The organism is Paraburkholderia haematera (assembly GCF_905220975.1).
GTDB classification, from domain to species: Bacteria; Pseudomonadota; Gammaproteobacteria; order Burkholderiales; family Burkholderiaceae; genus Paraburkholderia; species Paraburkholderia haematera.
This window is the reverse complement of sequence record NZ_CAJNBK010000005.1, coordinates 57,672-114,833: the sequence shown is the minus strand read 5'-3', so window position 1 is coordinate 114,833 and position 57,162 is coordinate 57,672. Positions and strand designations below refer to the sequence as shown.

The window sequence follows — 57,162 nt, the reverse complement described above, 5'->3', positions numbered from 1 at the left end:
CTGAACCACGTCGCCTTGCGCGACGACGCACCTGCCCTCGCGCTGCGAGGCATCGCGATGGCGCAGCTCGGCGATCTCGTTCGAGCGAAAGCGCTGGTGCGAAGTGCGGCGCGCGCTTTCGGCCCTAAACAGCCGGTGGCCCGCGCAAGATGTGTGGTCGCCGAGGCCGAAATCGCGCTCGCCTCCCGCGATCTGGGCTGGCCGGCGAAGGCGCTCGACGCCGCGCGGGCGACCCTCGAAGCGCACGGTGACCGGTTGAATGCCGCGCATGCACGGTATCTCGAAGTGCGGCGCCTGCTCCTGATCGGGCGCCTCGACGAGGCCGAACACCTGCTCGCCAAACTCGATCCCGCACCCTTCCCGCCCGCATCGAGAGCCGCCCACGAGCTGGTCGTCGCGGGGATCGCAATGCGCCGTCTGCAGACGAAAACCGCGCGCGCGGCACTCGCGAGGGCTGAGCGCGCCGCGCGCCATGCAGGTATCCCGTCGCTGACCGCTGAGGTCGAAAGCGCACGCCTTCTGCTGAACACCCCCGCCGCACGGCTGCTTGCGCACGGCGAGGAACGCCCCCTGCTACTCGAAGAGGTCGAGGCGCTACTGGCGTCGAAGGCGCTCATCGTGGACGCGTGCCGTTACGTCGTACGTGAAGCAAACATCGTGGTTCCGCTCGCGCGGCGTCCGGTGTTGTTCGCGCTCGCACGCACACTGGCCGAAGCATGGCCCGAAGACGTACCGAGGGACACCCTCATCGCGCGTGCATTCCGGACGAAGCATGCCGACGAATCGCATCGCGCGCGGCTGCGTGTCGAAGTCGGGCGGCTTCGCGCGTTGCTTGGAACGTTGGCCGGCGTGAGCGCGACGAAGCGGGGCTTTGCGCTGGTGCCGCACGGCGCGCGCGAGGTTGTCGTGCTCGCGCGGCCGGTCGAAGAGCCGCATGCGATGGTGCTCGCCTTCCTCGCCGACGGCGAGTCGTGGTCGAGCTCGGCACTCGCAATAGCGTTGGACGCCAGCCAGCGCACCATGCAGCGGGCACTCGACACGCTGGCCGCTGCCGGCAAGGTGCAGTCGTTCGGCCGAGGGCGGGCGCGACGCTGGATGACGCCACCCATGCCCGGATTCACGACGACTTTGTTACTCCCCGCTCCCCTACCGAGTAATTAGGATCGAATCATGAATAAATCAGCCGCCAAAATCGTCCGTGAATATGGGCCCTTTCCGGGTGTCGACCAAGTTGGGGGCGTGACGTATGACGGTCAGCACGTCTGGATTGCTGCCGGAGACAAACTGAACGCCTTCGATCCGGCGAGCGGAGAAACGCGGCGCTCGATCGATGTTGCCGCGCGGGCAGGAACGGCCTTCGACGGTCAGTACCTGTTTCAGATCGGCGGCGGTCGCATCCAGAAGATCGATCCGAATTCTGGCAGCGTCCTCTCCACAATCCCGGCGCCGGGCGGCGACGACGGTAACTCGGGGCTCGCTTGGGCTGAAGGCTCGCTTTGGGTGGGACGCTATCGCGACCGCAAGATTCTTCAGGTCGATCCCCAAACGGGGGCGATTCTTCGCACCATCGAATCGAACCGTTTCGTCACCGGGGTCACCTGGAATGACGGAGAACTCTGGCACGCCACCTGGGAAGACGACGCGAGCGAGCTGAGGCGAATCGATCCTGATACGGGAGAAGTCCTGGAGAGCCTCGAGATGCCACCTGGCGTATTCGTGTCGGGGCTCGAATCCGATGGCGGCGATCAGTTCTTCTGCGGCGGCGGAGGCAGCGGGAAGGTGCGAGCCGTACGCCGACCCGCGCGAGACGCCGAGCTTCCCGTCGAGTCCGCGAGCGAGTAAGCGAAGCGGGCCGTCCTGACGCAACAGAAATCGAAGATCCCGGGCGATAACCCCGCTGAATCCCGCTCCGCCTACCGCGTGCGTGCCCAGTCGCGCACCGCTTGCGCGAACAATCTCAGTGCGGTCGGCGGATGACGGTTTGCGGGGTAATAGAGGCACAGGCCAGGAAAGGTAGGACTCCATTCCGGCAGTAAATGGACGAGGCGCCCCGACGCCAGATGCTCCGCTACATGATCTTCCGGAACCCACGCAATCCCGATACCGGCCAAGGCGGCCTCGATCATCAGATTGAGATTGCCGAGCGTCATTGGCCCGGCCACATCGAGATGGGTGCTCTTGCCTCGATACTCGAGATCCCACCGGTAAAACGCACCGCTATCGAAGCGGAAGCGCACGCAGCGGTGCTCCATCAGGTCGTGCGGCGCTTTCGGCGGCACATGATCCGCAAGATACGCCGGCGATGCCACTGCGGCGAAACGCATGTCGGCGCCGAACCGGACGGCGATCATATCGCGCGGCACGTCGTCATAGACGCGTATGCCCGCGTCGAAACCATCGGCCACGATATCCACCAGCCGCGTATCCACGACGAACTCGACGTGGATGTCGGGATATGCCGCCAGAAAGTCAGGTAAAACATGGCGGATCAGCGGCCTCACCGACGCCTCCGACGCGCTGATCCGGATCGAGCCCGACGGCCGGTCATGCTCCGACGCAACCTGATTCACCGCCTCTTCCAGGTCCGCGATGGCGGGCCGCACCCGCCGCAGGAGCTGCTCGCCCGCCTCGGTGAGCGCGACGGAGCGCGTTGTGCGATTGAGCAGCCGCACAGCCAGGCGCGCCTCCAGGCCCCGCATCGAGTGACTCAGCGCCGACGGCGAGACCCCCAGCGTACGCGCCGCCGCGCGAAAGCTTCGCTGGTCGGCAATGGCGACGAATGCGGTTAATTCGGACAGTCCAGCACGTGCCATAGATGAATTTTCCTCAATGCCCTGTGCAATTCTAGGCGGATTGTTGAGCCATGCACAACAGCATAAGATCGTCTGGATTCATCGATAACGCACGAAAGGAGCATGAACATGCAACATCGCAAGCTTGGAAACAGTGGTCTCGAGGTATCGGCGATCGGCCTCGGTTGCATGGGATTGAGCTATGGCTACGGCCCCGCCACCGAAAAGTCCGAGGGCATCAAGGTGATCCGGGCCGCTTTCGACCACGGCGTCACGTTCTTCGATAGCGCCGAAGCCTATGGGCCGTTTTTTAACGAGGAACTCGTCGGCGAGGCGCTGGCGCCGTTCCGCGATCAGGTGGTGATCGCCACCAAATTCGGTTTCAAGGAAGGCGACGTGAGCCAGGGCCTGGACAGCCGGCCCGAGCGCATCCGCGCCGTCGTCGAGGCTTCGCTTAAGCGCCTGAACACCGATCGCATCGATCTGTTCTACCAGCATCGCGTCGACCCGAACGTGCCGATCGAAGACGTCGCCGGCGCCGTCAAGGACCTGATCCAGCAGGGCAAGGTCAAGCACTTCGGGCTCTCCGAAGCGGGCGAAAAGTCGATTCGCCGTGCCCACGCTGTGCAGCCCGTGGCGGCCCTGCAAAGCGAGTATTCGATGTGGTGGCGTGAGCCGGAAGAAACGGTGCTCCCGACTCTCGAGGAACTGGGCATCGGCTTCGTGCCGTTCAGCCCGCTCGGCAAGGGTTTCCTCACCGGCGCCATCGACGCGAACACCACCTTCGACAAAACCGATTTCCGCAATATCGTGCCGCGCTTCTCGGAAGAAAATCGTCAGGCCAATGCGGGCCTCGTCGACGTGCTGGGCCGGATCGCAGACAGCAAAAGCGCGACCCGCGCACAGATCGCCCTTGCCTGGTTGCTGGCGCAGAAGCCGTGGATCGTGCCGATTCCGGGCACCACCAAGCTGCATCGGCTGACGGAAAACGTCGGCGCGGCCGCCGTCGAACTGTCGGCTGACGATCTGTCCGCCATCGAAGCCGCCCTGCGAGCGATCAAGGTGGTCGGCGACCGCTACCCGGCCCATTTGCAGCAGCGCGTGGATCGCTAATGCGACAGAAGCACCTGGACCGCCTGGAGCGCCTGCACGCCGCCTGACAGCGGATCTGGCGCAACGCCTGGATCGACACAATGAACAACGAACAACGAACAACAAACGTTGTCGATCCAGGGTTTCCATCAACAGAAATAGCTGTTGCCAAACTTTTTGTTGTCGTAGTATCCGCCTTGACAACACATGTTGCCATATAGGCGGGTTGTGCATCGCATGTTGCGACGCCGCCCGGTGTCAGTCAGCCGTCCCTTGACGCTGTCAGGGGTATTGCCCACCACCGCGGAGAAATTATGGGACGTCGATCCTTCCTCATGTCTATGGTTGCTGTCGCCATGCTCGGCACAACCCTCGCCCACGCTGACGACAAAGAGCTCATCGTCGGCACCGATACCTCGTTCATGCCGTTCGAATTCAAGCAGGGCGACAAGTACGTCGGCTTCGATCTCGACCTGTGGGCGGAAATCGCAAAAGATCAGGGCTGGAAATACAAAATTCAGCCGATGGACTTCAGCGGCCTGATTCCGGCCCTGCAAACGCAGAACATCGACGTCGCGCTCTCGGGCATGACCATCAAGGAAGAACGCAAGAAGGCGATCGATTTCTCCGACCCGTACTACGACAGCGGGCTCGCCGCCATGGTGCAGACCGGGAACACCAGCATCAAATCCATCGACGACCTGAACGGCAAGGTCATCGCGGCCAAAACCGGCACGGCCACCATCGACTGGATCAAGGCGCACCTGAAGCCCAAGGAAATCCGCCAGTTCCCGAACATCGACCAGGCCTATCTCGCGCTGGAAGCAGGCCGGGTCGACGCCGCCATGCACGACACGCCGAATGTGCTCTATTTCGTCAGCACCGCCGGCAAAGACAAGGTGAAGGTTGCCGGCACACCGGTCAGCGGCGACAAATACGGCATCGGCTTTCCGAAGGGCAGTCCGCTCGTTACCAAGGTCAACCAGGAGTTGATCAAGATGAAAGCCGACGGCCGCTACGCGACGCTGTACAAGAAGTGGTTCGGCTCGGAGCCGCCCAAGTCGTAATCGTCGCAAGCAGGACGCGCAGCGACGTTCGCTGCGCGAAAGACGACTCAACCAGGAGCGGTGTGTGGAATTCGATTGGTCAGTTATCTGGACTGCACTTCCAGACTTGATGGCCGGCGTGAAACTGACGGTGTTCATCGCGTTCGTGGGACTGGTGGGCGGGTTCGTTGTCGGTGTCATCGCCGGCATGTTCCGCGCGTACGGCCCCCTCGCGTTGAACGTCATTGCGCAGGTCTACATTGAACTCATTCGCGGCACGCCGATTGTGGTTCAGGTGATGTTCCTTTACTTCGCGCTGCCGCTGCTTGCGCATATCAGGATCGATGGGCTCACTGCCGCCATTATCGCGATCACCGTGAACTCGGGCGCCTACCTTGCCGAGGTCGTGCGCGGGGCCTTGCTGTCGATTCCCAAGGGCTTGATGGAAGCCGGCCTCGCCATGGGATTGTCGATGCCGCGTGTGCTGCTGAAGATCGTCGGGCCGCTGGCGTTCCGACGGTTGATTCCGCCATTGGGCAACCAGTGCATTGTGAGTCTGAAGGATACGTCGCTGTTCATCGTTATCGGCGTAGGCGAACTGACGCGTCAGGGCCAGGAAGCCATCGCCGGGAATTTTCGGGCGGTTGAAATCTGGTCTGCCGTCGCCGTGATTTATCTGGTCCTCACGGGTGTGATGACGCTGTCGTTGCGTCTCGTTGAAAGAAGGATGCGCATACTATGAGCATGGTCGAATTCCAGAGCGTCTCGAAGAGCTTCGGCCACGTGCCCGTGCTCAAGGACGTCGATCTTCGTATCGAAAACGGCGAGGTCGTGGTGATTGTCGGGCCATCGGGCTCGGGCAAATCGACCCTGCTTCGTTGCATCAATGCACTTGAAAAAATCAGCGGCGGCGAACTGCTCGTCGACGGATTGAGTGTCAAAGGCAATACCGCCGACATCCGCAGCATTCGCCTCGAAGCCGGCATGGTGTTCCAACAGTTCAACCTGTTTCCCCAGATGACCGCGCTCGAGAACGTGATGTTCGGGCCGATTCAGGTACGCGGCGCAACGCGCGCCGAAGCGCGCGACCAGGCCATGGCGCTACTCGACAAAGTCGGCCTCGAATCGCGGGCCAATCACTTTCCGTCAGAGTTGTCCGGCGGACAACAGCAGCGTGTTGCGATCGCGCGAGCGCTCGCGATCAAGCCGAAGCTGATGCTCTTCGACGAGCCGACGTCCGCGCTCGATCCCGAGCTACGTCACGAAGTTCTCAAGGTCATGCAGGACCTCGCGACGGAAGGCATGACGATGATCGTGGTCACGCATGAGATCGGTTTCGCGAAACGGGTGGGAACGCGCCTGCTGTTCATGGACAATGGGGGAATTGCGGAAGACGGCGAACCGGCAATGCTGATCGACAACCCGCCTACGCAGCGCCTGAGGGACTTTTTGAAGCACGTGGCATAGCTGGGCGCGTGCTCTGGGTGCTGCCGTTAGCTTGCGAACCCGTCGTCGTTGCGTGACAATTGTCGCGCAGTAACGGCACTCGCGGCATAACCCGCCGGTGAGCGGCAACTAAGCGGCAGCAACTGAGTTCATGACCACAATAAAATTTGATGCCGTCGTGCTCGGCGCGGGCATAGTCGGCGTGTGCGTTGCCGTGCATCTTCAGAAACGTGGCCGCCGGGTCGCACTGATCGACCGCAAGCAGCCCGGCAACGAAACATCGTTCGGTAACGCCGGGCTGATCCAGCGCGAAGGCGTGTATCCCTATGCGTTTCCACGCGACCTCGGCACCTTGCTTCGGTACGCGCGCAACCAGTCGCCGGACGTTCGCTACCATGCCGATGCCATCCTCAAGACGGCCCCCTTCCTGTGGCAATACTGGCGCAATTCTCATCCAGCCAGGCACGCCGCTATCGCCAGGTCGTACTCGACGCTAATCGAACATTGCGTGGACGAGCACCGCGCGCTCGCCGCTGACGCCGGCGCAAGCGCGTTATTGCGCCCCACCGGCTGGATCAAGGTGTTTCGCAGCAAACAGGTACAGGACGCGGAAATCCAGCACGCCGAACAGTGGCATCGGGAATATGGTGTCGAGTTCGAATCGCTGGATGCGGGCCGCCTGCAACAGAAGGAGCCCGATCTGGACACGGCCTTGTTAGGCGGCTTGCGCTATACGGCGTCCGATTCCGTGAGCGATCCCAACGCGCTCGTCACCGCCTACGCGAAGTATTTCGAAGCGCTGGGTGGACGGTTCTTCATCGGCGATGCGGACTCGTTTCGTGAGGGTTGGACGGTCGACACACAGGACGGAACGATCACCGCTTCTTCGGCGGTAGTCGCATTGGGGCCGTGGTCGGATCGGGTCAGTACGCGGCTTGGCTACCGGTTACCGCTTGCCGTCAAACGCGGGTACCACATGCACTATGCGCCGCAGGCAGCGGCCCGTCTGAATCACCCGGTTCTGGATGTCGAGAACGGCTACCTGCTGGCGCCCATGGCAAAGGGTATCCGCTTGACCACGGGGGCGGAAATCGCGCACTGCGATGCGCCTAAAACGCCCACGCAACTTGCCGCGGTCGAGCCGATTGCGCGCACGCTGTTTCCATTGGGCGGGCGTCTGGACAACGAAGCCTGGATGGGACGGCGCCCCTGCACACCCGACATGATGCCGATCATCGGGCCGGCGAGAAATCATCAAGACTTGTGGTTCGCGTTCGGCCACGCACACCACGGGCTCACGTTAGGCCCTGTGACGGGCCGGTTGATCGCCGAGATGATGACCGGCGAGGAAACGCTTGTGGACACGCGCCCGTTCAGGGTGGAGCGGTTTTAGCGCCGGGCGCCGGCTGGCGGACGACGAGGATGGGGATCTGACTGTGCGTCAGAACCTTTTGGGTCTCGCTACCGAGTAAAAACGCGCGCATGCCGCTTCGACCGTGGGACGCCATCACAATGAGATCGCAGTGCTGTTCTGTGGCAACGCTGATAATCGCCTCATAGGGATGGGCGCGACTCACAGCAACCGTATTGCACTCGACACCGGCTTGCGCAGCAGCTTTCTTGATCACCTCGAGGTAGTCATCCGCACGTTGTCGCGCGGTCTGAATGATTCGCTCCTCGTTGTCCGCGATCATCTCCGTGCCATAGGCGAGCATATGAAACTCCGGGATGACATGAAGCCCTGTGACTTTGCCTCCATTCTCCACGGCGAGCGCTACCGTCATCTGAATGGCGGCAACAGAAAGCGCCGAGCCGTCGGTCGGCACCAGCAGATGCTTGAACATACATTTCTCCCCCGCGACTCGACCGGTTCGCGTTGAAATCCTGCCCGGCGCCTCTATCACCGGAGCCCGGTGAACCTGAATCTGAAGCGGCCTCTTTGAGTATAGTCACCCTGACGCCGTGCCGGGAACCGCATCGCGGATGACCCGTAGAGTGGGCGTTCGCAAACCGGATCGACGCGCTGTCGAAGCCGGTTCCGGCGCCTGATCCTCGGGTCAAACAGAGCGCGGATGACCTTCAGGAAGTGTGATCAAGACGTGCTGCCGGGGGCCGAAGCTCATTCGAAGGGCGCTTTTTCCGGCTCAGCGGCATACTTGTCCCGGATCGCGTTCACGCAGTGGGTGAACCGCGTACGGAAAGCGACGGGATCGGTGCTCGGCGGCGTGAGTCCGTCCGACGTAACCTTCAATCCGTCTGACGTACGGTTGACATCGAGATCGAAGGAGGTGCCTCGCTCGTCCTCGAGAATCACCGTCACGCGCTCATCGCGGCCCCCGGCGCGGATGATCGCCTGGCATCCCTGGCGCAACCCGCCCGTGACATGAGCGTTGCCGCTGCCCGGGGCGACGTTATCCGGGGCGGCGCCGTACATCCGTAGCGCTTCGAATTGCGCCGGCGTGCCGGCGGTAACGAATGCGATTTCGGCGTCCGACATGCCATGGCTACAGCCGGCTACCAGGCCGGAGATCGCAGCCAGCATGATGCCGGCAAGCGTGCGTCGGAGACTCGATATGTCGTGGCGTAGCATGGTTGGTCCGGGAACTCGCGATAGGTGGTGGTAAGCCCCCTGTCAGGTGCCGCCCCTACACGTTGGCCTATCAATTGTCAGCCGAAGTCAAAACCCGGTCACCTGGAGGCGGATCGCCGCGATTGTCCGTGTGGATTGACTCGCTGTGCTTTTTATTGGCGCGGTGCAGAGGCCGGAATCCTCGAACGGCATCGATGAGGGCATCCCGGCTCCACACCTTCCATTGCGGGAGTAAGGATATCCGATCGCGATGTCAACGAGATAGCTTACCGACGCAGTCAGGCCGTCAGCTCAATAGACTGGCTGTGGCGCCAGAATAAAAAATCGACATTCGGCGACGGATTCCCGCAGGCCGCTCCGTTAAAGGAGCTGGAGCACAACGTTCGCGGGCCACCAGCAGCCTGACGGCACTGAAAGCCGGCGCGGCAAGAACGGTAACCGTGACGTGGCTGCCGACGTTATTGCAACCCGGTCTCCCGGCCTATGCGTTCGATTTCCCAACCATGACAACTCAAATACTGGTCGTTGACGACGACGTTGAACTCCTTGGGTCACTGGCCGACTTTCTCGGACGGGAGGGCATGGCCGTCTCCGTTCTGCACGAGGTGAAGTCGCTCGGGGAGCAAATCGAACGGAACCCACCCGATCTGATTGTCCTCGACCAGATCATGCAAGGCGTGAACGGCCTGGCAGCGCTGAGCACACTGCGCGCCGCGGGCAACACCGTTCCTGTGATTCTGGCCTCGGGGCCCGACGACATGGACCGGATCGTGGGGCTCGAAATGGGCGCGGACGACTGCATCGGCAAACCGTTCAATCCTCGCGAACTCCTTGCACGCATGCGGGCCGTCTTGCGGCGACAAACCCGCTCTGCCCCGGGCGCCACGCGGGAAGCATGCGCAGTCGTCGGATTCGGACCATTCACGCTGGATCTCCGGTTGCGCACGCTCCACACGGGAAGCAGCCAACTCACGCTATCGGCGGGAGAATTCGCGCTGCTTAGGATCTTCGTCACCAACCCCATGCGTACGCTGACCCGGGAGTGTTTGCTCGCGTTACTGCACGGCCCGGAAGACGATCATACCGGCCGGGGGATCGACGTCCAGGTGTGGCGCTTGCGCAGGATCCTCGAAGCGGATCCCTCCGCGCCGAGGTTCATCCAGACCGTCCGCAGTCATGGTTATGTCTTCGTGCCGGATGGCGCGCAACGCTCCTCGACGCATTGATATTTACCCACCGCAACGATCGCAATCTTGAGTGCGGAAGTGGACAAGGCGTTCAAGGCACTGCATTATCCATCCTGGCTGTCAGGCACCACCAGCGGCACGGCAAGGCCACGCTGCACGCGACGAACTTCGCGGCGTCGCCTGCAACGATAGACAACGCTGCCGCCCCGACGCTTTCTCCGCGTCGATTGCGCGCGGCAGAAACCTGGCGAGCAGCGCCGAACGGGAGAGGCGAACAATGCCCAGGCACAACCCAGCGCTTCATCGCAATGAAAAAACCCCTATGACACCGGGTCGCCGGCGGCTTCTCATTGCCGGCGCAATACTGCTGACGGCCGCGCTAGGATGGGGACTCACGGTGATACTCGAGCCGGCCTTCCGCCACACGATCGTCATCACGACCGGAGCGGACAACGGGATCTACCGCGGCTTTGCAGATCGTTATGCGCCCATTCTGAAGCGCGATGGCATTACGCTCGATATCCGCAGTTCGTCGGGTTCGACTGAAAACTATCAGCGGCTGAAGGATCCGGACAGCGAATACGAAGTGGGCTTTATCCAGTCCGGCACCACCAGTCCCAAAGAAACCGATCATCTGCAGACCATCGCCGCCGTCTCCTATGAGCCGATCTGGGTGTTCTACCGCGGCCCGTCCACCATCAACCGGCTGGCACAACTCCGCGGCAAGAAAATTTCAATCGGTGTTTCTGGCAGCGGACTGCTGAACGTCTCCCAGGTATTGCTCGGGTACAGCGGCATCACACGGGACAATACAACGCTGCTCGAAATGGACGCCGCCAAATCCTATCAAGCTCTCGAAAACGGCCAACTGGATGCGGCCTTCTTTATCGGCAGGCCCGATGCCCCCATGCAGACAACACTGCTGAACAGCGATCTCAAGCTGATGAGTTTTGCGCAAGCCGATGCGCTGGTGCAGAAATTCCCGTCGCTCTCGAAAGTTATTTTTCCACGCGCCGCCACCAGCATCGTCAACGATCTGCCGCAATCCGACGTGACGCTGCTCGCCGCCACCGCGTTGCTCGTCTCCAAGGACACGCTGCACCCCGCGCTCGCCTACCTCTTGTTGGACGCCGCCAAAACCGTCCACGGCGGCGAAGATTACTTCACGCCGCTTGGCGTGTTTCCCAATCTGAGAACCGAGGAATTTCCCATTTCCGGAGAAAGCGAGCGGTACTTCAAAACGGGGCGCCCTTTCCTGCAGCGTTATCTGCCATTCTGGCTGGCCAGCTTTATCGAAAGGCGTCTGCTGATTCTGCTGCCCTTCATGGCCTTGCTGCTGGGTCTGCTCCAGGCGTTGCCGCGCATGGCGGAGGCGCGCATCAAGAAACGCCTGATTGTCTGGTATCGCGAGATCAAGGCGCTCGAAGATGAAATATGGAAAAACAGCCATCCAACCCGCGACCAGATTGCGCAATGGCGAGATGAGATCGAGCACATCGATGCGTACGCCAATGAGATCCGCATGCCGCAGCGTTATTTCCAGGACGTTTACGCGCTCAAACAGGCGATTGGCGTAGTCAGGGACCGGATTTCCCGGATAGCGCGGGAGCAATAGCAGCACGGCGCAATCGCCATGCGCCGTGCGTAACTCGAGGTGACATCCATGCTCAGGAATATCTCGCAAGCAAGCTTCACAGCCATTGCCACATCCATGCTGGCCGCATGTGCCATACCGCCCGCCAGTCCCGTAAGTGCATCGATCGACCCACCCCAGGCCGAGCGCGTGATGACACTCGCGGCCTCCGGCGTACAGAACTATTCGTGTGAATTCGACGCGCAGCGTCGTCTGGGATGGGTGTTCAAAAGCCCACAAGCAACGCTCTACGACACGAGCGGCCACGCTGCGGTCCGGCATGGCGCGGGGCCGTCGTGGGAGGCGGAAGATGGCAGCCGGATAGTCGGCCGCGTACTCGCACAGCAACCCAGCGAAACACGGGCGAGCATTCCCCAGCTATTGCTCGAAACGCATAGCACGTCCGGTAGCGGCACACTTTCGGCGGTGAGATATGTGCAGCGCGTGCATACCGTCGGCGGGTTAGCGCCGACGGCTCCGTGCTCAACGGAACATCAACCCGGAAGCTCGCCCTATCTCGCGGACTACGTGTTCTACCGGTAGCCTCCCACGCATCGTGCCCCGCGTTGACTTCATGTCGGACTAGTTCGGCGGCGGCAGCGCCGGATCGAGTTTCGCGGACTCTCGCACCAGTTGATCAGTCATTGCGGCCGCAACCGGATTCGAACCCGCACGATACGGGTCGTTACGGCTGGTTTGTTGGGGCGGCGGCGGTAATGCCGGATCGAGTTTCGCGGACTCTTTGACCAACTCGTCCGTGAATGAAGACGCGACCGGAGTCGAGCCGTGACGATACAGACTGTCACGCCTGCTTTCGGTTCGCGGCACGGGGTCGACCTTCGACTCACCATAACCATGCACGGCCACCGATGCGTGCGTACGCGTGTTCGGTCGCGGCGCTTGCATGGCGGCTGTGGTAGTTGGTGCGCCGGCTGTTGTAGCTGGCACACCGGATTGAGTTGCCACTGTCCCGCTCGTAGACTGCTCAGGTTCAGTCGCTGCGTTGACGGACGGCGCTGCGTTGATGGACGGCGCTGTGTTGACGGACGGCGCTGTGTTGACAGACGCCGCCGTGTTGCCGGAGAGAGATGCCGCGCCGACCACACTTCCCGCCGTCACATGGGTGTCACCCGATTGCGAGGAAGTCGCGGCCAATTCCGCTGGGCTATTTGTCGTGTCGTCGGTGTCGGCCGACGAGTGAGGGCCTCTGTACAACAGTAAAAAAGCGCCGAACACCACCTCGACGATAAGCACTCCGACAATCAATGATGTACGTACTTTCCTCATATTAACCAACGTTTCGTTCAATCGATGCGATTGGATTGATGATGGCCGTCAACTCAACAACCACGTTGAACGGCAGGGTCGCGGCGTAAGCCAACGATGAACTGATGTGGGGATGATCTGCGCGACCCGCACACGTTGATGGTCCAGCGGCAAGGGTCCGATGATTCACTTCACCGGACGGCACGGGACACCCCTCTATGCTAATGCGAAAAAGCAATCTCTGCAGAACCGTTGCGAGGGTCCGATCGAAATAGTCCGGAATGCACGAGCATTTTTCGCGCCCGCGCCCGCGGCCACGGGGCGCTACGGGGCGCTCCTATGGAACATTCGTGGAACATTCAGTTGGCGAGCGAGAACCTTCTCGTCCGGTGCGGTCAGCTTTTTGTCGGCAACGCGCTAGTTTTCTTCGCGATCTAGTGGATGCGATCGGGTCAGTCAATACGACCCTGACACCAGATTGGTCGGCGCACTGTTGACGAAGTTTTCAATGTTGTCCATTAATTGATCGGCAAGACGCTGTTGCGCCTCGTCCGATGCCCATGCCACGTGCGGCGTCAGAATGACGTTCGGGCGGCCGGCCACGCGCATCAGCGGATTGTCGTCACGCGGCGGTTCGCTCGCGGTCACATCAAAACCCGCACCGCTGATCAACCCTTCGTCAAGCGCCTGCACTAATGCGTCCTCGTCGACCAGACCGCCGCGCGCCGTGTTGATGATCAACGGCTTCCTTTTCATTGCGCGGAACTCGGGCATGGCCAGCATGTTCCGCGTGTTCGGTGTCAAAGGACTGTGCACGGTGATGATATCGCTGGTTGCAAGCACCTCGTCCCACGGCGTGTAGAGCGGGCCGAGGCCCTCTCTCCCTTTGTGCGCGGCGAACATCGGCAGCATGCCGAAGGCTTTGCCGATTTCCGCGACGCGTTGCCCCAACACCCCTTCGCCAATGATGCCAAGCCGCGCGCCGGCCAGATCGTGAATCGCATGCGTGAAAAAGCAGAACTGCCCGGACTTCTGCCACTCGCCTGCGAGCACGTCGTCGCGGTACGCGATCAGGTTGCGCCGAAGTGCAAGGATCAGCGCAAAGGTGTGCTCGGGCACAGTGTTGATCGCATAGCCGCGAATATTGCTCACCGCGATACCGAGTCGCCGGCAGGCTGCTTTGTCGACGCAATCGGTGCCCGTGGCGGCGACAGCGACAAGCTTCAGATCGGGCAATTGATCGAGCACCTCTTGCGTCAGGGTCACCTTGTTGGTGATGGCGATCGATACCCCGGCGAGCCGCTCCAACACCTGCTCAGGTGTCGTGTTGTCATACTCGATCAAGTGATGATCGAAGCGCGGTTCGCGCAACACGATTTGCGGGGCGAGCGTGGCGCGGTCGAGAAAGGCGATCTTATGCATGTTCATGTCCTTGTAGATTTACAGATGCCGCTTTGCTTCGGTCACGACATGCTGCGCGGTGATATCGAAGTGCGCGTACAGCGTCTCCGCGGAAGCCGATGCACCGAATCCGGTCATCCCGACAAAACCGCCGCGCTCGCCCAGATAGCGGTCCCAACCGAAACGCAGTGCAGCCTCGATACCGACGCGCACCGTGTTTGAACCTAATACCGCTGCACGATAGTCGGCGTCCTGTGCATCGAAGATTTCCCAACACGGCATCGACACCACGGCGGTCGCAATGCCCTCTTCCTGTAACTGGCGGCGCGCCTGCGACGCCAGCGCGACCTCTGAGCCGGTGGCAAGCAACGTCACGACACGCGCGCCGCCCTCCGCTTCGGCCAGCACATAAGCACCGCGGCGCGACAACGACTCGGTGCTGTGCTCCCGACGCACCAGCGGCAACGCCTGCCTGGCGAAAACCAGCGTACTCGGACCGTGCCGATGCTCAAGAGCGAGCGCCCAGCACTCCGCAGCCTCCACCGCATCCGCGGGACGCAACACGCGCATGTTCGGCATCGCGCGCAACGAGGCGAGAATTTCAACGGGTTGATGCGTCGGCCCGTTCTTGCCGACGCCGATCGAGTCGTGGCTGAACACGAAGTGCACCGGCAAGCCCATCAATGCGGCCATGCGCATCGCCGCACGCTGATAGTCGGAAAATGCGAGGTAGGTGACGCTGGTCGCGACGATACCGCCGTGCGCAGCCATGCCGTTGGCCATCGCGCCCATCAGATGTTCGCGCACGCCGCAATGGACGTACGCACCGCTGCGGTCATCGGCAGTGAAGGCGTGCAACTGGCGCTTGTGGCCCGTGGGCGCTTCGAGATCGGCGCAACCCACCATGCGCTCAGGCAGCAGCGGCGCAAACAGATCGCTGATCTCGCCAGACACGGTAATGCCAGACTGCGGCTCATCGCGGTCCACGGCGCGCTTGCGGTAAGCGTCGAGCACGTCGCGCCAGCCTTCCGGCAAGCCGCCCGCCTGGACCCGCTCGAACTCGGCGCACTGCGCGTCCGGCAACGCGGCGAGGCGCGCGTGCCACGCGTTGTATTCCTCGCTGCTGCGCCGACCTGCTTCGCGCCATGCGTTCAGGACGTCGGCGGGCACGTCGAACGGTGCATGCGGCCAGCCGAGTTGTTCGCGTGCCGCCTCGGCATCCGCCTGAAACAGCTTGCCGCTATGCCCGCCACGCTGCCCTTGCAATCGCGCGATACCGCGGCCGATCACCGTCTTGCACGCGATCATCGATGGCCGCGGGTCCGCGCGCGCAATCGTCAACGCGGCGGAGACTGCCTCGAGATCGTGACCATCGACTTCGATCACCTGCCAACCGCCGACGCGAAAGCGTGCGCAGACGTCCTCGCTGATAGAGAGTGAGGTGCTGCCGTCGTCGGTGATCTGGTTGTCGTCCCAGCAGAGAATCAGTTTGCCCAGCCGCAGATGCCCGGCCAGCGAAATCATCTCCTGACCGATGCCCTCCTGCAGACAACCGTCGCCGACGAACGCATACGTGTAGTGATCGACGAGCTCGCTGCCGAATTTCGCCGCGAGATACGCTTCGGCAATGGCCATGCCGAACGCGTTCGCGATGCCCTGTCCGAGCGGGCCGGTGGTCACTTCGATACCATGCGCCGGTTCGTACTCCGGATGCCCCGCGCAATGCGAGCCGAGTTCGCGGAAGGTCTTCAACTGGTCAAGGCCGATCGCCGCATAACCGGTTAAGTAAAGCAGCGAATACAGCAACAGCGAACCGTGTCCGTTGGACAGCACGAAGCGGTCGCGATCCGGCCAGGTCGGATCGGCGGGATTGAATTTCAGGTGCCGGGTGAAGAGCGCCGTTGCGATTTCAGCCATGCCGAGCGGCACACCTTGGTGGCCTTCGCCGGCTTGCAGGATCGCGTCGATGGAGAGGAAGCGGATCGCGTCGGCGAGCGGCAACGGCGGCGTCTGCACAACAACGGCTCGCGGCAACGGCAAAGTCGAAGCATGCGAAGCATGCGAAGCAATCGGTGCAGCGGACTGCGCTTCAGTGGTGGACATGACAAAAGGCTCCTCTACGTCGGCCTGGCACGCAGGGCGGCGGCAATCAAAGCGGATTGAATCGGATTGAGCGAAAAAACTTCATACGAGGCTGCAAACGCAGCCTCGTACATCAGCGGATCAATGCAGGAAGCCGGTCGAAATCCACGGCACCGCGGCAACGATGATCAGACCGACCATCAACGCGGCGATGTAGCCGAGAATCGGCTTCATTCCTTCGTCCGGATGGATGCGGCTGACCGCACAAGCCGAGTAGTAGCCCACACCAAACGGCGGTGCGAACAGGCCGACGCCCATCGACAGAATCACCACCATGGCGTAGTGCACATCGTGAATGCCCATTTGCCGCGCGATCGGGAACATCAGCGGACCGAACAGCACGATCGCCGGTATGCCCTCCAGCACGCTGCCGAGAATCACGAACACGCAGATGGAAGCGGCCATGAACATCGCCGCGCCGCCAGGCAAACCACCGAGCGTCTGCGCAAGCTGTCCCGAGAAACCCGATTGGGTCAAGGCCCACGCCATGCTCGTCGCCGCGCCGATAATCAGCAGAATCGCTCCAGACAACGTTGCGGTGTCGATAAGCATCGGCTTGAGCCGCTTCCACTCGAAACGGCGATAGATCAGCAGGCCGGCCAGCACCGCATAGGCAATGCCGATCGTCGAGACTTCGGTGGCCGTCGCGATCCCTTCGACCACCGCTGCGCGAATCACGAACGGCAGGGCGATGGCAGGAAACGCGATGACGAACTTGCGCAGGATCTCGACGCCCGTCGCACGTTTGACGCCTGACATGTCTTCGCGCCGATAACGCCACTGCACCACAATGCACAAGGTCATCGCGAGCACGATGCCCGGCAGCATGCCGCCCGTGAAGAGCGCCGAAATCGACACGCCGGTCACCGAGCCGAGCGTGATCAGCACGAGGCTCGGCGGAATTGTCTCGGTCTGCGCGCCGGTCGCGGCGAGCAACGCCACCAGATCGCCCGGCTTCGCACCGCGCGCTTTCATTTCGGGAAACAACACGGGCGCGACCGCCGCCATATCCGCGGCTTTCGAGCCCGAGATGCCCGACACCAGATACATCGCGCCGACCAGCACATACGACAGGCCGCCACGCACGTGCCCCAGCAGGCTCGCGAGGAACGCGATCATCGCCGCGGCCATGCCGGTCATCTCGATCAACTGGCCGAGAAACACGAAGAGCGGTACCGAGAGCAGGATCAGATGCGACATACCCTCATCCATTCGCCCGACCACCACCGGCATCGGCGTATTGGTGGTCAACGCGAGATAGCCGAAGGTGGCGAGTCCGAACGAAAAGGCAATCGGCACTCCGCTCAGCACGCCGAGCGCGACCAGGCCGACAAAGAAAATCAGCAGGTTGATATTGCCGAGATCGCGGAACAGCGGTCCCAGCGCAATGAAGATGCCGACCAGCGCGCCGACCGTCACGATCGCGCCAAGCGTCAGCCGCCAGTTGCCCATGCGCGCGAGCCGTACCACGGCCACCACCAGCATCAGCGCCGAGCCGACCGGCAATGCCGCCGCGCGCCACGAGTTCGACAATTCGAGTGCCGGCGTGGTGATGAACGCCTCGTCCTGCGCGAAGCTGATCGCCGGACCGATCACCATCGCAAGGAACGCGATCGGTGCGGCGATCGCGACCACGTCGAGAAAGGCGCGCACACCCGGCGACGCCATGCCGACCAGCGCCGTCATCCGCATATGCTCGCCGCGCCGCAAGGCGATCACGGCGCCTAGCATGGCGAGCCACAGGAACAGCATGGAAGCGAGTTCATCAGACCAGACGAGCGGCGCGTGCAGCAGATAACGGCTCGTCACACCGGCAAGCAATACGACGATTTCCGCAAGCACCAGCAAGGCGGCGGGAATCTCCACCAGATGGCCGAGGGCGGAGTCGAGCGCACAGGCGAACCGATGCTGGCGCTCGTGCGAATAGGAGATCGAGATCATCGCTTTACCCCAGTTTTCCGACTGACTTCTCCAGCAGCCCCCACGCCTCGTCGCCATACTTGGCTTTCCAGTCGTGATAGAAGCTCGTCTTGGCCAGCGCGCCGCGGAACGCCTCGCGGTCGACATCGATGAAGGTGATGCCCTTCGATTTCAGATCGTCGCGTAGCGACAGGCTGAGCCTCGCGATATCCGCGCGCTGCAGCATCGCGGCTTTTTCGAATTCGCGTGTGACGATCGCGCGGATGTCGGCCGGCAGACGCTCCCATGCGGCGCGGTTGCCGAGAATCCAGTAACCGTCCCACACGTGCGACGTGAGGCTGATGTACTTCTGCACTTCATAGAGTTTGGCCGTGGCGATGATCGGCAGCGGATTTTCCTGGCCTTCCACTACACCGGTTTGCAGCGCCGAATAGAGCTCGTTGAAATTGATCGGCGCCGGTCCCGCATCAAGCGCTTTGAAGAGCGAGGTCAGCATGGGCGCTTGCGGCACGCGAATCTTGAAGCCTTTCAGATCAGCCGGCGTGCGCAACGCCCGGGTCGATGAACTGATCTGCCGGAAGCCGTTGTCCCACACCTTGCTCACCGAGACGAGCCCCGACTTGCCGATTTGCGCGCGGATGTAGTTGCCAAGATCGCCGTCCATTGCCTTCCAGACCGCGTCGTAGTCCTTGAACGCGAAGCCCGTGTTGACGATGCCAGCGACAGGCGTCAGCGTGGCCAGAATCGACGAGGCCTGATTGAAGAATTCGACACCGCCATTACGCACCTGCGAGAGCAGATCCGTATCGGAGCCGAGCTGATTCTGCGGAAAGAGCTTGATATCGAGGCGGCCGTTAGTCGCTTCGCGAATGTGATTGATCGCCTCCTGGGCGCGGACGTTGACGGGATGCGTCGGGTCCTGGCCGGTCGCCAGCTTGTACGAAAACTCGGGGGCCGCCATCGCGCTTCGCGAGATGCTCCATAACGGCGCGGCGGCGGACAGGGCTGCACCCGCCTTCAGAAAGGTGCGGCGGCTGATGCCCTGCGGGGCGTTCGAACGGGTAGTCATGGTGTCTTCCTCCAATCCTGGATCGCGCGTCGTTATGTTTTTCTGGTCTCAACCGCGGCGGCTGCACGTGTTGCTCGCCGCGGTCGTCTGTTCTCTACTGCAGGGGCTCCATCGCCACCGTCGGCCTCCCGCCAGACGGCCCGCCCCCGCCGGAGCTGGACTAGCCGTGAATCAGCATGCCGCCATTCACGTCGATCACCGCGCCGGTAATATACGACGACAGGTTCGACGCGAGGAACAGGAATGCGCCGGCCACATCGTCGGGTACGCCCAGACGATTGAGCGGAATGCCCGCGAGAATTTCGCCGCGCTTGTCGTCGCTGATCTTTCCCGCGTTGATGTCGGTCTGGATCAGACCGGGTGTCACACAGTTCACGCGGATGCCGTCGTTGCCGAGCTCACGCGCCATCGCCTTGGCAAGACCCAGCACGCCCGCCTTCGCCGCCGAGTAATGCGGGCCGCCGAGAATGCCGCCGCCGCGTTGCGCCGAGACTGAGGACATGCAGCCGATCGAGCCGCTCTTCTGCTTCTTCATCTGCGGGACGACCGCTTGCGACAGATACAGCACGCCACGCAGGTTGACGTCGAGGATCCGGTCCCAACCTTCCGGATCGATCTCGAGCAGCTTGGCCGCCTGGGTAATGCCGGCGTTGTTGATCAGAATATCGATCGAACCGAAATCGGCGACGGTGCGTTCGACAGCAGCCTGGCAGGCGCCGCGATCGGTTACGTTGCACGCATAGCCGCGATGCTCGGGCCCGATCGACGCCGCGGCTTCGACTGCGGCGTTTTCGTCGAGATCAAAGATGGCGACGCGTGCGCCGTGCGCAGCGAACATGCGGGCGGTCGCCATTCCGATGCCGCGCGGCGACGCGCCGCCGGAAATGACGGCGACCTTGCCGTCGAGTAGACGTGACTCTGACATGATGCGTATCTCCTGAATATGAAGCTTATGATTTGCTATCCGTGACACCATGAATGTGGCGCTTAGCAACACTTATCGGCGCTGATAAACCTTCACCGCAGCCAGCCTTTGATCGTGTCGCACATCGCCTCGGTGGAAATGCCGTAGCGGTCGTGCAAGGTCGGCAACGCACCCGCATCCAGAAACGCGTCGGGCAGCCCGATCTGACGGAACGGCGGCGTAACGCCGTTGGTCAGCAGCACGGCGGCCACTGCCTCGCCCAATCCGCCGATCACTGTATGGTTCTCCGCCACCACCACGAGACGGCCTGAGCGGCGCGCTTCGCGCAGCAGCGTGAGGGTGTCGAGCGGCTTGATGGTTGGCACGTGCAGCACGCCCACGTCGACGCGATCCGCGGCCAGCGCCTTGGCCGTTTCCAGCGCACGCATCGTCATGATCCCGGACGAGATGATCAGCACCTCGGCGCCGTCGCGCAGCAGCTTCGCCTTGCCAAGCTCGAACCGATAGTCGTATTCGTCGAGCACGACCGGCACGTTGCCGCGCAACAGCCGCGCATACACGGGCCCGCGATGGTCGGCGATCGCCGGCACCATCTGCTCGATTTCGGTGGCGTCGCACGGGTCGATCACCGTGAGGTTCGGCATCGCGCGGAACAGGGCGAGGTCCTCCGCCGCCTGGTGACTCGGGCCGTAACCGGTTGTGAGGCCAGGCAAGGCGCAGACGATCTTGACGTCGAGGTTGTCCTCGGCGATTGCCTGATGGATGAAATCGTAGGCACGGCGCGCGGCGAATACGGCATACGTGGTGACGAACGGCTGTGCGCCTTCGTGCGCCATGCCGGCCGCGGCACCCATCAGCAATTGTTCGGCCATGCCCATCTGGTAGTAGCGCGCCGGGTATTCCTTCGCGAACAGATGCAGGTCGGTGTATTTGCCGAGATCGGCGGTCATGCCGACCACTTCGGGCCGATTGCGTGCCAGTTCGACCAATGCGTGGCCGAACGGCGCGGAGCGCGTGAGCTGCCCTTCTGCGGCGATCGACGCGATCATCGCCGACGTCTTCAAACGTGGTTTCGGTGCGGCGGCGCTCATGCGTTTCTCCCGGCTTCCAGCGCCTGCAGCGCGAGTTGCCACTCGTGCGCATCGACGCGGATAAAGTGGTTTTTCTCACGCGCTTCGAGGAACGGCACGCCACGTCCCATCCGCGTATCGCAGACGATGATCCGCGGTTGCGCTTCAGGATGCGCGAGCGCCGCATCGAACGCGGCGACGACGCCCGCGAGATCGTTGCCGTCCACACGCTGCACAAACCAGCCGAACGCCTCCAGCTTCTCGACCAGCGGCTCGAACGCCATGACGCTCGACGATGGGCCATCGGCCTGCTGATTGTTGACGTCGACCATCGCGATCAGGTTGTCGAGCTTCCAGTGAGCCGCGGACATCAGGCCTTCCCAGATCGCGCCCTCATCGAGTTCGCCATCGGAGAACAGGGTGAAGACGCGGGCATCCGAACCCTTGCGCTTCAGACCCAGACAACGGCCCACCGCAATCGTCAGCCCCTGGCCGAGTGAGCCGCCGGACATCTCCATGCCGGGCGTATAGCTCGCCATGCCGGACATCGGCAGACGGCTGTCGTCGCTGCCGTAGGTTTCCAGTTCCTCGTCGGCGAGGATGCCGGCCTCGATCAGCACGGCATACAGCGCGATGGCGTAGTGGCCGTTCGAGAGCAGAAAGCGGTCGCGGCCTTCCCATTCGGGGTCGTCGGCGCGATAGCGCATGGCCCGGAAGTAGGCGACGGCCAGGACATCGGCAATATCGAGCGCCTGGCCGATATAACCCTGTCCCTGCACTTCGCCCATGCGCAGCGCGTTGCGTCGAATCTGATAGGCGTGCTCCGCGAGCCTGGTGTACGGCGCGGTTTCGCTGGTGGTCACTATGGGTCTCCTCGTCGAACTTTTGCAGGGGCCGCCGTGATGCCGATCCCAGTGACTCAAGCGTAATCTCGCACTCACACGCGCTCAAACGAATTAATATGGGCCAATGGATGAATTCAATTCACCTTGATGCTGCCATGCACAATCGCGTCACCTTCAAGTCGATACAGGCATTCGAGGCCGCCGCGCGGCTCTCGTCGTTCGCGCTCGCAGCAGACGAACTGTTTGTTACGCCCTCGGCCGTCAGTCATCAGATCAAGCTGCTGGAAGAGCAATTGAGCATTCGTCTGTTCCATCGGCTGCACCGCACCGTGATCCTGACGGACTCTGGGCGGCAATACGCTGAGGAAATCACCGCGGCATTCGCGCGGATCGACTCCGCCACTCGCGAGATCGGGCGCGCCGCCAAGAGCGACATCCTCACGATCCATTGCACGCCCAGCTTTGCGACTCAATGGCTGATGCCACGCATCGCGCGTTTCAGCGCGGCGCATCCGGATATCGACGTGCGCTTGAATGCGTCGTCAGAGGCGGCCAATCTGATCTCGGAAGCGGTGGATATCGACATTCGCTACGGGCCGAGAAAGCTGCAACCGGCTGGCACAATGGTGCTCGAGTTGCCGTCCGAGACGATCGTGCCACTGTGCTCGCCCGCGCTGATGACGGGAGAACATCCGCTACGCAGCGTCGCGGATTTACAGCACCATGCGCTGATTCATAGCGAGGGGTGTCTGGTGGGATGGCGAGACTGGATGCGCCTCTATCGCAAGACGCGGCTCGATATCGGACGCGGTCCGCGTTTCGATCGATCGTTCATGGCGATCAGTGCGGCAGTCGACGGCCTGGGTGTCTGCCTCGAAAGCCTGCTTCTGACGCAGCGCGAACTGGACACGGGCCGGCTCGTGGCGCCGTTCGGCTTCGAAGGGCTCCGTGTGCACGGCTATACGCTGAACCTGCTGAAATCTCGCGCCGAATTGCCGAAGCTGCGTAGCTTCCAGGATTGGCTGTTTGCGGAACTTGAGAAGTGATGCGGGTGTTGCTTCGATCCGGTCATGTGCAGACGATCGCCAGGAGATGACGCGATCTCTTCTCACCGGGCGCTCAGACAGCGTCTCCTCCTGTTCCCGCAACAAGACGAGCGGCCAAAAAATCGATCAACGTGCGCACGCGACGCGGAACCGGCCGGCCCGCCATCCACACCAGATGGACGGGAACGGGTTCGGGTTCGAACGAATCCAGCACTGTCACGATCTGCCCTGCGTCGAGCAGCTTCTGCACCTGAAAGATCGGCGCGCGGCCGACACCCGCACCAGCCACGGCCGCCGCGTTGCACGCTAACGCGCTTGTGGAGCGGAACCGCCCCGTGACTTCGACAGCGCCTCCAGCCCGATTGAATGTCCACGCCTCACCCTCAGCGTGCTGGCGCAGGACGCAGTCGTGCGCGGCAAGATCGGAGGGATGGACGGGGTAGCCGCGCGCGGCGAAATAGTCCGGCGCGCCGAACACCACCCGTCGCAAAGTGCCCACCTGCTTCGCGCGCAAGGTCGAATCAGGCAGACGTCCGAGGCGAACTGCGAGATCGATGCCGGCTTTCGCGAGGTCGAGATGCTGCTCGGCAAGCACGAGTTCCGCCCGGACAGACTCGTGAATCGCCAGAAACTTCGCAAGAATCGGCGAGACAAATTCAGCGCCGAATGCCGTCGGTGCGCCGACGCGAATACTGCCGCGCAACTGCGTGACCTGGTCGACGAGTTCGTCGCGCGCTGCGTCGATTTCTCCCAGGGCGGGCCGAATTCGTGCGGCGAATTTCAGGCACGCAGCAGTGGGCTCGACACGGCGCGTCGTTCGGTGGAACAGAGTCGCGTTCAACTCACGCTCGAGCGCGGCAATCGCGCGGCTCACCGATTGCAGCGTTCGATCCAGCGATCGCGCCGCGGCTGTCAGGCTTCCTTCGTCGAGAATAGCCAGCAGCACTTCATATTCGTCTTTGTTCATGCACGCAATTCTCTCGTTTTCTGGAAGAATCTCTGACGGTTCGCGCGGCTATGCGCGAGCTGATCGCCGCCGTACATTCTAGCCATATTGATATCCGACTAGAACCCAGGAGGCGACGAATGAGTCAACGAAACGAGAATGGCATGCCGATGAAATATAGCGACCGGTTCAACCTTGCCGATGCACGCCGGGTTGCGCGCGCAGCCGAAGAGGAAGCGACACGTCACGGCTGGCCGATGGTTATTGCAATTGTGGACAACGGTGGACACCTGGTGCTTCAGCAGCGGCTCGATGATGCGCAACTCGGCAGTATCGAGGTTGCAAGACAGAAGGCTGAAACAGCCGTGCGATTCCGGCGTCCAACGCGCGTTTTCGAAGACGCACTCGCGCAAGGCGGACTCCATCTGCGCCTGCTCGGCATGACTAACCTCGTGCCACTAGATGGGGGAATTCCGCTGATTCGCGACGGCGCCGTGGTCGGCGCGATCGGCGTGTCGGGTATGCGTTCCGACCAGGACGCTCAGGTCGCCCAGGCCGGCGCCAACGCGCTGCCGCTGGCGGAACCGGCGGGCAGCCTTTAAGGTTTCCCTTTGAGGGTGAACGGCGCCAACAGTGACCGTACGTCGACCTGCTGCCCCTGGAGCAGGAGCAGCCTTGCGTGGAGCACCGTGTTCTCGAGCACAAGCTTGGCGGTGCTCAACAGATAAAGCGCGTGGATATCGGAGATCGACATGTTGCCTGCTTCGACCTGGTGATGACGCTCCACGAGTGAACTCATGACGAGCCGCCTGAGTTCCTGCTCTCCAAATGGAAGGTCCGCGTAGTCGATCGGGTCGTCGGCTTCCACTTCCCGCAGCAGTTCCACCAGCGTTTCCGTGCTCACGTCCATGTGCAGGCTCCACGTTGTCGATTAAGACCAGCATAGCCAAACAGAGTCACCAGCACTCATAGCCTACCGCTTCTGAATAAGGGAGTCCAGCCTGCGCCGTGGCGAAGTGGGATGATCGACAGATCGATGTCCTCAAGCTGTGCGCTACGCCACCTATCTATTGCCGATGGAGGCGTCCATCACATCTCCATGGGTGCGTTTGCAACGTTCCAGCGCAAGGGCAGCGGTAGAATGGTCCCGGATACGGAGGGTCACCCTATGGCAAGAATAACGAGTATCGACATTGAACAACTGCGCCCGCTGCAGGCAACGGTGGGCATGCTGGAAGTCGACGCAAAACGAAAACGCCTGCTGGCCATGGATGCAAAGTCTTTGAAAGACTTCCTGAAAAGCGCGCCGATTCCAACCGTCATTGGCAAGCGTGACAGGCACTACGTCATCGACCACCACCACCTCGCGCGTGCGCTGTGGGATGGCGGCATCAAGAAGGCATTCGCACTGGTCGTGGACGACCTATCGCGGCTGCCAGACGCGAAGTTCTGGGACACCGTCATTGAAAAACGCTGGGTGCATCCCGTCGATGAACGCGGCGTCCTGCGAGCCATTTCCGCGATTCCCGATGAGGTCTCCGCACTCACCGACGACCCGTTCCGCAGCCTCGCCGCGTTCGTGCGCGACGCAGGGGGCTATCTAAAGACGCCGGAACCCTTCGCCGAATTTCAGTGGGCGGATTTTTATCGCACACGCATTCCAATGTGGACGAGCGAATCGCAGTTCAAGGCAGCCGTCGAGCAGAGTGTTCACCTTGCGTGGAGCCCCGACGCCCGGACGCTGCCGGGCTTCAAGTCACGACACGTGAAATAGCGTCGAGCTCACCCTCGCCGTTTCTTCTTCAGCTCGATCGTTTCGAACAACTCATAGTTCTGCGTCGGGGTCTGGTCCGCCCCCGGCGCGTGATAGTAGTTCATCGTAATCGTGGTCTCGCCGCCGGGATGTCCCGGATCGTGGTCGAACACCGCGATACCGTAGCCCGTGCCGGTATCGCGTTGCGCCGACCAGACGGCATCTTCAACGGCATCCGCGCCGGTACGCACAAAGGTACCCGGCGTTGTCCCGGCAACCGGACGATTAGGCCGCGTGAAAATGCGCGCCTGCGGCAAGCCGGTACCGATATCCACCCCGTACACATCGAGCGGGGCACTCGTGCCGCCTCCGCCGAGAATCAGGTGAATCGTGCCGTGACTCGTATCGAACGTCGACGCCCCCGACGACACCGCCGACATCACCGGCCGCGGCTGCAACGTATCGACTACGCGCCCTGTGGCGATATCGGTGCCCTTGTTGTGATTACAGCCGCGCACGGGATAGCTGCGCTCGTAATCATGGTCGTGCCCGCACAACACCAGGTCGACGCCGTGGCGGTCGAACAGCGGTAGCCAGGCTTCGCGAATGCCCTTGTCGGAACCATTACCGGTCTTCGAAGAACTCAGCGCGTCCTGATGCATTTGCACGACGATCCAGTCGACTTCGTCATCTTCCGCCGCCCGGCGCAATGTTCTCTCGAGCCAGCGGGTCTGCTCGCCCTCGCTATATCCGCGCACATAGAGCGACGTGCCCGGCTGAATCGGCGGATTGCCGGTGCTCGCCACGGGCACGAGAGGATTCGGGCCGGCCACGAACGCAGCCGCATCCTGATAGACCACGTCATCCGCGTCGAGCGAAATGAAGAGCACCGAGCTCACGCGGAAGCTGTACCAGCGTCCCTGAAAACGCGTGTGATTCTCGGGCAGCGTGTAGCGCGACAGGTACGAAGCGAGGCCTTGTTCGCCGTTGTGGAATTCGAGCTCGTGATTGCCCGGACAGGGCATCCACGGCCGGTTCGACGCCGAGGTCTGGCAGTTGTTGCCGAAATCGCGCCACACGTCCGGCTGGTGCATCGGATTCAGGTTGGCGTAGCAGAGATCGCCGTTGAGCAGGTGGAACAGCGGCTGAAATCTCTCGACGGCCTGAACCGCAAAGCGGCTCTGCGGCGACGACAGCACCCAGCCGGTATTGGGCGTCGCAAGATCGCCGTAGCTCGTCCAGCGAAACGGCGCGCGGCCGCGCGGCGCCGTGCGGAAGCTCGCGGTGAAGGGCTGACCCGCGTTGCTGTCGTTGTCGGCGCTCACTTCGTACTCGTAGCTCGTGTCGGCCTTCAAGCCACGCAGACGCGCGTGATAGGTGAACACAACCTCGCCGTTGATGCCATCGGTATAGGTGCTTTGGACACCGTGCAGCGTGACTCTCGCCTCGCCCGCGCTGCGTAAGCGCACCTGCGGGTTGACCGCCGGCGCCGGCGACGCCCAGGACACGGTCACCTCGCTCGTCGGATCGTTGCCCCACGTGAGGTGGATCTGCTCCGGCGTGCCGTCGGGCGCGCTGTTCTGGGCTCGTGCCGCCGACGCGAGCGTGCCCGCGGCCGTCGCGAAGCTCGATGCACCCGCAAACTTCAGAAACCCACGGCGCGAGACGATGGTCGCGCCCTGATCGGTCGGCACATCCTTGGCGATTTTCTTGTTTGTCATGTCGGGTGTTTTTGTATGGGGGTGGAAGGTCGCTGACGCGGACGGCAGGCGCACGGTGCCACGTGGGCCGCGCGTGCCGTACCGGAACAGGGCGCGACAGAAGTGACAGCGCATCCTAGTCGTGAAGCTATGACAGCCCGATGAAATGGCCAGACATGGAAAATGCCGTCAAGGCTGCCCGCGCGGCGTGGGAAAACCCGGCCTGGCAGCACAATCGGGGCATCGCCAGTACCTTGTCGGGCACGCTGAAATGCCGCGTTCGGCAGCCCCCCTCATTAAGGGGCTGCATCCCTCACCCCTCCGGCGTGTAAACTGCTGACTTTTTTGACTCTGGTGGAATGGTGCAAGTCCCACAGCGCACAGCTTTCAGTGGCCCGGCGCTCATTCGCTTACTTGCTCGCCTGACGGACGTCGACGTTCCCGAATCCAGCCAATCGCTCTCGGACCGGTTAAGCCAATGGCTCGGCTGGACCGACGCGATCGCGTTGTCCTCGGCGCTGAACAACAATCCGCCTGCCGTCGCCGCCGGCGCGCGCGCCTTCAGTGACACTGAAGAGCGCGAGTGCGCCCGCGTGCGCACGTCGTTGGCGAATGCCATCGTGGGCGATAGCGTGTTCGCCGCCGCGAGGCGCAGCGGACCGGCGGCGCAGACGCTCGCTCAAGGCGCCTCCATGGATGCGCCGGTCGATTACGCGGTTTTTCGTCAGCGCTACCTCTCCATGCAGCAGACGATGGAGACGGGCATCGGCAATCTGCGTGGCCGCCTGCGGGCCTTGCTGGCCGCCAGAACGCCCGCCATGGCCCGGCTCGCGGTGGTGGACGCCGTGATGGAGCGGGCGCTCAGCGAGCGCGAGCGGAGTCTGCTGGCCGCCGTGCCCGGCTTGCTCGCGGGGCACTTCGAGCGTTTGCGCCAGGCGGAGCAACGGACGCTGGCCGAAGCCTCGGCGGACGCCATGACCGCCGCTGCGGCCACACCTGCCACGCCCGGCGCCTGGCTGGACCAGTTCCGCAAGGATATGCAGAGCGTATTGCTTGCCGAGCTGGATGTTCGTTTACAACCGGTCGATGGGTTGCTCGCGGCCCTTCGCACCCGCTAACTGGGACACTATGTCCAGATATCTCAATCTCGTTGTTTTTCTGGCCGGTCTGGCCGCAGTGTGCTGGATCGGTGCCGGCTACGTCGGCTCGAACACGCTGGCATTGGCTGTCACGATGTTGATCGGCGTCTGCTACGTGGCAGGCGCGCTCGAATTGCGGCGCTACGGCCAGGCCACTTCCACCCTGGCGCGTGCGGTCGCGGGCCTGTCCGGGCCGCCGCCGAGCCTGGACGCCTGGCTTGACCCGCTGCATCCCAGCCTGCGCAATGCAGTACGCCTGCGCGTCGAGGGTGAGCGTGTGGCCATGCCGGGCCCGGCGCTGACGCCTTATCTGGTCGGCTTGCTCGTGTTGCTGGGCATGCTCGGCACGCTCCTCGGCATGGTGGCGACCCTGCGAGGCACCGGCATGGCGCTGGAAAGCGCCACGGACCTGCAGGCAATCCGTGATTCGCTCGCCGCACCGGTCAAGGGGCTGGGCTTCGCGTTCGGCACCTCGATCGCGGGTGTAGCCACCTCCGCGATGCTGGGCCTGCTTTCAGCGTTGAGCCGGCGCGAGCGGATTCATGCCGCGCAGAGGCTCGACGTGAAGATCGCGACCACCTTGCGCATCTACTCGCAGGCCCATCAGCGAGAGGAAAGTTTCAGGCTCCTGCAGCGGCAGGCTGAGGTGATGCCCACCCTGGTCGATCGCCTGCAGGCGATGATGACGGCCATCGAGCAACAGAGCCTCGCCTCGAACGAGCGGCAGATCGCCAGCCAGGACGCCTTCCACGGCAAAGCCGAGGCCTCCTACACGCGCCTTGCCGCCTCCGTGGAGCAGTCGTTGAAGGAGAGCGTCGCCGAAAGCACCCGCGCCGCCAGCGCGGCGCTGCAGCCGGTCATGGAAGCCACGATGGCGGGTCTCGCGCGCGAGACGGCCTCGCTGCACGACACCGTCACGCACGCCGTGCAGCGGCAACTGGACGGGCTCACAAGCGGATTCGAGGCAACGACCACCACCGTCGCGAACATCTGGAGCAAGGCACTTGAGGGGCACCAGCGATCGAGCGAAGCGCTCACCCAGCATCTGGGCACGTCGCTGGATCGATTCACCGAGACCTTCGAGCAACGCTCGGCCGGTCTGCTGGACGGCGTCTCCGCGCGCATGGAAAACACGGCCGGCAACGTGTCGGCAGCATGGAACGAGGCGTTGTTACGGCAAGAACACGTCAGCGAGACGCTGGCCGGCCACAATCAGCAAGCCTTGGCGGCGGCAGCCGCGACCTTCGAACAGCACTCGGCGTCGCTGTTACGCACGGTGGGACAGTCGCATACGGACTTGCAGGCGGAATTGGCCTCGCGAGACGAGCAACGGCTCGCGACCTGGACCGAGACGCTCGGTTCGATGGCCGCAACGTTGAGCAAGGAGTGGGAGCAGGCGGGTACGCGCACCGCGAGCCGGCAACAGGAGATCTGCGACGTGCTGGAACAAACCGCACGTGACATCTCGGCTCAGACGCAGGCACACGCGAGCAGCACGGTCGCCGAGATCGACCGGCTTGTCCAGGCGGCTGCGGAAGCGCCCAAGGCCGCGGCAAACCTGCAGGCGGAACTGGCCGAGCGCGACCAGCAGCGGCTGGCGGCCTGGACCGAGACACTCGGCACCATGGCCACGACGTTGAGCAAGGAGTGGGAGCAAGCAGGTACGCGCACCGCGAGCCGGCAACAGGAGATCTGCGACGTGCTGGCGCAAACCGCGCGCGACATCTCGGCTCAGACACAGGCGCACGCAAGCAGCACAATCGCCGAGATCGCCCAACTCGTGCAAGCCGCGTCGGAAGCCCCTAAGGCCGCGGCGGAAGTCGTCGCCGAACTGCGTCAGAAGCTCTCGGACAGCATGGTCCGCGATACCGCGATGCTGGAGGAGCGCAGCCGCCTGCTGGCAACGCTGGAAACGCTGCTCGATGCCGTGAATCACGCCTCCACCGAGCAGCGCTCGGCCGTCGACACGCTGGTCGCCACGTCAGCGGACCTGCTGGACCGTGTCGGCACGCGTTTCACCGATAAGGTCGAACTCGAAACCGGGAAGCTGGGCGCGGTGGCCGCGCAGGTCACCGGCAGCGCCGTCGAAGTGGCGAGCCTGGGCGAAGCATTCGGCGCGGCCGTGCAGTTGTTCGGCGAGTCGAACAGCTCGCTGGTCACGCACCTGCAGCGAATCGAAGCCGCGCTCGACAAGTCCCTCGCGCGCAGCGACGAACAACTAGCGTATTACGTGGCCCAGGCGCGAGAAGTCATCGACCTGAGCATGATGTCGCAGAAGCAGATCGTCGAAGACCTGCAGCACATCGCGGGCAAGCGGGCGTCCGTCGGAGCTGAAGCGGCATGAGCGAGGAAATCGACGGCGGCGTGGAGACGGCGGCGCCTATCTGGCCCGTGTTCGGCGACCTGATGTCGGTGCTGCTGGGCGCCTTCGTGCTGATCCTGGTGAGCGTCATCGGTGTGCAACTGGAACTCTCGACCAGGCTGGAGCAGGAGGTCAAGCAGCGTCAGCTGGAAACGCAGCGCCGCAAGACCCTGGAGCAGGCCCTGGCAGGACCGCTGGCGGCGGGCCGGGTCACGCTGGTCAATGGCCGCATCGGCATCAACGGCAGCGTGTTGTTCGCGTTGAACTCCGATCAATTGCAGCCCGAAGGCCGGGAGGTCCTGAAGAGTTTGGCGGGGCCGCTGTCCGCGTACCTCAAAGCCAATGACGAGATCCTGATGGTGAGCGGCTTTACCGATGACCGGCAGGTGCGTGAAGCTAACCGCCGCTTTGCCGACAACTGGGAGCTGTCGGCCCAGCGCGCGTTGACGGTGACCCGTGCTTTGATCGATGAAGGCGTGCCCTCCTCGTCCGTATTCGCGGCCGCGTTCGGTTCCCAGCAGCCCGTCAGCTCGAATGCCGACGACCAGGGTCGGGCCAAAAACCGGCGAGTGGAAATAGCGCCGGTCCCGAGGCCTTCGAGCGCGACGGTGAAGCCTCGTGAGTAGTGTGAATAGTGACGCTAGCGGTGTGACAAGCGTTGCCCGGGCAACGCTCGACGCCTGGCGCGAGCGCGGCGCGGATCGACTGGATCCCATCCGCTTTCATTTCATCGAGGCGCTGGATCGGCGGGCAGCCGGCCACAGCGGCGAGGCGCGGCGTCTGCTGGACGACAGGCTGTCCAAACTGATCGAGGCCTATGCGGGCGATCTCGAGCGCACGGCATTCGAGGGCGCTGATGCTGGCACTGGCACTGGCACTGGCACTGGCACTGGCACTGGCACGGCGGCATCATCAAGCAAACCCGCGCACGGCGCGCTGGCCGAACTGATCGACTACATCGCCAGCCATGCGCAGCAAGACGGAAACGACCCCGCAGCAGGTCACGCCGCAACGCGGCGTTCCACTTATCCGGAACTGGAAGCGCTCGATTTCTTCAGGGAGACCTGGTCCAAAGTCCGGTCCGAGAAACAGTTGCGGCAGTCGCTCAAGAAAGCGCCGGGTAATGCCGGTCCGCTCAACTCGAGCAGCCTGGTGCATCGGTCGCTCTCGCTGATGCGCGAGCTGTCGCCAGGGTATCTCCAGCAGTTCCTGTCGTATGTCGACGCCTTGTCGTGGATGGAGCAGGTGAACGGTGGCGGCGCGTTACCGGCTAAAGAAGCGCCGCGCGCCGCGACCGCCAGAAAGAGTGTGCGGAGCAAACCCCGTTAGCGCGAGAGCAGATCAGTCGAGCGCGACGCCTGCAGCATGAAGTAGAACAAGTAAGTCTCGTGGCAACGCTCATCATGTCCGATCCGCCGTCCACTTCACGAATGCGGTACCGACCTCCCGCAAGACAGCCTCGCGAGCGGGCATGCCGAGGGCGGGTGCATCGTAATAGGCTGCGATGACGAGCGGAGCGCGTCCCGGTGGGCGCACGATGGCATAGTCGTTGGTCTCTGCTTCCACGCTGGTGCCGGGTCTGTCGCCTGCTATCCAGTCCGGCGGTAATGCGGCGCGCAGCCGGTTCAAACCCGGCTTGCAGGTCATCATCCAGCTTTCCAGTTGCGCACGCGATTGGGGACTCAGAACATTCCCCAACAGAATTTTGCTCGCCGTCTTCGTAATTGATCGGGGCGTCGTGGTATCGAGCACACCGCTATAGCGGTTCGACTCGGGTTCATATCGATCGGATCGCGTCACGGTATCGCCGAGACCGCGAACGAATTGCGTCAGACCGGTGGGACCGCCGGTGCTTCTCATCAACAGCACAGCCGCGGTGTTGTCGCTCACTTCGACGATAGCCTGGCACATCGCGCGGACCGACATCGTGCCTTCCGCGACGTGCGCCTTCGTCACAGGCGACGTGAAGATAATGTCCTTCTCGGTGTAGGGCACAAGGCGGGCAAGATCCTCCTTGCCGGCATCCACGCGGGACAGCACCTGCGCGGCAAGCAATCCCTTAAAGGTGCTGCACATCAGAAAGCGCTCATCAGCGCGATAAGCGAGCGTTCGGCCTGAACCCGTATCGATAGCGAACACGCCAAGGCGTCCGCCATTGCGCCGTTCGATGTCGGCCAGCGAGGATGCATTGGCGGCCAGTGTGGGGGTAGCGCCGAGGCTAAGGAGTAAGGGCAGTCCGAGCGTCAAACTGCGGCGTGTAGCAGAAACGGTCAATGAATCGTCCTCCCGGCTCACCATAAAAAACGGGCCAGTCCCGCGAAGGACTGGCCCGCTCACCGCACACAATCACGTCTGAGGATTCGTATCGTCTGTGGCTTGAGTATTGTCGGCGTCTTCCTGCTTCTCGCCTTCTTTCTTCTCGACCAGCGACTCCAATGCCCCGGCACCTTCAAAGCCCGCGACCGCTGCAATGCCCTTTGTTAGCAGACCTGCTTCCGGATCGACTTTTTCTGCTGCCTCAACGGCTGCTACTGCTCCAGCGATCTTGCCTACTTCATCCAAGAGTCCCATTTCGCCCTCCGCGAGAAAAAGTGAAATGCCATCCTCTCACGAACTCGGAGCCTTGTCGTCAAATGTAAAATTGATTTACCAGTTTGCGTCAATGCCGAAATGACAATGAAAGAAATCTCCGATCCGCACGCTTAAATTGCCTTCGTCACCGGCGCCGTTGCGGCCGGATCGGTCACGCTGGCCTGGCCTGTCTCGACATGACCGGCAATCCGCCGCAACCAGCCCGCATTGCCCGCGACAGTCAATTGGAAGTCATACCACTGGCTGCTGCACGACAGGTCCCAATGCGCCTCCACGCTCTTCCCCGCGGGCACGGTCAACGTGAGCGGCGCCTGACCATAGGCAACGTCGGCCGCGGTGACCGTGAGCGGTGTGGTGCCCGCATTGGATAGCGTGACATAGACGTTGCCGTTGGCCACGTCGTAACAGGTCACGACATCCGGCTTGGCGGCGGCATCCGCGGTGGACGAGCCCGCGAAACGCCGGAAATAACCGTTCGGGCCATAGACGTTCACCATGTAGTTGCCGTTCGCGTCGAATGCCCACGTATCGGTCAGCTGCTTGCCGGCCTCGACGGTGTAGCGACGTGGCATCGCAGTCGGGTCGCCCGTGTACACCCAGAAATGCGCGCCTTGCGTGCCGGTGTTCGCAAACGTCAAGGCATATCCTTGCGACTGCAACTGCCCATTCACATGCAACTCATAGGGCAGCGCACGCGCGGGCCGCGTGCCGGCCTCCTGCGACGCCACCAGTTGCTGAGCCGTGCTGGCCGGCGCGGTCTGCGCCGCGGAACGCGCGCATTGCATATCGGCCTGGGCAACGTAGGTTTGCGTACTCGGCAGCGAGGGCACGGTCGAATCGGACTTCGAGAAGTCGAGCGCCGAACTCAGGTCACCGCAAATCGCGCGGCGCCACGGCGAGATATTGGTTTCGACTACGCCGAAGCGCTTTTCGATGAATTGCAGCACCGACGTGTGATCGAATACCTGCGAGCAAACGAAGCCGCCCTTCGACCACGGCGACACCACGGTCATCGGTACGCGCGGGCCGAGGCCATACGGCAGGTTGTCGGCGGTATAGGTGCTCGCTTGCGTCGCGGTCACCACGTTATGCCGTTCAAGCGAGATGTCCACGGTGCTCATGCCCGAACCCGGCAACGTGGGCGCTTGTGGCGGCACCACGTGGTCGAAGAAACCATCGTTCTCGTCATACATGATGAACAGGACCGTCTTGCTCCACACGTCGGGATTCGACGTCAGCGCGTCGAGGATCGTCGAGATGTAATTCGCGCCGTAAAGCGGTGTGAACTTCGGATGCTCCGAATACGCGGCGGGCGGCAGCAGCCACGATACTTGCGGCAATGCATTGGCCTGTACGTCGGCCTTCAACTGCGTCAACGTACGCGTGCTCATCCCGCGGTTTTGCAGCGACGAACCGGCCGGTGCATTCACGAAGTTCTTGAACGAGGCCAGCATGTTCGTGCCGTAGTTGCCGCTGAAATTATCGAAACCGGTGCCCTGCTGGTAGATCTGCCACGAGATGCCGGCCGTTTCCAGCCGCTCGGGATACGTGGTCCAGTTGAAGGGCTGCAGTTTGATGCTGTCGAACTGATTGTCGATGTAATCCGTGTTGTCGAGTAGCGGGCCGCCACCCGTGGCGAGGGGATCGACCATCCCCGTCATCAGATACATGCGGTTCGGGTGTGTGTTGCCCGGAATCGAACAGAAGTAGTTGTCGCACACGGTGAAGGCATCGGCGAGCGCGTAGTGGAACGGAATGTCCTCGCGCACGTGATAGCCCATCGTCATATTGCTCTTCTGCACGGCCCACTTGTCGGCGCGGCCGTTGTCGATCGCACCGTGCGTGGTGACCCACGTGTGCGGCAGGCCGCCGATGCATTGCGCGTTGACGTTCGGATTGGTCGTGTCGTAGCGGAACGGCGCGATCACTTTCGTCGGATCCTCCTGACGCGGCTGGAACCACACCGGCTGGCCGTTCGGTAGCGTCACGGGGAAGCGGTCGTTATAGCCGCGCACGCCGCTCAGGTGACCGAGATAGTGATCGAACGAGCGGTTCTCCTGCATGAAGACAACAATGTGCTGCACGTCCTGGATCGTACCCGTCACCGAGCTCGGCTCGATTGCCAGCGCCTTGCGGATAGATTCAGGAAACAGGGTAGTGGCGGCTGTCGCACCCGCCAGCCCGGCGGACAGCTTCAGAAAATCTCGACGCGTTTTGGTAGCCATGCGATGGACCTGGTTTGAATTCTGAGCTCAGGAGGCGGGCGGAACGAAACCCGGCGGGCAACTCATGTGCGCATTGGCGACGTTGGCGTTGCCGCATGCTGACTTGGCCGATGTAGCAGACGTCGGCGAAGGGGACGACACACCGTCGCTGCATGCACCGAGGAGCGCTGTCGTTGCAATAACGCCGGCGAGCGCAAAAAGCCGGAATGCCGAAGTCGGCATAAGTGTCTCCGTGGAAAAGGATGGCGGACGCGATCGCGTATCGACCACCGTCGCGCTCATGCGCAAGCGGTGCCGAGAAGATAATTACTATTTGTTACACGCGAGTGTCGTGCTGGAAACCACGCGGACTATGTGTCCGTTAGCGCCTGGGGGGCTGCGGGTTATTCGCCGGATTGGTATCGAACCTGGCGACGCTTTCAATGCCATCGTCACTGACCAGTGCCAGCAGTTTGGCTTCGATCACGTCGGCGATTGTCTTGCCGTATATCTCGTCGCCATTCACATAGACAGTGAACGACTGAAGGTACTTCGCCTTCTTCTCCGGGTTCTCGATTGTCTGCTTGGTCCACTGATAAAGCGGATAGTTTTCCGGCCCCTGCTTTTCCGCCTCGCTCACGTAGTCGGCGAATGCATCGAACTGGCACTTCAAGGTCGCGTTGTGGCTGCGTAGCACGTCGCGAAGCGCAGCATGCGAAGCACCCCCCGGGTTGGCGCGTAGATCGTTTGCAAGTTCAGGGGAGACGGTGATCCTTAACTGGAATTGCCATGTGGGTTCCATGTTGACCTCGGTATCGAATCGTCAGCGCGCTAGTGGAGATGAACCCGTGCTATTCGCAGCAGTGTAATGGCTGACTATAGACCGGTTAATTATGAATCAATGCGTCAATGCTTCTCGCATAGTCGTATTACGTTTTGCTTTCATGAATGAAAGAGAGAATAACTGGTCTGTCAATTTTTCTCCGGATTTGCCGATAACACATGAACCGTCCTTTACCTAAGAGTCGAGGCGGTCGGCCACCTCATTTTGACAATAACCGACGAGGCATTAGAAGCCCATGCTTGCTCTCCAAAGGATTCTTCTTTTCATCCCCATTGTCGCGCTCGCCGCGTGTTCGATTGCCGCGCCGCCCTATTCGGCTTCCGTCGACAATATCCAGACGCTCAAGAACGCATCTCCTCTGGCCACGCGTCTCGGCACTTTCACCAACGATAAAGCCGATGGCGACCATTCATCCGTGTCACTGCGCGCGGACCGCATGATTTCGCCCGTTGGCGATTCGTTTGCCCAGTACCTCTCGAGCGCCCTTCAGCAGGAACTGACTATCGCCCGCGCGCTTTCGCCCGACGCCAAAGTCGAACTGAGCGGCGTGCTGCTGAAGAATAACGTCGATGCCAGCATCGGTACCGCCACCGGCACGATCTCAGCTCGCTTCATCGTTAAGCGCGGTGACGAGGTGCGATACGACAGCGTGAAAACCGCGACGACGCAATGGGATTCGTCATTCGCAGCCATGATCGCGGTGCCGAGGGCGACACAGCAGTATCCGCTCATCGTCCAGAAACTGCTCGCGTCGCTCTATGCCGATCCCGCTTTCGTTCAAGCTATCCAGTAATCCTTATTGACTCAAAGACCAGAGATCATCATGAAACTGATACACCTTATCCGCAAGATGGCGGTCGTCGGAGCAATTGCATCGCTCGCAGGTTGCGCGCACGACATCACCATTTCCGGTGACCCGGCAGCGCTCACCGCGACCTCCACTACCGCAGCAACGTCGACGGCCCAAACGCAGCCGATCAACAAAACCGTTGGGCTTGTCATTACAGACGAACTGCGCGCAAAGGAAGTCGTCACGCCTGGCGGTGGTGGCGACAAGGTGGCCTACAAACCGTATCGCGATCTGGAACTTCCGATCTACGTCGAACTCGGCCAGGTATTCAGCAATGTGGTGAAGCTGAATGCCGCGCCTGATCAGGCAACGGTCCAGGCAAAAAGCCTGAGCTATGTGGTCACGCCGACCATCTCAACGACTTCTTCGTCGCCGAGCCTCCTGACCTGGCCGCCCACCGACTTTTCGGTGACGCTGGTCTGCACTGTGACGGATCCGAGCGGCAAGCTCGTGACAAAAAAGGAAGTAACGGGCAGCGGCCACGCGGAGTTTAGCGAATTCAAGCGCAATTTCGGTCTCGCCGCACAGCGCGCGACGATTGACGCCGTGCAGAAGCTGCAGGCAGCCATGCAGGATTCGCCGGAACTGCGTCAGTAAAAGCAGGCCGCCGTGATAGGCGCCCGCCGGATTCGGCGGGCTTCTCACGCCTTATCCGTTGAATGCACAAGCCTCCTTTCGAGTTGCGGAATCTCCTCACTCCGGACCGGCTTGCCCAGAAGAAAACCCTGAGCATGCGTGCATCCGCAGACGCGCACAAAATTCAGTTGTTCCTGCGTCTCGATGCCTTCCGCCGTGGTCGGTATGCCGATCTCCCGTGCCAAAGCCACAATCCCGCGAACCACCGCCGCGGATTCGCGACGATGCACGGACTCCTTCACGAACGAACTGTCGATCTTGAGTTTGTCGAAAGAGAAGCGCACAAGCGTCGACATCGTCGAAAACCCGGTGCCGAAGTCGTCGAGCGCGAGGCCGATTCCCAACGCGCGGAGCTTCTCGACGTTGTGCCGGGTGACTAGATCGTCGCTCAACAACACCGTTTCCGTGACTTCGATATTCAGACGCGCCGGCGGCAACCCCGTCTTGCCAAGAATCGCAGCGACCGTCGAGGCGAACGATTCCTCCCGCAATTGCACCGGCGAAACATTCACGGCGACGCTTACCGCATCACGCCAGGTGGCCGCTGCCGTGCATGATTGCAGCAAGGCCCACTCGCCGAGTGCGAGGATCAGACCCGTACGCTCGGCGGTGGGAATGAATGCGGAGGGAGAAAGCTCGCCGCGAGTCGGATGTGTCCAGCGAAGCAGTGCCTCGCGGCCGGAAATCGTGTCGTCGCTGAGATCGACAATCGGCTGGTACTCCATGCGCAAATCGCTATAAGACTGCATCGCGCCTTCCAGATCGCTGCGCAAGAGGCTCAAACTTTCGTCGGATGCGTGCCTGATGGCATCGAAGACAGCGAAGGCGCTTTTGCCACTACGTTTGACCGCGTATAACGCGCGGTCCGCGCAGATCAGCAATTGCGGCCCCGTCTTTGCGTGCTCCGGATAGAGCGCGACACCCACGCTCGCACCGATATGCACCAATGCCTCGCTCAATACAAAGGGACGGGCCAGTGTTTTGACGATGCGGCCTGCCAGCAAATGGACGTCGCGGGCCAACGCGGTGCCGTCGGTTATGGCGACAAACTCGTCGCCGGCCAGGCGTCCGACCAGGTCACCGCTCGGCAGTACTTCACGCAATCGAATCGCGACCTCCTGAAGGACCTGATCGCCGGCGGCATGGCCCAAGCTGTCGTTGATCGCCTTGAAGCTGTCGAGGTCGATCAGTAGAACCGCGAATCGATGATCCAGCCGTAACGAGCCTGCAGCGGTACGCTCGAGCAGCATTTCGGTAATGCGGGCGCGGTTAGGGAGGCCAGTGAGGCTGTCCTGGTGAGCGAGCCGGTGGCTGCTTTCGCGCGCCAACAGTAATGCAACGGTGTCGCGATTACTGCGCAATGCCACGGTAAAGAAACCCGCCGCGCAAAACGGCGCCTGAAACAGCAGCACGAGTTTGCCTGAGCCGGGAGAAAGCGCCGCCCCCCAACCCAACAGTCCGAGAATGAACGAAATCTGCAGAAGCACCAAACGGGGTGTACCTGCGTTGCGTCCGGCTAATCCGCCGATCACACCCACCGCGCAAACGTTGCCGAGCAGAAAAAGCGTCTGATTTCCGCTGGTATTACACAAAAAGGTGCCGAAGCCGAATAAGGCGGCCCACAGAAGGCTCGCAAAGAGAAAGGCCGAGGTGGGGGTTGGCAGGTTGTGAGCGCTGCGCCGGCAGCACAGCCAGATCAACGTGAGACGCGCAATCAGCAGCGCGACCACCGCGCCGCCCCACCCTGCATACAGGGGCCGTGGAATCAGATAGAAAGCGGTCGCACAGACACTGATTTCGCAGATCGACGCAAATACGATCGATGCGGTTCGAGTGAACAGGTTGGCAAGCAATATTTGCCGGTTGTCAGCGCTCAGGTCCTGAGCGGAAGACACCACCCACCTGAAAAACGGAGACCTTGGTTCGCTGAAGGCCATGACCTACGCATTTTTAATGGTTAGTGGATCGAATAGTGCGCGCCTCGCGATTATTACGTAAACACAAAATGTCAGGTGCAACGTTATAGCGCTGCTTTAGACACGCCAAAGCCTCTACAACAAAAATGTTGCGCCGCGTCGTGGCCGAAGACGCGGCTATTCCTTGCGGATTACCTCACGCTCCGGCGAGAAAGAAGGCCGTTCAGGCGGCTTCTACTGGCACCCGTTTTGCCAGGGCGCACATCAGTTCGTACCCAATCGTCCCGGAAGCGTGAGCGACGTCATCGATCTTGACCTGGTCGCCCCATAGCTCGACCTTTGAACCGATGTGCGCATGCGGGCATGGCGACAGGTCGACGGTCAGCATGTCCATCGAAACGCGGCCCACCACTTGCGTCATGACGCCGTCGACAGCAATCGGCGTACCCGTCGATGCGTGCCGTGGGTATCCGTCCGCATACCCACATGCCACCACGCCAATGCGCATTTCACGGTTCGCGGCGAAGGCGCGGCCATAACCCACTGTTTCCTGCGCCGACAATGACTGCACGCCGATCACTTCGCTCCTGAGCGTCATGGATGCACGCAAGCCCACGTCGTCAATGTGGCGCGACTGACCGGTAGGCGAACCGCCGTAGAGCACCACGCCCGGGCGCACCCAGTCACGATGCGCCTGGGGATGCCACAAAACGGCCGCTGAATTCGCGAGACTTCGCTCGCCCGGTATGTCGTGAGTCACCGCATCGAAGCGATCCATCTGCCAGGCTACATCGCCATCGTCAGCATTCGCGAAATGGCTCATCAACGTGATGTCTCCAATGCCAGGAATCGATCTCGCCTGCTCCCACGCAGCGCGGTACGCGTCGGGCCGGAATCCAAGGCGATTCATTCCTGAGTTCATCTTGAGATGCACGTTGACACGCTCGTGAGACGACGACAGGCGCAACAGATCGAGTTGCTCATGGCAATGCACGGCCATGGAGAGATCGAACTGCCCGGCGATTTGCACGTCGCCTGGTTTGAAAACGCCTTCCAGAAGCAGAATCGGCTTGGTCCAACCCAACTCACGCACGCGGACCGCTTCATCGAGATCGAGCAGCGCGATGCCATCGGCTTTCGCGAGCGCCGGGAAAATGCGATCGATTCCGTGTCCGTATGCGTTGGCTTTGACGACGGCCCAAACCCGTGAATGAGGCGCCCGTTGCTTGACAAGGGAGAGGTTGTGGCTAACGGCGCCGGGATGAATCTGGGCAACGATGGGACGTGGCATAGGCGGTGTTGAGGGGTAGTTTGGAAAGGAAATGGGCGCCCGTTGCCAAGAACTGGCGTTATGGCCAACAGGCAGCTTTTTCCACTATCGTATCTAGCCATAACCAGTTTTTGTTACTGTATTGTTTTGATTTTTGGGTTTATTTGTCGGCCTCCGTCGCGGCTTGAAATCCTCCCCGGCGGTTCCCGGGATGAACTCCGGACGGCGTGCGCGATCGATCCCCTCTTCAGTTCAGCAAGATCCGAAAAAATAAAGTCCGTCACGAGGCGCTTTTACAGTCCGCTGACTCGAATTCAGGAATTCAGGAATTCATCACGGGCGCCGCCTGGTCCCCGCAATCGCAGACGATCAAGCTTCAGAACGCGTTTGAGGTGGGCAAAGCGTGTCAATTTGCCTGGACGGAGCTTTGGCCTGATTCCATCTATCACCGGCCACTACTTGTTGAAGGCTCATGCATTGCGTTATATATAGCCAGATACAACGACACAAAAGTAGATACCTCAAGGTCCATGACTCGCTCAATCAACGCCTTTCAGGCGCTCACGCTCGTATCCGCAGGGATGGGGGCAACATTCTCAGTCCATGCTCAAGACGACGGAATCCAACTCACACCTGTCGTCATCACTGGACTATCACCTTCCCCATACCCGTCATATCAGATCGACCGAACGAAGGTTGGACCACTAGGCGAGAAAGAGCTTCTTGATACGCCGTACTCGATCAGCGTCGTCCCCTCATCGCTCGCGGAGAATCAGCAACTCCAGAGCGTGCGCGAAGCGTTTCGCTTCATCCCGACGGTCCAGGGCGAAAATATCCGCCCACAGACTCGAGGACTGCAAGCGGGGGTTGTCCAGAACACGCGGGTTGATGGTCTGAATATCGCGGCGACAACAGACTATCCGATCGAGCAATTCGAGCAGATTGAGGTGCTAAATGGCCTGGCCGGTGCCCTGTACGGGCCCGCCAGTCCTGCCGGCACGTTCAACTATGTGCTCAAACGGCCTACCGCCGAGCCGTTGCGCGAGTTCACGTTCGGCTATGCCTCACGCCAGTCGTTGACTGAACATCTGGACCTCGGAGGACACTTCGGCAACGACGACCGTTTCGGGTATCGGCTGAATTTGCTCAACCAGAACGGTGAGGGATATGTGGAGGGCAGTCGCCTTCGCAGACAACTGGCAAGCCTCGCTTTCGACGTTCGTTTCTCCCCGGACACGAGGCTCGAGACCAATTTCAGCACGTACCACTATCTGTCGACTGGATTCCCAGGAACGTTTGCTTTAGCGCGCAACGTGCCCTTTCCCAGTGCACCCGATCCTGCACGTCCCGGCTACGGCCAATCGTGGGCTGGTGATGACAATGTCACCAACATGTTCAGTGCCACCTTGAAGCACGACTTCAACAAGGACTGGCACTTAAGCGTTGGCGTGTTGAGAGAGACGAACGACCGTGCGTCGACGGTGCCGACCAACACCATCACCAGCAAGACAGGCGCCTATACAACAACCACCGCGACCACCACGTACAGCCTGGACACGATCGTCAGCAACACGGTCGCGCTGAATGGCCACACTGAGCTTGCGGGTCTGTCACACGACGTCTTCGTGTCAAACACCGGGTTCTTCTGGAATCGATATACGCCATATCGGACAGGAGCGATTACGCTCGGCAACGCAAGCATTAACGATCCACTGTCTTTTGCGAAACCTCCGTTGCCCGATTTCTCAAATCGATATCGGTCCGTCAACACGGTCCAGCAGTCGATTAGCGTCGGGGACACGATTGGATTCGACAAACACTGGTCGACGCTTCTGGCCGCGAGCCAAAGCTGGATACACACTGAGAACTACAACAAGCAGGGTGCGACGACCAGCAAGTACAACGCTAACGGCATCAGCCCGACGGCCAGTCTGATGTTCAAGCCGCTAGACAATATGACGGCGTATCTGACTTACGCCGACAGTCTTCAACAGGGGGACAATGCCCCGGCTGGATCGGCAAATGCGGGAGATAGCCTCGCTCCGTACCGAAGCAAAGAATGGGAACTGGGCTACAAGGTCGATGTGAGCCAGGCTACGCTCGGCGCCGCCCTTTACCGCATCGAGAGACCGTACGCCTATGTCGGCGCGAACAACGTTTTCGCCGAACAGGGTCAACAAGTTAATCGTGGACTTGAATTGACTGCGACAGGCGCGGTCACAAGAGATCTCAACATCTTCACGGGGATCTCGCTACTCGATCCCCGTCTGTTCAACACGGGCTCGGCGTCTACCAGTGATAAACAGATCCTCGGGCTCTCGCGCGTCGTATTCAATGCGCTACTTGACTACTCCGTGCCGGCCGTTGCCGGTCTCGGGTTCAACATCAACATGAACTACGCAAGTCGTCGACCAGGAAATTACACGAACACAAACTATGTCGACGGTTATACCGTCTTTGATCTCGGTGCGCGCTACAGAACGAAAATTGCCGGCAAATCAGTGACGCTGCGTATTGCCGTCGACAACATCACCAACCGCCAGTACTGGGCCAACATCACGCCAAGTGGACAAAATGGCTACAGCGGCTCCGACAATGGTACAGGCACGCTTGGCGCCCCGCGTACCGTCCGTGCTTCGCTACAAATCAACCTCTGAACAAGGACCGATATATGGTACTTCGCACCCTTCTTGTCCTCGCTCTCGGTAGCACCACGAGCATCGCGTGGGCGCAGCAGGCACCCGCCACAGCGGTTGTCACCATCTATGCGGCCGGAAGCACGAGCGGTGCACTCGCCGCCATCACGCAGCAATACACGATGGAGACTGGCCAGAAAGTTGATCTCGTCACAGGGCCAGCAGGTCTTCTATTGAACAAGATCGAGAATTCCGCCAAGGCGGATATTTTCGTTTCCGCGAATATGGCGCATCCGCAGCGCCTGACGGCAGAAGGAAAGGCTGCGCCCACCGTTGTCTTTGCGAGGAATCGGGTTTGTGTTCAGGCCCGCCCGGACGTCCGTCTCACAACGGACAACCTGCTCGACACGCTGCTTGATCCGAACATAAAGATCGGCACTTCGACACCGAAGGCAGACCCGGGCGGTGACTATGCATGGGAGTTGTTCGCGAAGGCTGACTCAGTCCGCCCCGGAGCGAAGCAGATTCTGGAGACGAAAGCGCAGCAACTGGTGGGTGGTCCAGAAGCGCCTCAGGTTCCAGTGGGTCAGAATGCCGTGAAATACTTTATGGCGACGCGGCGTGTCGACGTCTTTATCGGCTATTGCAGTTCTCACGAAACAAAGCCCGATTCGAGCCTTGTGCAGGTCGAGCTCCCGGCCAACCTCAGCATCTCAGTCGACTATGGGATGACGGTCCTGGAACTGCCGCAGACCGCTACCACCCGCAATGCCGCTTACCGGCTTGCCTTGTATCTGATGAGCCCGGAGGCACAGGACGTACTCACACATTACGGGTTCACGCCGGTCGCGCGCCAATAGAATGTCGCTCGGCCCCATGCAGCCGCGCGCCGGCAGGTTCTCGTGACGTCGTTGTCACGTGCTCTGCCGGCAGGCATTCGGCTGTTGCGGCCTTTGGCCCGTGTGTCGTTCATCTAAAACTTCCCGGGTACCTTGCATGCAAATAGTTAAGCATTCCAGATCATTTCACGGCAACGTGACGAGTTGCCCAAATTCACCGTTCTGAAAAGCTCTGATGCGATCTTCAAGTTGCTCAGGGGTATTCATGACAAACGGCCCGTGTTTGGCAATCGGTTCATTCAAGGCTGGGCCGGAAAGAATGACAAAGTGGCTGCCTTCTTCAGAGACGAGCCGAATTGCTACCCCGCCCTCCGTAGCGTCCTCATCCAAGGCGACACCGACGGCTTCTCCGGCCAGCAGATGTCGCACCTCGTCTCCGGCCTCGATCCGCAACGCTCCCGAGACGGCGTAAATCAACCCTTTCCAGCCGCGCAATAGCTCATGGCTGAATGCAGATGAACGTGCAAGGAAGCCGTCCAACAACGTGAATGGTTCAGGTAGTTGCACAGAGTGGGCGGCGCCCACGCCATTACTGCTGCCCGACACCACACGCACACGAACACCGGGAGCCTTGAACTCCGGGATGTCATGCGGCTCCACGTGAACGGCATACGGCGCGTTGAATTTCTTGCTCGCCGGCAGATTCACGAAGATCTGCAGCGCGTGAACATGCTGCTCCTTGCCTTCCGGCTGTTCGGTATGCACCGCCCCGCGGCCGGCGGCAAACCAATGCAATGCGCCCGGATTGATCGGGCCTTGATTGCCCAGCGAATCGTAATTGACATGCGCTCCTATCGCGTCCTCGAACAGGTAGGTCACCGCCGAAATTCCAGCATGCGGATGCGCAGCAAAGGTCGGGCCGGTCATGTGAAAATGATCGAGCATGACAACGGGATCGATCAATCCGTCGAACGATCGCTCATCGAAGCGCTTCGCCCAGAAAGCTTCGTCAATGGTCACGTCGTGACCGGCAACGACATGCGACACGCGCACAAACTTGTCCATGGTGATATTCCGTCTTACCGTAGCGTTTAGCCCCGCAGCTATCCGGGCCTGCTTGCCTGGATAGCTTCGGGGTTGGTCGGACGAGGACGCTGTTCGCCCTCGCCGGATCGGGTTGTTGCCTCACTTGCGCGCAGCGTTCTTGAGCTGCCACACCAGGTTGGCAAACGGCATATCGAGATCGGCATACACCTGCTGAGCCTTCGGATCATCGTTGCCATGCAGCATTTCCACACCCGCCGTGGCGTAGTCCGTAACCGGGATGCCGGCACCGGCCAGGCGCTGCAGCCCCACGGTGCGCTTGACATCGCTAAACGTGCCCGAGGCGTCGATCACCACACGGGGGTCGTAGCCTGCGGCCTTGAGCGACAGCGCCGGGAACGTGGCACACACCTCCAGCGAAACGCCGGCGATCAAAATCTGCTTACGGCCAGTCTTTTCGATGGCGGCCCGCACATTCGGATCGTCCCAGGCATTGATCGAGGTTCGGCTGATCACCGGGACACCTGGAAGCGCGGCAGTCAGTTCAGGGATCGTGGGACCCCACATGCCGTCGGGCATCGTAGCGGTGACAATGACCGGGATGCCGAGCGTCTTCGCGGCTTTGGCGAGCGCCACCACGTTATGCTTGAGCTCACCGGTATCGATGTCGCGCACGCCGGTGAACAGGCCGATCTGATGGTCAACCAGCACCAGCACTGTGTTGTCCCGCGACAGCAAGGAGTACGGAGCACCCGAAGGCGCGAGCGCGTTCGTCGCAGGCGCTGCGCTGGCCGGCTGGACCATCGTGGCGGAGGTGGTGACGACAGCCAGGGCAAAAACCGCGGCTTTCAGGAGAGTCAGGATTTTCATGGTCTTTATTAACGTTGGCATCTGGATACGGCATTGGCGTATGGACGCTCCCGCCGGACTGTCCGGTGCACATCTGCTCCGGTTGAAATGAATCATAGTTACGCAACGACAAACGATAAATATGGTATTTATCGACCTATCGTTGCTCACCGGAAACGATAGGCAAGCCAACCCAAGGACACCTGGACAACGGATGAAACCCGTATCTCTTGACCTGAACGACCTCTATCTTTTTGCTCAGGTGATTGAGCATCACGGTTTTACCGCCGCGGGAGAGGTGCTCGGCGTCAGCAAATCCCATATCTCCCGACGGGTCACCGATCTGGAGGCCAACCTCGGCGTTCGGCTGCTCCAACGAACCTCGCGCCGACTTAGCTTGACCGACGCCGGCCAGGCGCTTTACGCGCATTGCCGGGCCATGATTTCCGAAGCGCAGGCCGGTGAAGAAGCGGTTCGGCGTCGGACTGCCGAGCCCACGGGGCTGGTGCGGGCCAGTATGTCCGTCGCGATTACCGACATCGTGCTCGCCAGATTGCTGCCCCGCTTCATGCTGCGCTACCCCAAGGTCCGACTGGCAATCGAGGCAAGTAACCGACAAGTTGACCTTGTCGAGGAACATGTCGACGTGGTGGTACGCGGTCTGGGTTTTGACGTGGAGTCTTCCAGCCTGGTCCAGGCCCCACTGTGCACTGTGCGTTGGGGGTTGGTGGCCAGCCCCGTGTATCTGGCAGGAACCGGGATGATCGGCGAACCGGACGCGCTACCCCACGGCGATCTTTTGATCTATGCGTCGATCCATGAGCCGGCAACCGTACTGCGCCTGACCAGCGCACATGGCGAGGTTGTCATGCGGCCGATTCAACCCCGGCTGCAGAGCGACAATATGACGGCGCTGAAGGAAGCCGCGTTGGCGGGAATGGGCATCGCGGGCCTGCCTCTCTATGCATGCACGCGTGAGATCGAAAGCGGGACGTTGTGCGTCGTACTACCGGAGTGGCGCCCCAGGGAGGGGCGATTGGCGGTGCTGTTTCCGACGCGCCGCGGAATGATGCCTGCGGTACGCGCTTTGGTCGATTTCCTGAAGGACGAATTGCCGCCCCTCCTGGGTTAGTGCCAACGCGTGGCCTTCACCGTTGAAGATGAAGGCGAGGTCCGCAGGCCGGAACCAGGATACTTTCTCGCACCGTGCGTTTTACAACGCCCGATCGGATACACGTTCATTCAATGACGTGACGATATTAGCTTGAGTCGGCAAGATGGACCGAATACAAATCGACTAACCAGTCGATAAAAATGTCGACTCGCTTCGGCCTGGTTCGATTAGGCATATACACAACGAACACGGGGCGGGGATTTAACGGATAGTCTCTCAGAACCTTGTTCAATCGACCGGCTCGCACATGAGCGTCGAGTATGAAGGTGCTCCCCTGTATCAATCCGAGACCCGCAAGTCCGCATGCCACGTAGGTATCCTGGTCGTTCACCAGGATTGCGCTTTTCAGCGAAACCGAGCGGACCACATCCCCATCGAGAAACTCCCAACTTCTGATACGGCCTGACTTCGTGGCATAACTCACGCCGATGTGATCGCTGAGGTCACCCAGGCTGAAGGGCTCGCCATAGGCGCGGATATAGTCGGGCGACGCGAAGGTTAGCGTTTTGTAATGACCCACTTTTTTAGCGACTAGTCCAGGTTCGCTCACCGTTCCCACGCGCAGGGCGCAGTCCAGCCCTTCCTCGATCAGATCGAGGTGCTGATCAGCAATGCTGATGTCCAGTCGAATATCAGGATTCTCGGCAAAGAATTTCGGCAACTCCGGGATAACGGTCGATTTCGCAACTAGCGAGGGCATGCTGACGCGGACTGTTCCGCTTTGGCTTCCCTTCGAAGCCTGAGCGTCGGTGTCCATTTCGTCTATATCCCGAAGGAGCGCGACGCAACGTTCGTAGTAGCGAAGGCCCGCATCGGTCGGCTTGCTTCGACGGGTTGTCCGGTTCAGCAGTTTCACGCCCAGATCCGATTCGAGAGCCTGCACCATACGGGTCACATAGACTGCCGACGTATGCAGAACTTCGGCGGCTCTCGTGAAGCTGGTCGTTTCGACCACCTTCACATACACCTTCATTGCGGAAATCTTGTCCATTGTTTGTTGTCTCGTCTTTCTTTACATGTCGAGGTCCGTTAATTGTGCCGGGGAAGGTCTGCCCAGCACGCATGGACGGACGTCCAGGAATCGATTGACTATCCGGAGCCAGATTCCACCCAGTCTCCACCCGTCGGGACTTTATCGCAAACCAACTCGCGTTTCTTGCCGCCCCTCCACAACGCGGGAACCAGAATGCGTCGATATGGAGCTACGTCAAGCGCGCCGATCATGAACGGATTTTCATGATCGGTTCAGGTTGCGTTCAGTGCCACGCCGTATCGTTCAGTCGAATCCCCGCGTTCGCCCGACCTACAAGACCATGCAAGGGGAAGCAGTTGGGCCAGCGCGCCGATCGACGGTGAGAAAAACCGATCGCCAGCGGCAGGCGCAGCAGGCACGCACGACCGGCGCCCCCGGTTTCAGAATGTATTGCGGCGTCTCTCACAGTGCGTCTCCTCTTATTGACGGCATGTTGGAATGCCGAGTCTTGTGGTGATTCCTGCAGTAACAAAAACCATTGAGCGCGCCCGCCGATGGATCGCAACGAGCGCGAATCCGATCGGTCTGACGGCCCTGCTCAATGTTCGCGCGCACGGCCCTCTCATGCTGACAATACGGCGTCGTACCAAAAGCAACCTGAACCGTTCATGAATATTCATTTATGGTTCGATACGCCGGTCTGCGCATCGATGCCCGATTTGCCCCCCTGCAATCAAGGTTGGCCGGCAGATAGATTTCTACTACATATTTGAATGTCGAAGCGAACGCGCCGGAGTCCGTGATCGGTCCGGGGGCGTTCTGGGGGAATGTTCTGGAGGGGTGTTCGAAGCCTGCCCATCTCGGCTAACGCTGGAAGCGCGCGACGGGATACGCGGGCAGGTGTCCTGACGGTCAGCGCCCGTCAGGCTGACTCGCAGGGTACAACGCGGAACAAATCAAGCGCCCCCATGCAACACGGACAACTGAATCTCCGTTGCGGGTAGCACCGGCGCGAAGCGATGCCGTGTCGTCTTGTAGGGGAGCAGCCCTCGGTCCTGCAAGATCCGCCTGCGGATGCTATCGACACAGAACGGCTCGCCAGTCTGCCAGTGCGTGACTGACACCCTCGGATCCCGATAGTCGAGCAACACGCAGGGCACGTAGCGCAATCCGAGCAGCGCGGCCGCACGCGCCCGGTGGTTACCGTCCATGATGATGCCGGTCCCCTTCTCGATGGGGATCGGCGTGGTCCATGAACCGGCCTCGCGAATGGCTGCGGCCAGACGGTGCACGTCGTGTTCGTCGACCGCCTCGGAGGGCCGGAAAAAAGCGAGCGGCTTGAGCGCGACGCAATACGGCAGCTTATCGAGCATGGGCTATCCCCCTCGACATCGCCTGCACCGCTTGCACGAGCGCGTCGATGTCTTCGTCCGAGTTGTAGGCGTGAACCGAGGCGCGTACCACGTCGCGCAGACCGCGCATCTGCATATCCAGCATCGTCGACTGGAACGTCGAACGGGAGACGTTGATGCGTCGGGCTTGCGACGCCAGCCATTGCTGGACATCCGCAGAATCGCAACGGTCGAGCGTGAACGTCACGATGCCCGATTTGACCGCGCCCCTATCCTGGAGCGTCACGCCGTCGATCTGCGCCAACCGCTCGCGCAGATCACCGGCGAGCGCCTGAATGCGCGTCCAGATGGGCACGATGCCGAGCTCGAGCGCGTAGTCGATCGCCGCGCCCATGCCGAGCTTGGCCGCAACGTTGCATTCCCAGTTTTCGAAACGCCGGGCGTCGCCGCGTATCTCGAACCGATCCGGCGTTTGCAGCGTCGCCGCGTGCAGATCGAGAAAGGTGGGCTCCAGTTGCGCACAGAGCGCCCGTTCGATATACAGAAAGCCCATGCCGCGAGGTCCCCGCAAATATTTCCGGCTCGTCGCAGCCAGCATGTGACAGCCGATCTTCTTCACGTCCAGCGGCACATGCCCAGCCCCCTGGCACGCGTCGAGGAGAAACCCTACGCCCGCCTCGCGCGCCGCCGCGCCGATCGCCTCGACAGGTTGCACGGGGCCGCCGTTGGTGGCGATGATCGGGAGCGAGACCAGCTTCACGCGCGGGTCGGTCAACCTTCGCTGCAAGGCCTCGACGGACACCTGGCCTTGCCCGTCGTTCGGAATGACCTCGATCCGGATGCCGCGCTGTTTTTGCAACTGCAGGTACGGGATGTAGTTGCCCGCATATTCCGTTGCGGACGTCAGCACGAGATCGCCCGCCGAAAGCGGCAACGAGTAGAACGCCATGTCCCAGGCGCGCGTCGCGTTTTCGATCACCGCGATCTCGTCGGGTTGCGCGTTGAGCAGCCGTGCGACGGAAACATAGACGCTTTCAAGCCGCCCGGCGGCAGCGCCGGCCGCCTCGTATCCGCCGAGACGCGCTTCCTCGCGCACATGCTCCACGACCGTATCGATGACGATCCGCGGCATGAGGCTCGCGCCAGCGTTGTTGAAATGTACGACGTCGTGCGTGCCGGGAGTATCGGCGCGGAGTCGGGCAAGATCGAGCATAGCCTCCCCAATCAGATGAAATCCTGTACGGCGCCGTCGACGATCACGTGACACGCCCCCTTCGAACACCGCTCGATGCGCGCGTCTATCCGGTACACGTCGCGCAGCATCGCGACCGTGATGACGTCTTCGCAAGGTCCGCTGGCGTGCGCGGTACCGTCGGCGATCACCAGGACCTGGTCGGCAAAGCGCAGCGCCTGATTGAGATCGTGCAATGCGATGAAAACGATCACCCCACGCTGCTTCGCAAGCGCGCGCATGAAGCCGAGCACCTGCGCTTGCCGGCGCATGTCGAGCGCACTGGTCGGCTCGTCCATGAGCATGATTTCCGGATCTCGCGCGAGCGTCTGCGCGATCGAGACCAGTTGCCGCTGACCACCGCTCAACTCATCGAGGTAGCGAAACGCCAGCTCGCCGATACCTAGAGACGCCATGATGCCATCGATCAGCGCGAGATCGGCGTCGTGCACGGCCCAGCTCGGCTGATGCTGCTTGCACGCCAGCAGGATGGATTCGTAGACCGTCAGTCTCGCACTGGCGGCGCTATCCTGCGGCATATAGCAGACGCCCTCCAACCCTTTGCGCGAGTCTTCCAGACGCACCTCGCCAGGCCCATCGACCAACCCCGCCATGCGTTTGAACAGCGTCGACTTGCCGGCCGCATTGGGACCGATGACCGCGACCACCTCGCCGCCGAAGAACGCCGGTGTGCTGATCTCCAAGAGAATCCGGCGACTGCCGTAAGCCGCGCCGACACCGTCCAGCCGTAGCTTCACCATGCGGTCCTCTTGCTGCGCAGAATCAGGGAAATGAAGAACGGCACGCCGACGAGGGAGGTCACCACGCCAATCGGAAAGATGGCGCCCGGAATCAGCGTCTTGCTCACCACGGAACTGACCGATAGCATCAGCGCTCCCGTCAGCAATGAAGCCGGCAGGAAAAAGCGCTGATCCTCGCCGACCAGCATGCGCGCGATATGCGGCCCCACCAGCCCGACGAACCCGATGACGCCCACGAACGCGACCGGGAACGCCGCAAGCAGGCTAACCATCACCAGCGTCTGGAAGCGCAACCGCCGCACGTTGATGCCGAAACTGGCGGCTTTGTCGTCGCCCAGACGCAGTGCCGTTAACGCCCAGGCACGTCGCGCGAAAACCGGCAGCATGATCAGGATAACGACGCAGATCACGCCGACTTTGGGCCACGTCGCTTTGGTCAGACTGCCCATGGTCCAGAACACGACGGCGGCGACTGCCTGCTCGGTTGCGAAATACTGGACCAGCGCGAGCAGCGCGTTGAACGTAAAAACGAGCGCGATGCCGAGCAACACGATTGTTTCGGCCGTCACGCCACGCCGCATGCTGAGTGCGTGAATCAGGAGCGCGGACAGGACGGCCATCAGGAAAGCGTTCAGCGGCACCATATAGTCGACGGCGACCGGGAACAGCTTGAGACCGAAGGCGAGCCCCAACGCCGCGCCGAAGCTTGCCGCGGCGGAAATGCCCAGCGTAAACGGGCTCGCGAGCGGATTGTTGAGGATCGTCTGCATCTGTGCGCCGGCTAGCGACAGTGCCGCCCCCACGACCACGGCCATCAGAGCCACCGGCATGCGGATGTCCCACAGCACCACGCGCAATTGCAACGAAACGGTATCGGGCCAGAGCACCGCGCGCGCGACGTCGGCGAGACTGTAGTTCGCCGGGCCGAGTGCGAGATCGAGCAGCACGCTCAACAGCAGCAGCACCGCAAAAACGCCGAGCAGCACGCGCTTGCGCCGCACGAGCCCGCGATAGGCATTACGTTGGGTCGATTCGACCAGAGGCAGGGCACTCATTGACGGTTCTCCGCGCCTGGCAGGCTCACGAAATAGCCGGGTGCGTAGTCGACCGGCAGGAAGCGTTCATGCAACTCGCGGAACGTGGCGTCCGGATCGAGATCGGCAAAGAGCGCTGGATGAAACCACTTCGCCAGCTGCTGGATGGCGACGAAGTCGTAAGGACTGTTGTAGAACTGATGCCAGATTGCATGAAACGCGTGGTTCCGGTTCGCCGTGATGCCGGCATAGGCCGGCCGCGTGGTGTAAGCCTCGAGTTTGCGTGCGGCTTCCGTGAGGTCCGCGCCCGGCCCCACGCCGACCCAGCGTCCATGCGGCACAAACGCCTCCCAGTTGGCGCTGGTGACGACCACCTGGTCCGGGTCGGCGGCCACCACCTGTTCGGGATTGAGCTGGCCGAAGGTTCCGCGAATGATGCCCTTGGCGATGTTGTTGCCGCCCGCCATCTCGACGAACTTGCCGAAGTTCTCATTGCCGAAGCTCAGGCAACAGTCCTCGGTGTATCCGCCGATACGTTCGATGAACACCTTCGGACGCGCTGGCCGTTGCGCGGCGATGACGTCGGTGACGCGCCGGATCTGCGCGGCGCGAAACGCGATGAACGCCTCCGCCCGCTCTTCCTTGCCGAACAGCTTGCCGACGAGACGCATGGTCGGCTCGGTGTTTTCTACGGGAAAGTGACGGAAATCGACGTACACAACCGGTATGCCCAATGCGGCGAGCTTCTCGGTGTAGCGCGCGTCCTCCGTGGCCCGCTGCGCTTCGATGTTCATCAGAATCACATCGGGCTTGAGCGCAATGGCCTGTTCGATGTCGAACGTGCCGTCCTCGAAGCCGCCGAACGTCGGAATGTCAGCGATCGCGGGAAACTTGCGCAGGTACGCGGACCAGGTGTCCGGGTCCGATTGAATCAGGTCCTTGCGCCAGCCGACAATCCGCTGCAGCGGGTTGTCGGTGTCGAGCGCCGCAACCAGATAGAGCTGACGCCCTTCTCCCAGGATCACGCGGCGCACCGGCACGCGTACCTGAACCTTGCGTCCGAGCAGATCGGTCACTGTGGTCAGGGCGGGCTTGCTGTCATCGGCTGCGGCGGAAGCGCCCCCGGCCCGCTTCAGGACGAGGAGCGCCACCGCGAGTACGGCGATTCCTGCGAGAGCAATGAGCACATTGCCCCAGCGACGTTGGATGGTCATGATGAAAAATGCAGGTGAATAATCATTCGGCAACCTCGTTATTGTCCCGGCGAAATCTGCGGGCGCGCGACGGCGCCGCGCTCGCGCCTGAGCGCCAGGATGACGACCATCGCCAGTACGTAGGACACCGCCACGAAGAAGTAGGTGTATTGCAGACCGACGCTGTCGCTCAACCAGCCGCCCATGGCAATGCCGGCAATCGAAGAAAACTGCGTCGTGCTTTGTGCGATGCCCAGAACGTAGCCCTGATAGAGACCGTCAGCCGCCCGCGAAATCAGCGACATCAGGACCGGGGTCGTGGCGCCGAGCAGAACACCCCACACAAAATGAATCGCGGTGAACACGCCGACGTTGCGCGTGAGCCCTGCCGCCAGCGTCAGGCCGGCGCAGACGAGCGCGATGAACGTCATCCTGCGCAGCGCGTCCGGCAGCGTCCTGTGCTCGAAATAGCGGGCCCAAAGCGAGGCGGATACGACAAAGCCCAACGACAGCATGCCGTAGCACAGACCCACCACCCAGTTGCCCACGCCGAACATCGAACTCACGTAGAGCGAGAACGGTGTCTGGGTGATCGTGCGGCTCACGAGCAAAATACCGACCACCCCGAGCAAGCCGGGAATCGGCGACGAACGCCACGAGAACCGCGCACCGGACGCAGCCGCCGTGCCGCTCGCCGGATCGGTTGCCGGCACGCGCTTCGACACCGGCACATCGGGCAGAATCAGCGCCACGGCCGCAACACAGCACACGCACAGAACGGCGGCAGCGATGTTGATCCAGAAGAACGTCGCGTGATCGAGAATCAGACCGCCGGAGACTGCACCGGCTAACGAGCCCAGATTGGTCGAGACCTGCAGATACGCAAACAGCCGCGCCCGGCGCAACGGAGACTCGATGCTGACGCCATAGGTTTGCGCCGGCGCGATGTAGCCCGCGCACGCGCCTTGTACGAATCGCAGCGCGAGGATCGTCCAGACATCCGCGGCAAAGGCCAAGGCCAATTGCGTGAGCGACAGCCCGAGCAAGGCGCGGATCATCATCAGCTTGTGCCCGGTGCGATCGCCGACGCGGCCCCAGAACGCACTCGTCAGCATGATGCCCAGCATGGGCCCCACATAGACCGCGACGCCGGCAAAGCCGAACTCGAAGCTGGACGTGCTGAGCGCTTTCAGATGGATCGGCCAGAACGGGCCGCTCATCTCCATGGCGCCCATGGAGACGAGCTGAATCACGAATAGCACGTGAATCAGGCGCGCCGCGCGATCCGGTGCGACGGTGACATGCGTCATCGATCAACCCTCGTTGCGCGCCGGCAGCAGCGGATTGGGCAGATGATGCTGAAGCCGGTAGTCCGAATACTTGAGCAGATGCATTCGCAGTACCGAGCGCGTCGGCCAGGGATGGTCAAGGAACGCTACCCGCTCGGCCTGCCACAGCGCGTCGGAAACACGCGGCGCGAAGGCGTCGAAGGTGCGGCCCGTTTCTTCGCGCAGAATCTCCCACAAGCGGGATCGCGCCAGCCTATATTCCTCTGTCAGCAGCAGCGCGACTTCGTGCAGATGACACACGAAGCATGCGTCCAGCACGAAGGCTCGAACCGGCTCGATGTCCCCGTCGAAGACAGTCGGCAGAATGCCCGGATGCACGTACGGCTTGATTTCATAGCCCCGTTCGGCAAGCAGCGGAGCATAGGTCCGGCCGTCTCCGAAATCGCGAATCAACAGGCTTCGGGGCGTTCCGTCCGCGGCGAACAGCACCGACGTATTCTGCTGATGCGCCTCCAGCGCGATGCCGTAGAGCAGATAGATGCCGATCACCGGATGCGTGACGACTCGCGCATATCGGCGGAACCAGGCCTCTACCGCTTCCGCTGTCGCAGGCGTGCCGTCGTGCTCGATCAGTTCCGTGATGAGCGGTCGGCCACGCGCCGGCGAGCGGGTCAGCAAGGCGGCCACGGTGATCGGGAACAGACCGTCCGTGCGTTCGAACGCGTCCTTGCTGGCGCGATACGCAACCGACAGGTGACGTCCCGGCCGATCTTCCTGGCGCACCGCGTGTTTGTAGTGAAGCGCGACCTCTTCCGTAAATATCTCGAGCGTCTGGTCAAAGCCGTTCTCGTCGGCCAGGATGTGTTTGATGACGGTACTGACGCGCGGTCCCATATGGATCGACTTTGCCTGGAGGCTGCGCTGCTCGCTCGTCAGCCACAGCGCGACCGGCAGCTTGATGAACGGCACCGGTCCCGGCAGCCGCGGCATCATCGTACGGAACGACATGGTCGGCAATGTCACGATATCGGGGCCGTCGAGAATCAGCACGCCCTCCTCGATCTCCGACGCGTATTCGTTGCGCACGAAATGGTCGAGATGCCAC

General features: G+C 61.6%; 53 protein-coding genes (2 of these 53 running past the window's edge). 23 read left to right on the top strand and 30 right to left on the bottom strand.

Translation table 11 applies throughout. The features are described from left to right. Nucleotides 1-1,161, top strand: the 3' portion of a protein-coding gene (locus tag KHO23_RS12030; RefSeq protein ID WP_211611369.1) for a helix-turn-helix domain-containing protein. Its footprint begins 60 nt before the window's first position; 1,161 of the gene's 1,221 nt are visible here — the last part of the coding sequence; its start codon lies beyond the left edge, outside the window; its stop codon occupies nt 1,159-1,161. Between the two features lie 9 nt (nt 1,162-1,170). After that, nucleotides 1,171-1,842: a Vgb family protein gene (locus KHO23_RS12025; protein ID WP_211611368.1), complete on the top strand. Its 672-nt coding sequence runs from the start codon at nt 1,171-1,173 to the stop codon at nt 1,840-1,842. A gap of 71 nt (nt 1,843-1,913) precedes the next feature. On the opposite strand, the gene KHO23_RS12020 is transcribed toward KHO23_RS12025, so the two are convergent. Beyond that, nucleotides 1,914-2,813 carry a LysR family transcriptional regulator gene (locus tag KHO23_RS12020; protein WP_211611367.1) on the bottom strand — a complete coding sequence of 300 codons (900 nt, stop codon included), beginning with the start codon at nt 2,811-2,813 and terminating at the stop codon, nt 1,914-1,916. A 108-nt stretch (nt 2,814-2,921) separates the two neighbouring features. Here KHO23_RS12020 and KHO23_RS12015 point away from each other — a divergent pair, with 108 nt between their 5' ends. The 5 genes from KHO23_RS12015 (at nt 2,922) to KHO23_RS11995 (ending at nt 7,769) form a co-directional block, all read left to right on the top strand. Beyond that, entirely contained in the window at nt 2,922-3,905 is a 984-nt protein-coding gene (locus tag KHO23_RS12015; RefSeq protein WP_211611366.1) for an aldo/keto reductase, read from the top strand. Nucleotides 3,906-4,198: 293 nt separating this feature from the next. Beyond that, nucleotides 4,199-4,951 (top strand): glutamine ABC transporter substrate-binding protein GlnH, encoded by a 753-nt coding sequence (gene glnH / locus KHO23_RS12010; RefSeq protein WP_211611365.1) that lies wholly within the window; start codon nt 4,199-4,201, stop codon nt 4,949-4,951. A 64-nt stretch (nt 4,952-5,015) separates the two neighbouring features. Further along, entirely contained in the window at nt 5,016-5,672 is a 657-nt protein-coding gene (glnP, locus tag KHO23_RS12005) for a glutamine ABC transporter permease GlnP (protein ID WP_211611364.1), read from the top strand. Then, nucleotides 5,669-6,397: a glutamine ABC transporter ATP-binding protein GlnQ gene (glnQ, locus tag KHO23_RS12000; protein WP_211611363.1), complete on the top strand. Its 729-nt coding sequence runs from the start codon at nt 5,669-5,671 to the stop codon at nt 6,395-6,397. The genes glnP and glnQ overlap by 4 nt, the downstream gene beginning before the upstream one ends. 139 nt (nt 6,398-6,536) lie before the next feature. Further along, entirely contained in the window at nt 6,537-7,769 is a 1,233-nt protein-coding gene (locus KHO23_RS11995; RefSeq protein WP_211611672.1) for an NAD(P)/FAD-dependent oxidoreductase, read from the top strand. Here KHO23_RS11995 and KHO23_RS11990 read toward each other — a convergent pair. Together KHO23_RS11990 and KHO23_RS11985 are read right to left on the bottom strand one after the other, a co-directional pair. Further along, entirely contained in the window at nt 7,750-8,220 is a 471-nt protein-coding gene (locus KHO23_RS11990) for a universal stress protein (protein ID WP_211611361.1), read from the bottom strand. The two genes, KHO23_RS11995 and KHO23_RS11990, sit on opposite strands and share 20 nt — an antisense overlap. Before the next feature lie 275 nt (nt 8,221-8,495). Further along, the gene (locus KHO23_RS11985) at nt 8,496-8,966 is read right to left on the bottom strand and encodes a hypothetical protein (RefSeq protein WP_211611360.1); all 471 of its coding nucleotides are present in this window, start codon (nt 8,964-8,966) and stop codon (nt 8,496-8,498) included. Nucleotides 8,967-9,469: 503 nt separating this feature from the next. On the opposite strand from KHO23_RS11985, the gene KHO23_RS11980 reads away from it, so the two are divergent. The 3 genes from KHO23_RS11980 (at nt 9,470) to KHO23_RS11970 (ending at nt 12,329) form a co-directional block, all read left to right on the top strand. Next, on the top strand, nt 9,470-10,192 hold the full coding sequence (locus tag KHO23_RS11980) for a response regulator (RefSeq protein ID WP_211611671.1): 723 nt from the start codon (nt 9,470-9,472) through the stop codon (nt 10,190-10,192). A 238-nt stretch (nt 10,193-10,430) separates the two neighbouring features. Beyond that, nucleotides 10,431-11,768: a TAXI family TRAP transporter solute-binding subunit gene (locus KHO23_RS11975; protein WP_211611358.1), complete on the top strand. Its 1,338-nt coding sequence runs from the start codon at nt 10,431-10,433 to the stop codon at nt 11,766-11,768. Between the two features lie 48 nt (nt 11,769-11,816). Next, on the top strand, nt 11,817-12,329 hold the full coding sequence (locus KHO23_RS11970) for a DUF3455 domain-containing protein (RefSeq protein WP_211611351.1): 513 nt from the start codon (nt 11,817-11,819) through the stop codon (nt 12,327-12,329). A gap of 39 nt (nt 12,330-12,368) precedes the next feature. Here KHO23_RS11970 and KHO23_RS11965 read toward each other — a convergent pair whose 3' ends face one another. Beyond that, entirely contained in the window at nt 12,369-12,692 is a 324-nt protein-coding gene (locus tag KHO23_RS11965) for a hypothetical protein (protein WP_211611345.1), read from the bottom strand. Between the two features lie 118 nt (nt 12,693-12,810). On the opposite strand from KHO23_RS11965, the gene KHO23_RS11960 reads away from it, so the two are divergent. After that, nucleotides 12,811-12,987 carry a hypothetical protein gene (locus tag KHO23_RS11960; RefSeq protein WP_211611343.1) on the top strand — a complete coding sequence of 59 codons (177 nt, stop codon included), beginning with the start codon at nt 12,811-12,813 and terminating at the stop codon, nt 12,985-12,987. Nucleotides 12,988-13,508: 521 nt separating this feature from the next. Here the strand turns inward: KHO23_RS11960 and KHO23_RS11955 are convergent. The 7 genes from KHO23_RS11955 to KHO23_RS11925 form a co-directional block, all read right to left on the bottom strand. After that, nucleotides 13,509-14,474, bottom strand: coding sequence for a D-2-hydroxyacid dehydrogenase (locus KHO23_RS11955; RefSeq protein ID WP_211611341.1), 966 nt, complete (start codon nt 14,472-14,474; stop codon nt 13,509-13,511). Nucleotides 14,475-14,492: 18 nt separating this feature from the next. Then, entirely contained in the window at nt 14,493-16,556 is a 2,064-nt protein-coding gene (tkt, locus tag KHO23_RS11950) for a transketolase (protein ID WP_211611338.1), read from the bottom strand. 120 nt (nt 16,557-16,676) lie between these two features. After that, complete coding sequence (locus KHO23_RS11945; RefSeq protein WP_211611332.1) at nt 16,677-18,536, bottom strand: TRAP transporter large permease; 1,860 nt, start codon at nt 18,534-18,536, stop codon at nt 16,677-16,679. A gap of 4 nt (nt 18,537-18,540) precedes the next feature. Beyond that, entirely contained in the window at nt 18,541-19,584 is a 1,044-nt protein-coding gene (locus tag KHO23_RS11940; protein WP_211611330.1) for a TRAP transporter substrate-binding protein, read from the bottom strand. A 160-nt stretch (nt 19,585-19,744) separates the two neighbouring features. After that, the gene (locus tag KHO23_RS11935; RefSeq protein ID WP_211611324.1) at nt 19,745-20,509 is read right to left on the bottom strand and encodes an SDR family NAD(P)-dependent oxidoreductase; all 765 of its coding nucleotides are present in this window, start codon (nt 20,507-20,509) and stop codon (nt 19,745-19,747) included. A gap of 92 nt (nt 20,510-20,601) precedes the next feature. Further along, the gene (locus KHO23_RS11930; protein WP_211611321.1) at nt 20,602-21,600 is read right to left on the bottom strand and encodes a transketolase family protein; all 999 of its coding nucleotides are present in this window, start codon (nt 21,598-21,600) and stop codon (nt 20,602-20,604) included. Beyond that, on the bottom strand, nt 21,597-22,442 hold the full coding sequence (locus KHO23_RS11925; RefSeq protein ID WP_211611315.1) for a transketolase: 846 nt from the start codon (nt 22,440-22,442) through the stop codon (nt 21,597-21,599). The genes KHO23_RS11930 and KHO23_RS11925 overlap by 4 nt, the downstream gene beginning before the upstream one ends. A 110-nt stretch (nt 22,443-22,552) precedes the next feature. On the opposite strand from KHO23_RS11925, the gene gcvA reads away from it, so the two are divergent. Next, nucleotides 22,553-23,470: a transcriptional regulator GcvA gene (gene gcvA / locus KHO23_RS11920; protein ID WP_236066811.1), complete on the top strand. Its 918-nt coding sequence runs from the start codon at nt 22,553-22,555 to the stop codon at nt 23,468-23,470. Between the two features lie 73 nt (nt 23,471-23,543). On the opposite strand, the gene KHO23_RS11915 is transcribed toward gcvA, so the two are convergent. Then, nucleotides 23,544-24,437, bottom strand: coding sequence for a LysR family transcriptional regulator (locus tag KHO23_RS11915; protein WP_211611309.1), 894 nt, complete (start codon nt 24,435-24,437; stop codon nt 23,544-23,546). 119 nt (nt 24,438-24,556) lie between these two features. On the opposite strand from KHO23_RS11915, the gene KHO23_RS11910 reads away from it, so the two are divergent. Beyond that, nucleotides 24,557-25,018, top strand: coding sequence for a GlcG/HbpS family heme-binding protein (locus tag KHO23_RS11910; protein WP_236066810.1), 462 nt, complete (start codon nt 24,557-24,559; stop codon nt 25,016-25,018). Here KHO23_RS11910 and KHO23_RS11905 read toward each other — a convergent pair. After that, on the bottom strand, nt 25,015-25,326 hold the full coding sequence (locus KHO23_RS11905) for a hypothetical protein (protein ID WP_154567003.1): 312 nt from the start codon (nt 25,324-25,326) through the stop codon (nt 25,015-25,017). The two genes, KHO23_RS11910 and KHO23_RS11905, sit on opposite strands and share 4 nt — an antisense overlap. Nucleotides 25,327-25,437: 111 nt before the next feature. Between KHO23_RS11905 and KHO23_RS11900 the strand changes: the two genes are divergently transcribed. Next, a complete protein-coding gene (locus KHO23_RS11900) occupies nt 25,438-26,190 on the top strand; it encodes a ParB-like protein (protein WP_211611303.1) in 753 nt (250 codons plus the stop codon). 8 nt (nt 26,191-26,198) lie between these two features. Here the strand turns inward: KHO23_RS11900 and KHO23_RS11895 are convergent, their stop codons facing one another. Further along, nucleotides 26,199-27,890, bottom strand: coding sequence for a fibronectin type III domain-containing protein (locus KHO23_RS11895; RefSeq protein WP_211611294.1), 1,692 nt, complete (start codon nt 27,888-27,890; stop codon nt 26,199-26,201). Between the two features lie 338 nt (nt 27,891-28,228). Here KHO23_RS11895 and KHO23_RS11890 point away from each other — a divergent pair, with 338 nt between their 5' ends. The 4 genes from KHO23_RS11890 to KHO23_RS11875 are packed head-to-tail and all read left to right on the top strand — an operon-like array spanning nt 28,229 to nt 32,699. Next, on the top strand, nt 28,229-28,987 hold the full coding sequence (locus tag KHO23_RS11890) for a DUF3348 domain-containing protein (RefSeq protein WP_211611291.1): 759 nt from the start codon (nt 28,229-28,231) through the stop codon (nt 28,985-28,987). A gap of 10 nt (nt 28,988-28,997) precedes the next feature. Next, nucleotides 28,998-31,352, top strand: coding sequence for a DUF802 domain-containing protein (locus tag KHO23_RS11885; RefSeq protein WP_211611290.1), 2,355 nt, complete (start codon nt 28,998-29,000; stop codon nt 31,350-31,352). Beyond that, nucleotides 31,349-31,996 carry an OmpA family protein gene (locus tag KHO23_RS11880; RefSeq protein ID WP_211611281.1) on the top strand — a complete coding sequence of 216 codons (648 nt, stop codon included), beginning with the start codon at nt 31,349-31,351 and terminating at the stop codon, nt 31,994-31,996. Before KHO23_RS11885 ends, KHO23_RS11880 begins: the two co-directional genes overlap by 4 nt. Nucleotide 31,997: 1 nt before the next feature. After that, complete coding sequence (locus tag KHO23_RS11875) at nt 31,998-32,699, top strand: DUF2894 domain-containing protein (RefSeq protein WP_211611668.1); 702 nt, start codon at nt 31,998-32,000, stop codon at nt 32,697-32,699. A 72-nt stretch (nt 32,700-32,771) separates the two neighbouring features. Here the strand turns inward: KHO23_RS11875 and bla are convergent, their stop codons facing one another. From bla to KHO23_RS11855, 4 genes are all read right to left on the bottom strand, one after another. Then, entirely contained in the window at nt 32,772-33,644 is an 873-nt protein-coding gene (bla, locus tag KHO23_RS11870) for a class A beta-lactamase (protein ID WP_236066809.1), read from the bottom strand. A gap of 72 nt (nt 33,645-33,716) precedes the next feature. Continuing rightward, complete coding sequence (locus KHO23_RS11865; protein WP_211611278.1) at nt 33,717-33,941, bottom strand: hypothetical protein; 225 nt, start codon at nt 33,939-33,941, stop codon at nt 33,717-33,719. A gap of 131 nt (nt 33,942-34,072) precedes the next feature. Then, nucleotides 34,073-36,187, bottom strand: a complete 2,115-nt coding sequence (locus tag KHO23_RS11860; RefSeq protein ID WP_211611276.1) for a phosphocholine-specific phospholipase C — start codon at nt 36,185-36,187, stop codon at nt 34,073-34,075. A gap of 361 nt (nt 36,188-36,548) precedes the next feature. Next, nucleotides 36,549-36,968, bottom strand: a complete 420-nt coding sequence (locus KHO23_RS11855) for a hypothetical protein (RefSeq protein ID WP_211611274.1) — start codon at nt 36,966-36,968, stop codon at nt 36,549-36,551. Between the two features lie 277 nt (nt 36,969-37,245). Between KHO23_RS11855 and KHO23_RS11850 the strand changes: the two genes are divergently transcribed. Next, nucleotides 37,246-37,803 carry a hypothetical protein gene (locus KHO23_RS11850; protein ID WP_211611272.1) on the top strand — a complete coding sequence of 186 codons (558 nt, stop codon included), beginning with the start codon at nt 37,246-37,248 and terminating at the stop codon, nt 37,801-37,803. A 30-nt stretch (nt 37,804-37,833) separates the two neighbouring features. Then, the gene (locus tag KHO23_RS11845; protein ID WP_211611271.1) at nt 37,834-38,457 is read left to right on the top strand and encodes a hypothetical protein; all 624 of its coding nucleotides are present in this window, start codon (nt 37,834-37,836) and stop codon (nt 38,455-38,457) included. A gap of 44 nt (nt 38,458-38,501) precedes the next feature. Here KHO23_RS11845 and KHO23_RS11840 read toward each other — a convergent pair whose 3' ends face one another. Continuing rightward, the gene (locus KHO23_RS11840) at nt 38,502-40,433 is read right to left on the bottom strand and encodes a putative bifunctional diguanylate cyclase/phosphodiesterase (RefSeq protein WP_211611269.1); all 1,932 of its coding nucleotides are present in this window, start codon (nt 40,431-40,433) and stop codon (nt 38,502-38,504) included. Between the two features lie 202 nt (nt 40,434-40,635). Then, a complete protein-coding gene (gene alr / locus KHO23_RS11835; RefSeq protein ID WP_211611264.1) occupies nt 40,636-41,703 on the bottom strand; it encodes an alanine racemase in 1,068 nt (355 codons plus the stop codon). A 509-nt stretch (nt 41,704-42,212) separates the two neighbouring features. On the opposite strand from alr, the gene KHO23_RS11830 reads away from it, so the two are divergent. Together KHO23_RS11830 and modA are read left to right on the top strand one after the other, a co-directional pair. Beyond that, on the top strand, nt 42,213-44,339 hold the full coding sequence (locus tag KHO23_RS11830; protein ID WP_211611259.1) for a TonB-dependent receptor: 2,127 nt from the start codon (nt 42,213-42,215) through the stop codon (nt 44,337-44,339). Nucleotides 44,340-44,353: 14 nt separating this feature from the next. Further along, nucleotides 44,354-45,178 carry a molybdate ABC transporter substrate-binding protein gene (gene modA, locus KHO23_RS11825; RefSeq protein WP_211611258.1) on the top strand — a complete coding sequence of 275 codons (825 nt, stop codon included), beginning with the start codon at nt 44,354-44,356 and terminating at the stop codon, nt 45,176-45,178. Between the two features lie 165 nt (nt 45,179-45,343). Here modA and KHO23_RS11820 read toward each other — a convergent pair whose 3' ends face one another. Continuing rightward, nucleotides 45,344-46,222 carry a pirin family protein gene (locus tag KHO23_RS11820; RefSeq protein WP_211611252.1) on the bottom strand — a complete coding sequence of 293 codons (879 nt, stop codon included), beginning with the start codon at nt 46,220-46,222 and terminating at the stop codon, nt 45,344-45,346. Nucleotides 46,223-46,342: 120 nt separating this feature from the next. Then, nucleotides 46,343-47,071, bottom strand: coding sequence for an isochorismatase family protein (locus tag KHO23_RS11815; protein ID WP_211611251.1), 729 nt, complete (start codon nt 47,069-47,071; stop codon nt 46,343-46,345). A gap of 193 nt (nt 47,072-47,264) precedes the next feature. Between KHO23_RS11815 and KHO23_RS11810 the strand changes: the two genes are divergently transcribed. After that, complete coding sequence (locus KHO23_RS11810) at nt 47,265-48,182, top strand: LysR substrate-binding domain-containing protein (protein WP_211611250.1); 918 nt, start codon at nt 47,265-47,267, stop codon at nt 48,180-48,182. 127 nt (nt 48,183-48,309) lie between these two features. Here the strand turns inward: KHO23_RS11810 and KHO23_RS11805 are convergent, their stop codons facing one another. The 8 genes from KHO23_RS11805 to KHO23_RS11770 all read right to left on the bottom strand — a co-directional run. Further along, nucleotides 48,310-49,215, bottom strand: coding sequence for a LysR family transcriptional regulator (locus KHO23_RS11805; protein ID WP_211611249.1), 906 nt, complete (start codon nt 49,213-49,215; stop codon nt 48,310-48,312). Nucleotides 49,216-50,153: 938 nt separating this feature from the next. After that, a complete protein-coding gene (locus KHO23_RS11800) occupies nt 50,154-50,570 on the bottom strand; it encodes a ParB N-terminal domain-containing protein (RefSeq protein WP_211611248.1) in 417 nt (138 codons plus the stop codon). Beyond that, entirely contained in the window at nt 50,560-51,762 is a 1,203-nt protein-coding gene (locus tag KHO23_RS11795; RefSeq protein WP_211611247.1) for an aminotransferase class V-fold PLP-dependent enzyme, read from the bottom strand. The genes KHO23_RS11800 and KHO23_RS11795 overlap by 11 nt, the downstream gene beginning before the upstream one ends. Nucleotides 51,763-51,773: 11 nt before the next feature. Beyond that, nucleotides 51,774-52,541, bottom strand: a complete 768-nt coding sequence (locus KHO23_RS11790; RefSeq protein ID WP_211611246.1) for an ABC transporter ATP-binding protein — start codon at nt 52,539-52,541, stop codon at nt 51,774-51,776. Continuing rightward, nucleotides 52,535-53,596: a FecCD family ABC transporter permease gene (locus KHO23_RS11785; protein WP_211611245.1), complete on the bottom strand. Its 1,062-nt coding sequence runs from the start codon at nt 53,594-53,596 to the stop codon at nt 52,535-52,537. Before KHO23_RS11785 ends, KHO23_RS11790 begins: the two co-directional genes overlap by 7 nt. After that, entirely contained in the window at nt 53,593-54,789 is a 1,197-nt protein-coding gene (locus KHO23_RS11780; RefSeq protein WP_211611244.1) for an ABC transporter substrate-binding protein, read from the bottom strand. Before KHO23_RS11780 ends, KHO23_RS11785 begins: the two co-directional genes overlap by 4 nt. Nucleotides 54,790-54,827: 38 nt before the next feature. Then, a complete protein-coding gene (locus tag KHO23_RS11775; RefSeq protein ID WP_211611243.1) occupies nt 54,828-56,078 on the bottom strand; it encodes an MFS transporter in 1,251 nt (416 codons plus the stop codon). 3 nt (nt 56,079-56,081) lie between these two features. Further along, nucleotides 56,082-57,162 carry the 3' portion of an IucA/IucC family protein gene (locus tag KHO23_RS11770; RefSeq protein WP_211611242.1) on the bottom strand. The gene runs 827 nt beyond the window's last position, so only the last 1,081 of its 1,908 coding nucleotides appear in the window; the start codon falls outside the window, past its right edge — the gene reads right to left on this strand; the stop codon is at nt 56,082-56,084.

Excerpts from the sequence above, each read along its gene's own strand:
- KHO23_RS12025 (WP_211611368.1), top strand. The coding sequence starts at position 1,171 with ATGAATAAATCAGCCGCCAAAATCGTCCGTGAATATGGGCCCTTTCCG.
- KHO23_RS12020 (WP_211611367.1), bottom strand. The coding sequence starts at position 2,813 with ATGGCACGTGCTGGACTGTCCGAATTAACCGCATTCGTCGCCATTGCC.
- KHO23_RS12015 (WP_211611366.1), top strand. The coding sequence starts at position 2,922 with ATGCAACATCGCAAGCTTGGAAACAGTGGTCTCGAGGTATCGGCGATC.
- glnH (WP_211611365.1), top strand. The coding sequence starts at position 4,199 with ATGGGACGTCGATCCTTCCTCATGTCTATGGTTGCTGTCGCCATGCTC.
- glnQ (WP_211611363.1), top strand. The coding sequence starts at position 5,669 with ATGAGCATGGTCGAATTCCAGAGCGTCTCGAAGAGCTTCGGCCACGTG.
- KHO23_RS11990 (WP_211611361.1), bottom strand. The coding sequence starts at position 8,220 with ATGTTCAAGCATCTGCTGGTGCCGACCGACGGCTCGGCGCTTTCTGTT.
- KHO23_RS11985 (WP_211611360.1), bottom strand. The coding sequence starts at position 8,966 with ATGCTACGCCACGACATATCGAGTCTCCGACGCACGCTTGCCGGCATC.
- KHO23_RS11980 (WP_211611671.1), top strand. The coding sequence starts at position 9,470 with ATGACAACTCAAATACTGGTCGTTGACGACGACGTTGAACTCCTTGGG.
- KHO23_RS11975 (WP_211611358.1), top strand. The coding sequence starts at position 10,431 with ATGCCCAGGCACAACCCAGCGCTTCATCGCAATGAAAAAACCCCTATG.
- KHO23_RS11970 (WP_211611351.1), top strand. The coding sequence starts at position 11,817 with ATGCTCAGGAATATCTCGCAAGCAAGCTTCACAGCCATTGCCACATCC.
- KHO23_RS11965 (WP_211611345.1), bottom strand. The coding sequence starts at position 12,692 with ATGCAAGCGCCGCGACCGAACACGCGTACGCACGCATCGGTGGCCGTG.
- KHO23_RS11960 (WP_211611343.1), top strand. The coding sequence starts at position 12,811 with ATGGACGGCGCTGTGTTGACGGACGGCGCTGTGTTGACAGACGCCGCC.
- KHO23_RS11955 (WP_211611341.1), bottom strand. The coding sequence starts at position 14,474 with ATGCATAAGATCGCCTTTCTCGACCGCGCCACGCTCGCCCCGCAAATC.
- tkt (WP_211611338.1), bottom strand. The coding sequence starts at position 16,556 with ATGTCCACCACTGAAGCGCAGTCCGCTGCACCGATTGCTTCGCATGCT.
- KHO23_RS11945 (WP_211611332.1), bottom strand. The coding sequence starts at position 18,536 with ATGATCTCGATCTCCTATTCGCACGAGCGCCAGCATCGGTTCGCCTGT.
- KHO23_RS11940 (WP_211611330.1), bottom strand. The coding sequence starts at position 19,584 with ATGACTACCCGTTCGAACGCCCCGCAGGGCATCAGCCGCCGCACCTTT.
- KHO23_RS11935 (WP_211611324.1), bottom strand. The coding sequence starts at position 20,509 with ATGTCAGAGTCACGTCTACTCGACGGCAAGGTCGCCGTCATTTCCGGC.
- KHO23_RS11930 (WP_211611321.1), bottom strand. The coding sequence starts at position 21,600 with ATGAGCGCCGCCGCACCGAAACCACGTTTGAAGACGTCGGCGATGATC.
- gcvA (WP_236066811.1), top strand. The coding sequence starts at position 22,553 with ATGAATTCAATTCACCTTGATGCTGCCATGCACAATCGCGTCACCTTC.
- KHO23_RS11915 (WP_211611309.1), bottom strand. The coding sequence starts at position 24,437 with ATGAACAAAGACGAATATGAAGTGCTGCTGGCTATTCTCGACGAAGGA.
- KHO23_RS11910 (WP_236066810.1), top strand. The coding sequence starts at position 24,557 with ATGAGTCAACGAAACGAGAATGGCATGCCGATGAAATATAGCGACCGG.
- KHO23_RS11905 (WP_154567003.1), bottom strand. The coding sequence starts at position 25,326 with ATGGACGTGAGCACGGAAACGCTGGTGGAACTGCTGCGGGAAGTGGAA.
- KHO23_RS11900 (WP_211611303.1), top strand. The coding sequence starts at position 25,438 with ATGATCGACAGATCGATGTCCTCAAGCTGTGCGCTACGCCACCTATCT.
- KHO23_RS11895 (WP_211611294.1), bottom strand. The coding sequence starts at position 27,890 with ATGACAAACAAGAAAATCGCCAAGGATGTGCCGACCGATCAGGGCGCG.
- KHO23_RS11890 (WP_211611291.1), top strand. The coding sequence starts at position 28,229 with ATGGTGCAAGTCCCACAGCGCACAGCTTTCAGTGGCCCGGCGCTCATT.
- KHO23_RS11885 (WP_211611290.1), top strand. The coding sequence starts at position 28,998 with ATGTCCAGATATCTCAATCTCGTTGTTTTTCTGGCCGGTCTGGCCGCA.
- KHO23_RS11880 (WP_211611281.1), top strand. The coding sequence starts at position 31,349 with ATGAGCGAGGAAATCGACGGCGGCGTGGAGACGGCGGCGCCTATCTGG.
- KHO23_RS11865 (WP_211611278.1), bottom strand. The coding sequence starts at position 33,941 with ATGGGACTCTTGGATGAAGTAGGCAAGATCGCTGGAGCAGTAGCAGCC.
- KHO23_RS11860 (WP_211611276.1), bottom strand. The coding sequence starts at position 36,187 with ATGGCTACCAAAACGCGTCGAGATTTTCTGAAGCTGTCCGCCGGGCTG.
- KHO23_RS11855 (WP_211611274.1), bottom strand. The coding sequence starts at position 36,968 with ATGGAACCCACATGGCAATTCCAGTTAAGGATCACCGTCTCCCCTGAA.
- KHO23_RS11850 (WP_211611272.1), top strand. The coding sequence starts at position 37,246 with ATGCTTGCTCTCCAAAGGATTCTTCTTTTCATCCCCATTGTCGCGCTC.
- KHO23_RS11845 (WP_211611271.1), top strand. The coding sequence starts at position 37,834 with ATGAAACTGATACACCTTATCCGCAAGATGGCGGTCGTCGGAGCAATT.
- KHO23_RS11840 (WP_211611269.1), bottom strand. The coding sequence starts at position 40,433 with ATGGCCTTCAGCGAACCAAGGTCTCCGTTTTTCAGGTGGGTGGTGTCT.
- alr (WP_211611264.1), bottom strand. The coding sequence starts at position 41,703 with ATGCCACGTCCCATCGTTGCCCAGATTCATCCCGGCGCCGTTAGCCAC.
- KHO23_RS11830 (WP_211611259.1), top strand. The coding sequence starts at position 42,213 with ATGACTCGCTCAATCAACGCCTTTCAGGCGCTCACGCTCGTATCCGCA.
- modA (WP_211611258.1), top strand. The coding sequence starts at position 44,354 with ATGGTACTTCGCACCCTTCTTGTCCTCGCTCTCGGTAGCACCACGAGC.
- KHO23_RS11820 (WP_211611252.1), bottom strand. The coding sequence starts at position 46,222 with ATGGACAAGTTTGTGCGCGTGTCGCATGTCGTTGCCGGTCACGACGTG.
- KHO23_RS11815 (WP_211611251.1), bottom strand. The coding sequence starts at position 47,071 with ATGAAAATCCTGACTCTCCTGAAAGCCGCGGTTTTTGCCCTGGCTGTC.
- KHO23_RS11810 (WP_211611250.1), top strand. The coding sequence starts at position 47,265 with ATGAAACCCGTATCTCTTGACCTGAACGACCTCTATCTTTTTGCTCAG.
- KHO23_RS11805 (WP_211611249.1), bottom strand. The coding sequence starts at position 49,215 with ATGGACAAGATTTCCGCAATGAAGGTGTATGTGAAGGTGGTCGAAACG.
- KHO23_RS11800 (WP_211611248.1), bottom strand. The coding sequence starts at position 50,570 with ATGCTCGATAAGCTGCCGTATTGCGTCGCGCTCAAGCCGCTCGCTTTT.
- KHO23_RS11795 (WP_211611247.1), bottom strand. The coding sequence starts at position 51,762 with ATGCTCGATCTTGCCCGACTCCGCGCCGATACTCCCGGCACGCACGAC.
- KHO23_RS11790 (WP_211611246.1), bottom strand. The coding sequence starts at position 52,541 with ATGGTGAAGCTACGGCTGGACGGTGTCGGCGCGGCTTACGGCAGTCGC.
- KHO23_RS11785 (WP_211611245.1), bottom strand. The coding sequence starts at position 53,596 with ATGAGTGCCCTGCCTCTGGTCGAATCGACCCAACGTAATGCCTATCGC.
- KHO23_RS11780 (WP_211611244.1), bottom strand. The coding sequence starts at position 54,789 with ATGACCATCCAACGTCGCTGGGGCAATGTGCTCATTGCTCTCGCAGGA.
- KHO23_RS11775 (WP_211611243.1), bottom strand. The coding sequence starts at position 56,078 with ATGACGCATGTCACCGTCGCACCGGATCGCGCGGCGCGCCTGATTCAC.